43 protein-coding genes, 1 tRNA gene and 3 pseudogenes (1 of these 47 only partly in view) are annotated in these 55,921 nt (G+C 65.0%); 13 read left to right on the top strand and 34 right to left on the bottom strand.

Features of this window, described 5'->3' with window-relative positions:
• The 5 genes from QX126_RS15550 to QX126_RS15570 form a co-directional block, all read right to left on the bottom strand.
• Positions 1-1,494: the 5' portion of a sensor histidine kinase KdpD gene (locus tag QX126_RS15550; RefSeq protein WP_315782047.1), read on the bottom strand. It extends 1,224 nt beyond the left edge of the window; only the first 1,494 of its 2,718 coding nucleotides appear in the window; the start codon lies at positions 1,492-1,494; its stop codon lies beyond the left edge, outside the window.
• Between the two features lie 101 nt (positions 1,495-1,595).
• Positions 1,596-2,201 carry a K(+)-transporting ATPase subunit C gene (locus QX126_RS15555; RefSeq protein WP_315782049.1) on the bottom strand — a complete coding sequence of 202 codons (606 nt, stop codon included), beginning with the start codon at positions 2,199-2,201 and terminating at the stop codon, positions 1,596-1,598.
• A gap of 121 nt (positions 2,202-2,322) precedes the next feature.
• Positions 2,323-4,440 carry a potassium-transporting ATPase subunit KdpB gene (gene kdpB, locus QX126_RS15560; protein WP_315782051.1) on the bottom strand — a complete coding sequence of 706 codons (2,118 nt, stop codon included), beginning with the start codon at positions 4,438-4,440 and terminating at the stop codon, positions 2,323-2,325.
• 16 nt (positions 4,441-4,456) lie between these two features.
• Positions 4,457-6,160: a potassium-transporting ATPase subunit KdpA gene (gene kdpA / locus QX126_RS15565; RefSeq protein WP_315782053.1), complete on the bottom strand. Its 1,704-nt coding sequence runs from the start codon at positions 6,158-6,160 to the stop codon at positions 4,457-4,459.
• A gap of 33 nt (positions 6,161-6,193) precedes the next feature.
• The gene (locus QX126_RS15570; protein ID WP_018454042.1) at positions 6,194-6,283 is read right to left on the bottom strand and encodes a K(+)-transporting ATPase subunit F; all 90 of its coding nucleotides are present in this window, start codon (positions 6,281-6,283) and stop codon (positions 6,194-6,196) included.
• A gap of 439 nt (positions 6,284-6,722) precedes the next feature.
• Here QX126_RS15570 and QX126_RS15575 point away from each other — a divergent pair, with 439 nt between their 5' ends.
• From QX126_RS15575 to dapA, 4 genes are all read left to right on the top strand, one after another.
• Complete coding sequence (locus QX126_RS15575) at positions 6,723-7,175, top strand: hypothetical protein (RefSeq protein WP_315782055.1); 453 nt, start codon at positions 6,723-6,725, stop codon at positions 7,173-7,175.
• A gap of 18 nt (positions 7,176-7,193) precedes the next feature.
• Positions 7,194-7,478 (top strand): hypothetical protein, encoded by a 285-nt coding sequence (locus QX126_RS15580; RefSeq protein ID WP_315782057.1) that lies wholly within the window; start codon positions 7,194-7,196, stop codon positions 7,476-7,478.
• A gap of 132 nt (positions 7,479-7,610) precedes the next feature.
• Positions 7,611-7,886 carry a hypothetical protein gene (locus tag QX126_RS15585; protein ID WP_315775897.1) on the top strand — a complete coding sequence of 92 codons (276 nt, stop codon included), beginning with the start codon at positions 7,611-7,613 and terminating at the stop codon, positions 7,884-7,886.
• Positions 7,883-8,833 (top strand): 4-hydroxy-tetrahydrodipicolinate synthase, encoded by a 951-nt coding sequence (gene dapA, locus QX126_RS15590; RefSeq protein WP_315782059.1) that lies wholly within the window; start codon positions 7,883-7,885, stop codon positions 8,831-8,833. Before QX126_RS15585 ends, dapA begins: the two co-directional genes overlap by 4 nt.
• 36 nt (positions 8,834-8,869) lie before the next feature.
• Here dapA and QX126_RS15595 read toward each other — a convergent pair whose 3' ends face one another.
• The 4 genes from QX126_RS15595 to mobB all read right to left on the bottom strand — a co-directional run bounded on the left by QX126_RS15595 (position 8,870) and on the right by mobB (position 12,625).
• Complete coding sequence (locus tag QX126_RS15595; RefSeq protein ID WP_315782061.1) at positions 8,870-9,127, bottom strand: hypothetical protein; 258 nt, start codon at positions 9,125-9,127, stop codon at positions 8,870-8,872.
• A 221-nt stretch (positions 9,128-9,348) separates the two neighbouring features.
• Positions 9,349-11,004, bottom strand: a complete 1,656-nt coding sequence (locus tag QX126_RS15600; protein ID WP_315771955.1) for an OFA family MFS transporter — start codon at positions 11,002-11,004, stop codon at positions 9,349-9,351.
• A gap of 729 nt (positions 11,005-11,733) precedes the next feature.
• Complete coding sequence (locus QX126_RS15605) at positions 11,734-11,973, bottom strand: sulfurtransferase TusA family protein (RefSeq protein WP_315738740.1); 240 nt, start codon at positions 11,971-11,973, stop codon at positions 11,734-11,736.
• Between the two features lie 118 nt (positions 11,974-12,091).
• Positions 12,092-12,625, bottom strand: a complete 534-nt coding sequence (gene mobB / locus QX126_RS15610; RefSeq protein ID WP_315782063.1) for a molybdopterin-guanine dinucleotide biosynthesis protein B — start codon at positions 12,623-12,625, stop codon at positions 12,092-12,094.
• Positions 12,626-12,867: 242 nt separating this feature from the next.
• Here mobB and mobA point away from each other — a divergent pair, with 242 nt between their 5' ends.
• The 3 genes from mobA (at position 12,868) to QX126_RS15625 (ending at position 15,495) form a co-directional block, all read left to right on the top strand.
• Complete coding sequence (mobA, locus tag QX126_RS15615) at positions 12,868-13,497, top strand: molybdenum cofactor guanylyltransferase MobA (RefSeq protein WP_315782065.1); 630 nt, start codon at positions 12,868-12,870, stop codon at positions 13,495-13,497.
• 9 nt (positions 13,498-13,506) lie between these two features.
• Positions 13,507-14,097 carry a cation transporter gene (locus QX126_RS15620; RefSeq protein ID WP_315775891.1) on the top strand — a complete coding sequence of 197 codons (591 nt, stop codon included), beginning with the start codon at positions 13,507-13,509 and terminating at the stop codon, positions 14,095-14,097.
• 186 nt (positions 14,098-14,283) lie between these two features.
• A complete protein-coding gene (locus QX126_RS15625) occupies positions 14,284-15,495 on the top strand; it encodes an ABC transporter substrate-binding protein (RefSeq protein WP_315738686.1) in 1,212 nt (403 codons plus the stop codon).
• A 63-nt stretch (positions 15,496-15,558) separates the two neighbouring features.
• Here the strand turns inward: QX126_RS15625 and QX126_RS15630 are convergent.
• Positions 15,559-16,508 (bottom strand): annotated as a pseudogene (locus QX126_RS15630) (TAXI family TRAP transporter solute-binding subunit).
• Positions 16,509-16,630: 122 nt separating this feature from the next.
• On the opposite strand from QX126_RS15630, the gene QX126_RS15635 reads away from it, so the two are divergent.
• Both QX126_RS15635 and QX126_RS15640 read left to right on the top strand, forming a co-directional pair.
• Entirely contained in the window at positions 16,631-17,596 is a 966-nt protein-coding gene (locus tag QX126_RS15635) for a tripartite tricarboxylate transporter substrate binding protein (protein ID WP_315782067.1), read from the top strand.
• Positions 17,597-17,772: 176 nt separating this feature from the next.
• Positions 17,773-17,845: transfer RNA gene (locus QX126_RS15640), tRNA-Ile, on the top strand.
• Between the two features lie 17 nt (positions 17,846-17,862).
• Here QX126_RS15640 and QX126_RS15645 read toward each other — a convergent pair.
• The 5 genes and pseudogenes from QX126_RS15645 to QX126_RS15665 all read right to left on the bottom strand — a co-directional run.
• Positions 17,863-18,450 (bottom strand): annotated as a pseudogene (locus QX126_RS15645) (tyrosine-type recombinase/integrase); the annotation flags it as partial.
• 93 nt (positions 18,451-18,543) lie between these two features.
• Positions 18,544-19,074, bottom strand: coding sequence for a hypothetical protein (locus QX126_RS15650; protein WP_315775888.1), 531 nt, complete (start codon positions 19,072-19,074; stop codon positions 18,544-18,546).
• Positions 19,064-19,960, bottom strand: a complete 897-nt coding sequence (locus QX126_RS15655) for an FAD:protein FMN transferase (RefSeq protein WP_315782069.1) — start codon at positions 19,958-19,960, stop codon at positions 19,064-19,066. Before QX126_RS15655 ends, QX126_RS15650 begins: the two co-directional genes overlap by 11 nt.
• Positions 19,941-20,399, bottom strand: a complete 459-nt coding sequence (locus QX126_RS15660; RefSeq protein ID WP_315715594.1) for an FMN-binding protein — start codon at positions 20,397-20,399, stop codon at positions 19,941-19,943. Before QX126_RS15660 ends, QX126_RS15655 begins: the two co-directional genes overlap by 20 nt.
• A gap of 628 nt (positions 20,400-21,027) precedes the next feature.
• Complete coding sequence (locus QX126_RS15665) at positions 21,028-23,022, bottom strand: multicopper oxidase domain-containing protein (RefSeq protein WP_315782121.1); 1,995 nt, start codon at positions 23,020-23,022, stop codon at positions 21,028-21,030.
• 574 nt (positions 23,023-23,596) lie between these two features.
• Here QX126_RS15665 and QX126_RS15670 point away from each other — a divergent pair.
• Positions 23,597-23,899, top strand: a complete 303-nt coding sequence (locus QX126_RS15670) for a hypothetical protein (RefSeq protein WP_315738692.1) — start codon at positions 23,597-23,599, stop codon at positions 23,897-23,899.
• 97 nt (positions 23,900-23,996) lie between these two features.
• On the opposite strand, the gene QX126_RS15675 is transcribed toward QX126_RS15670, so the two are convergent.
• The 14 genes from QX126_RS15675 to QX126_RS15740 form a co-directional block, all read right to left on the bottom strand.
• Positions 23,997-24,683, bottom strand: a complete 687-nt coding sequence (locus QX126_RS15675) for a hypothetical protein (RefSeq protein ID WP_315782071.1) — start codon at positions 24,681-24,683, stop codon at positions 23,997-23,999.
• A complete protein-coding gene (gene gspM, locus QX126_RS15680) occupies positions 24,680-25,237 on the bottom strand; it encodes a type II secretion system protein GspM (protein WP_315782073.1) in 558 nt (185 codons plus the stop codon). The genes QX126_RS15675 and gspM overlap by 4 nt, the downstream gene beginning before the upstream one ends.
• Positions 25,234-26,331 (bottom strand): PilN domain-containing protein, encoded by a 1,098-nt coding sequence (locus QX126_RS15685; protein WP_315782074.1) that lies wholly within the window; start codon positions 26,329-26,331, stop codon positions 25,234-25,236. Before QX126_RS15685 ends, gspM begins: the two co-directional genes overlap by 4 nt.
• 2 nt (positions 26,332-26,333) lie before the next feature.
• Positions 26,334-27,275, bottom strand: a complete 942-nt coding sequence (locus tag QX126_RS15690; protein WP_315776245.1) for a type II secretion system protein GspK — start codon at positions 27,273-27,275, stop codon at positions 26,334-26,336.
• A 2-nt stretch (positions 27,276-27,277) separates the two neighbouring features.
• Positions 27,278-27,982 carry a prepilin-type N-terminal cleavage/methylation domain-containing protein gene (locus QX126_RS15695; RefSeq protein ID WP_315782076.1) on the bottom strand — a complete coding sequence of 235 codons (705 nt, stop codon included), beginning with the start codon at positions 27,980-27,982 and terminating at the stop codon, positions 27,278-27,280.
• Complete coding sequence (locus QX126_RS15700; RefSeq protein ID WP_315782078.1) at positions 27,982-28,395, bottom strand: type II secretion system protein; 414 nt, start codon at positions 28,393-28,395, stop codon at positions 27,982-27,984. Before QX126_RS15700 ends, QX126_RS15695 begins: the two co-directional genes overlap by 1 nt.
• Entirely contained in the window at positions 28,364-28,837 is a 474-nt protein-coding gene (locus QX126_RS15705) for a prepilin-type N-terminal cleavage/methylation domain-containing protein (RefSeq protein WP_315782081.1), read from the bottom strand. The genes QX126_RS15700 and QX126_RS15705 overlap by 32 nt, the downstream gene beginning before the upstream one ends.
• Positions 28,838-28,839: 2 nt before the next feature.
• Entirely contained in the window at positions 28,840-29,319 is a 480-nt protein-coding gene (gspG, locus tag QX126_RS15710; RefSeq protein ID WP_315782082.1) for a type II secretion system major pseudopilin GspG, read from the bottom strand.
• Between the two features lie 18 nt (positions 29,320-29,337).
• Entirely contained in the window at positions 29,338-30,552 is a 1,215-nt protein-coding gene (locus QX126_RS15715; RefSeq protein ID WP_315782084.1) for a type II secretion system F family protein, read from the bottom strand.
• Between the two features lie 4 nt (positions 30,553-30,556).
• Positions 30,557-32,230 (bottom strand): GspE/PulE family protein, encoded by a 1,674-nt coding sequence (locus tag QX126_RS15720; RefSeq protein WP_409999100.1) that lies wholly within the window; start codon positions 32,228-32,230, stop codon positions 30,557-30,559.
• 113 nt (positions 32,231-32,343) lie between these two features.
• Positions 32,344-32,871, bottom strand: a complete 528-nt coding sequence (locus QX126_RS15725) for a tetratricopeptide repeat protein (RefSeq protein WP_315782087.1) — start codon at positions 32,869-32,871, stop codon at positions 32,344-32,346.
• Complete coding sequence (gene gspD / locus QX126_RS15730; protein ID WP_315782089.1) at positions 32,868-35,225, bottom strand: type II secretion system secretin GspD; 2,358 nt, start codon at positions 35,223-35,225, stop codon at positions 32,868-32,870. Before gspD ends, QX126_RS15725 begins: the two co-directional genes overlap by 4 nt.
• 137 nt (positions 35,226-35,362) lie before the next feature.
• Complete coding sequence (locus QX126_RS15735; protein WP_315775875.1) at positions 35,363-36,979, bottom strand: porin; 1,617 nt, start codon at positions 36,977-36,979, stop codon at positions 35,363-35,365.
• 454 nt (positions 36,980-37,433) lie between these two features.
• Positions 37,434-37,670, bottom strand: a complete 237-nt coding sequence (locus QX126_RS15740; RefSeq protein WP_315775874.1) for a hypothetical protein — start codon at positions 37,668-37,670, stop codon at positions 37,434-37,436.
• A gap of 449 nt (positions 37,671-38,119) precedes the next feature.
• Here QX126_RS15740 and QX126_RS15745 point away from each other — a divergent pair, with 449 nt between their 5' ends.
• From QX126_RS15745 to QX126_RS15755, 3 genes are all read left to right on the top strand, one after another.
• Positions 38,120-43,174, top strand: a complete 5,055-nt coding sequence (locus QX126_RS15745) for a helicase (RefSeq protein ID WP_315782091.1) — start codon at positions 38,120-38,122, stop codon at positions 43,172-43,174.
• Positions 43,175-43,208: 34 nt separating this feature from the next.
• A complete protein-coding gene (locus tag QX126_RS15750; RefSeq protein WP_315782093.1) occupies positions 43,209-44,729 on the top strand; it encodes a formylglycine-generating enzyme family protein in 1,521 nt (506 codons plus the stop codon).
• A 370-nt stretch (positions 44,730-45,099) separates the two neighbouring features.
• A complete protein-coding gene (locus QX126_RS15755; protein WP_315782095.1) occupies positions 45,100-45,678 on the top strand; it encodes a DUF4399 domain-containing protein in 579 nt (192 codons plus the stop codon).
• A gap of 2,092 nt (positions 45,679-47,770) precedes the next feature.
• On the opposite strand, the pseudogene QX126_RS15765 reads toward QX126_RS15755, so the two are convergent.
• From QX126_RS15765 to QX126_RS15785, 5 genes and pseudogenes are all read right to left on the bottom strand, one after another.
• Positions 47,771-48,475: pseudogene (locus QX126_RS15765) on the bottom strand (DUF932 domain-containing protein); the annotation flags it as partial.
• A 7-nt stretch (positions 48,476-48,482) separates the two neighbouring features.
• Positions 48,483-51,611 carry an efflux RND transporter permease subunit gene (locus QX126_RS15770; RefSeq protein ID WP_315782123.1) on the bottom strand — a complete coding sequence of 1,043 codons (3,129 nt, stop codon included), beginning with the start codon at positions 51,609-51,611 and terminating at the stop codon, positions 48,483-48,485.
• A gap of 1 nt (position 51,612) precedes the next feature.
• Positions 51,613-52,824 (bottom strand): efflux RND transporter periplasmic adaptor subunit, encoded by a 1,212-nt coding sequence (locus QX126_RS15775; RefSeq protein ID WP_315782097.1) that lies wholly within the window; start codon positions 52,822-52,824, stop codon positions 51,613-51,615.
• Between the two features lie 168 nt (positions 52,825-52,992).
• A complete protein-coding gene (locus QX126_RS15780; RefSeq protein ID WP_315782099.1) occupies positions 52,993-54,414 on the bottom strand; it encodes a glycosyltransferase in 1,422 nt (473 codons plus the stop codon).
• A 16-nt stretch (positions 54,415-54,430) separates the two neighbouring features.
• Positions 54,431-55,921 (bottom strand): thioester reductase domain-containing protein (locus QX126_RS15785; RefSeq protein WP_315782101.1); only part of this gene is annotated, 1,491 nt, incomplete at its 5' end.

Here is a 55,921-nt window from a genome sequence, read left to right on the forward strand (position 1 = left end):
CACCAGGATGGCGATCAGCATGAAGAAGAAGAACGCGCCGATGTTGGTCGGATCGGTGATCGTGAACGTATACAGAGGCGGGAGGAAGAAGAAGTTGTAGCAGAGCGAGGCGGCGAGGCTCGCCAGCAGCGACGGCCCAAGACCGTAACGCGCGGCGACGCCGACCACGGCGGTCAGGAACACCAGATCGACGTTCTCGATACCGAAGAAGGGCTGGATGAGCTCGGCGAGGCCAAGGCCGACAGCCGTGATCAGCAGCGCCATCAGATAGGGCTTTGGCTGCAGCGGCTCGCTGCGCGGGCGCGTCTGCACCGACGGGCTCGGCGTGTCCGGCGCCTCCTCGCCGGCGATGACGTGGATGCTGATGTTGCCGGCGCGCCTGACGAGGTCATGCACCACCGAGCCCCTGATGATCTCGAACAGGCGCGAGCGGCTCGACTTGCCGATGATGATCTGGGTGACGTTGTTGGCCTGCGCGAAGCTGATGAGATCATCCGCGATGCGCCGGCCGACGCCCGGAATCGTCAGCGCCTCGCCGCCAAGGGTCTCGGCCAGCCGCAGCGTATCGGCGAGCCGGTCGCGCTGCTTGTCCGTGAGCTGCAGGTTGCGCCGGGTCTCGATGGTAACGGCGGTCCACGGCGCGTGGACACGGTCGGCGAGCCGCTTGGTGTAGCGCACCAGCCCTGTCGCCCGCGGATCCTCCGACACGCAGACGAGGATCCGCTCGCCGGCTGCCCAGGGTCCGGCGATGGCGTTGGCCTGCATGTGGGTGAGCAGTTGCTCGTCGACGCGCTCGGCCGTCCGGCGCAGCGCGAGCTCGCGCAGCGCGGTCAGATTGCCGGGCGAGAAATAATGCTCCAGCGCGCGCTCGGCCTGCTTGGGGACATAGACCTTGCCCTCCTTCAGCCGCTGGATCAGATCGTCGGGCGTGAGGTCGATCAGCTCGATGGCGTCGGCGCGGTCGAGGATCGAGTCCGGGACGGTCTCGCGTACGCGCACATGAGTGATCTGGGCGACGACGTCGTTGAGGCTCTCGATGTGCTGAACGTTGACCGCCGTGTAGACGTCGATGCCGTGCGACAGCAGCTCCTCGACGTCGAGATAGCGCTTGGGGTGGCGGCTGCCGGCGGCATTGGTGTGCGCGAGCTCGTCGACGATCGCGAGCTTGGGACGGCGCGCGATCACGGCATCCAGATCCATCTCCTCGACGATCTGGTCCTTGTAGGAAATATGTTTGCGCGGGACGACCTCCAGGCCGCGCACCAGCGCCTCGGTCTCGGCGCGGCCATGGGTCTCGACGAAGCCGATGACGACGTCGACGCCGGCCCTCAGCTTGGCATGCGCGCTCGACAGCATCTCATAGGTCTTGCCGACGCCGGGCGCGGCGCCGACGAAGATCTTGAGCTTGCCGGCAGGACTGTCCTCCCGCCGGGCCGCTTCGAGCAGGGCCTCCGGCGAGGGACGTTGGTCAGGATCGCGGCGTTGACTGGCCATGCGGCATTATAGACGGAGGGACCTCGGCGCCAAGGCCAGGACCGTTAAGGCCAGGACCTTTAAGGCCAGGACCTTTACCTCAAGGTGCGGCCGGCGAGGCTTCACTGCGGTTTGGCAGCGTCGAGTGCCAGATTGAGCGCAAGCACGTTAACGCGGGGTTCGCCGAGCAGTCCGAGCAGACGGCCCTGGGTCTGCCGGGCGATCACGGCCTGGACGCTTGCCTCCGGCAAGCCGCGCGCCTTGGCCACCCGCGGCACCTGGAACAGCGCTGCCTCCGGCGAGATGTCCGGATCGAGCCCGCTCGCCGAGGTCGTCACCAGATCGACCGGCACGGCCTGCGCGGGATTCTCCGCCTTCAGCTTGTCGACGTCCTCCTTGAGGCGGTCGGCCAGCGCCTTGCTGGTGGGGCCGAGATTGGAGCCGGACGAGTTGGCAGCGTTGTAGGGCGCCGAGACCGTCTTGGTGGAGTCGTTCGGATCGGCTGCCGAGGTCGCCGACCGACGGCCGTGGAAATATTTGTCGTCCTTGAACTCCTGGCCGATCAGCGCCGAGCCGATCACCTGGCCGTTGCGCGTGATCAGGCTGCCTTCGGCCTGCGCCGGAAACACGAAGCCGGCGACGGCGGTCATGGCGAGCGGATAGAACAGCCCGGTGATCAGGGTCAGCGCGAGCAGGATGAAAATGGCGGGACGGATTTCTTTGAGCATTGTGGTGTCTCCTGTTTCTCTCCCGTCATTGCGAGCGAAGCGAAGCAATCCAGAGTCTTCAAGCCGTGATAGTCTGGATTGCTTCGTCGCTTCGCTCCTCGCAATGACGGCAGTTGTGGTGTCAAGCCAAATGCAAGGCGGTCACGATCAGGTCGATCGCCTTGATGCCGATGAAGGGGATGATGATGCCGCCTAAGCCGTAGATCATCAGGTTGCGGCCGAGCAACGCGCCGGCGCCGATGGCGCGGTAGGCGACGCCCTTCAGCGCCAGCGGGATCAGCGCGATGATGACGAGCGCGTTGAAGATGATCGCCGACAGGATCGCACTCTGCGGGCTCGCCAGGTTCATGACGTTCAGCACGTTGAGCTGCGGGTAGAACGCCAGGAACATCGCCGGGATGATCGCGAAATACTTGGCGACGTCGTTGGCGATCGAGAACGTCGTCAGCGCGCCGCGCGTCATCAGCAGCTGCTTGCCGATCTCCACCACCTCGATCAGCTTGGTCGGATTGGAGTCGAGGTCGACCATGTTGCCGGCCTCGCGCGCGGCCTGCGTGCCGGTGTTCATGGCGACGCCGACATCGGCCTGCGCCAGCGCCGGCGCGTCATTGGTGCCGTCGCCGCACATCGCCACCAGCTTGCCCTTGGCCTGCTCGTCGCGGATGAGCTTGAGCTTGTCCTCAGGCGTCGCCTGCGCCAGGAAATCATCGACGCCGGCTTCGGCGGCGATCGCCGCCGCGGTCATCGGGTTATCGCCGGTGATCATGATGGTGCGGATGCCCATCCGGCGCAGCTCCGCGAAGCGTTCGCGGATGCCGCCCTTGACGATGTCCTTGAGCTGGACGACGCCGAGCAGGCGCCCGTCCCTGGCGACCGCGAGCGGCGTGCCGCCGGATTTGGCGATGTCGTCGGAGATTGCACGGATCTCGCGGACAAGCTCGCTCTCGACCGGCTGGACCGCGCGCACCGTGTTGCCGGAGACGGGCTGGGTCGGGCCGCCGCCGATGGAGTTGAGGATGGCGTCGACCGCGCCCTTGCGCACCGAGGAGCCGCCGGCATCGACGCCGCTCATGCGGGTCTGCGCCGTGAACGGCACGAAGGTCGCGCCGAGCTCGGCCATGTCGCGGCCGCGGATGCCGTATTTGTCCTTCGCGAGCACCACGATCGAGCGGCCCTCCGGTGTCTCGTCGGCGAGCGAGGCGAGCTGCGCCGCGTCGGCGAGCTCCTGCTCGCTCACGCCCCTGACGGGACGGAACGCAGTCGCCTGGCGATTGCCGAGCGTGATGGTGCCGGTCTTGTCGAGCAGGAGCGTATCGACGTCGCCGGCGGCCTCGACCGCGCGGCCGGACATCGCCAGCACGTTGAAGCGCACCAGGCGGTCCATGCCGGCGATGCCGATCGCCGACAGCAGCGCGCCGATCGTGGTCGGGATCAGGGTCACGAACAGCGCCACCAGCACCACCACCGAGATCGAGCCGCCGGCATAGGCCGCGTAGCTCGGGATCGTCACGGTCGCGAACACGAAGATGATGGTGAGGCCGGCGAGCAGGATGTTGAGCGCGATCTCGTTCGGCGTCTTCTGCCGCTCCGCGCCCTCGACCAGCTTGATCATGCGGTCGATGAAGGTCGAGCCTTGTGCGGCCGTGATCTTGACGCGGATCCAGTCCGACAGGACCTGGGTGCCGCCGGTCACCGCCGAGCGGTCGCCGCCGGATTCGCGGATGACGGGAGCGGACTCGCCGGTGATGGCGGCCTCGTTGACCGAGGCGACGCCTTCGATCACCTCGCCGTCGGAGGGAATGGTGTCGCCGGCCTCGACCAGCACGATGTCGCCGACCTTCAGGCTGGTGCCGGGCACGAGCTTGTAGGTGTGATCGGCCGGGCTCGCGCCCGTCAGCAGCTTGGCCTGGCTCTCGGTGCGCGTCTTGCGCAGCGAATCCGCCTGCGCCTTGCCGCGGCCTTCGGCGACGGCTTCGGCGAAGTTGGCGAACAGCACGGTGAACCACAGCCAGAGAATGATCTGGAAGGTGAAGCCGAGGTTCGCTCCGCCGGTGACGACGTCGCGCAGGAAGATCACCGTGGTGAGCGCGGCGACGACCTCGACGACGAACATCACGGGGTTCCTGATCATCAGCCGCGGATCGAGCTTGGCGAAAGCGGCCTTGATGGCCGGCAGCACGATCTTCGGGTCGAGCATCGTCGACATCGACGAGCGCTTCTGCAGTTTCATGGTTTCCATGGAGGTTGCTCCGGGATCAGAACACGGTGCCGGCGGCCATCGCGAGATGCTCGACGATTGGACCAAGGGCGAGAGCGGGGAAGAAGGTGAGGCCGCCGATGATCAGGATGACGCCGACGACGAGACCGACGAACAGCCCGCCCGTAGTCGGGAACGTGCCGGCCGAGGGCGGGATCGACTTCTTCGCGGCGAGCGAGCCGGCGATCGCCATCGCCGGGACGATCATGAAGAAGCGGCCGACGAACATCGAGGACGCGAGCGTGAGGTTGTAGAAGAAGGTGTTGCCGGTGAGGCCGCCGAAGGCCGAGCCGTTGTTGGCGGTCGCCGAGGTGTAGGCGTAGAGCACCTCGGTGAAGCCGTGCGGACCGGCATTGGCCATCGAGGCAACTGCCGAGGGCAGCACCACGGCGACCGCGGTCCAGCCGAGATACATCAGCGGCAGCACCAGGATCGCCAGCATCGCCATCTTGACCTCGCGCGCCTCGATCTTCTTGCCGACATATTCCGGCGTGCGCCCGACCATCAGGCCGGCGACGAAGATCGCGAGCACGACGAACAGCAGCATGCCGTAGAGGCCGGCGCCGACGCCACCGACGATGATCTCGCCGAGCTGCATGTTGATGAGCGGGATCATGCCGCCGAGCGCGGTGAAGCTGTCATGCATCGCATTGACCGCGCCGCAGGAGGCGGCCGTCGTGACGACGGCGAACAGTGACGACGCGACGATGCCGAAGCGGACCTCCTTGCCCTCCATGTTGCCGCCGGTCAGGCCGAGCGCGTTGAGCACATTGCTGCCGCTGGCCTCGGCCCAATAGGTGACGGACACGCCGGCGATGAACAGCACGCCCATCACCGCGAGGATCGCCCAGCCCTGGCGCTGGTTGCCGACCATGCGCCCGAACACGTTGGTGAGCGCAGCGCCGAGCGCGAAGATCGAGAGCATCTGGATGAAGTTCGACAGCGCGTTCGGGTTCTCGAACGGATGCGCGGCGTTGGCATTGAAGAAGCCGCCGCCATTGGTGCCGAGCATCTTGATCGCGACCTGCGAGGCCACCGGGCCGACCGCGATGGTCTGCTTCGCCCCTTCCAGCGTGGTCGCCTCGACATAGGGCCCGAGCGTCTGCGGGATGCCCTGCCAGACGAGGAACAGCGTGTAGACGATGCAGAGCGGCAGCAGCACATAGAGCGTGCATCTGACGACATCGACCCAGAAATTGCCGACGGTCCGCGCCGAGGCGCGTGAGAAGCCGCGGATCAGCGCAATCGCGAGCACGATGCCGGTTGCGGCCGACAGGAAGTTCTGGTGCGTGAGGCCGAGCATCTGCACGAGATAGGAGACCGTGCTCTCACCGCCGTAGTTCTGCCAATTGGTGTTGGTGAGGAAGCTGATCGCGGTGTTGAACGACAGATCTTCGGCTACCGCCGACTGCCCGGCCGGATTGAACGGCAGCACGGCCTGCAAGCGCATCACGCCGTAGATGATCAGGAAGCCGCCGACGTGGAACAGCAGCATCGCGGCCGTGTAGGTCAGCCAATGCTGCTCGCGCCGCTCATCGACGCCGCCGATCCAATAGATCGCGGATTCGACCGGCCGCAGCACCGGCGAGAGGAAGGTGCGCTCGCCATTGAAGACGCGCGTCATGTACCAGCCGAGCGGCTTGGCGAGCGCGACGATGACGGCGCAAAAGAGCAGGATCTGGATCCAGCCGATCACAGTCATGGGATGTGTCCTTGAAGGCGCGACAGCCGGCGGTCAGAACCGCTCGGGCCGCAGCAGCGCATAGGTGAGATAGAACAGAAGGCCGAGCGACACGGCGCCGGCGAGCGAATAGTCGAAGATCATGGCCCGTCTCCTAGAGTCGCTCGCAGGCATAGGTGTAGCCGATCGCCAAGGCGAAGAAGCCGGCGGCCAGCGCCAGCATCAGGATGTCCAGCATGGTGTGCTCCTCATGCGCGCGAAAGACGCGCAATGCGTGGAGCGGCCGCGAGCGCCGGTGCAGCCACGGTCCGTTCCATGGCGGACAGATGGCATCGGGCCTCGTAGGTTTTCGAGACGGCACCACCGGCTGAGTTATAGGAATCTCATAAAGACCGCGGCATTCCCCGGGCAAAATCGCCCGGCTGCGGGCCTCGTCCGCATATGAGCGGCCGCACGGCGGAGGCGTCTTTATGCGCCGCTTATTTCTCTCAGCCCCCGCCCCTCTCGCATTCCTACGGCGCCGTCGGCCACATTGCCGGTCAGGGCCCACCGGGCCAACGCTCACTGACGACGGGAGGCCAGCATGGCTGCCTTGACGACACGACCGGATGTGCCGGAGCCGGCACAGATCGCGCAGACCACCACGGCGATGCTGGCGGCTTTGCTTGACGACGACGAGGGAGTCTCACCCTTGTCGGCGCGCGGGCGGCGCCGGCTTCGGATCGCACGATTCCTGGAGGTCGAGGCGCGGATCGATGCCGCGCTCGAGCTGATCGCGCTGCAACTGCCGGGATGGCAGCTCCGCCGCATCGCCTATGATGACGGCGAATGGCACTGCGCATTGTCGCAACAGCGCGAATTGCCGGACTGGCTCGATCGTTGCGCTGAAGCCCGCCACAGCGATCTCGCCCTCGCCATTCTCCACGCCGCGGCCGAAGCCCGCCGTCTCGAGCCGAGCGTCTCGCAGCCTGACGCAAGGCGCGGCATCACGACGGAGCCGGCGGTCGCCGACCTGCTCTGCTGCGACAATTTCTGAGCCGCCGTCATTGCCGCGATGTTGCTTTCCGCTGACAAGGCCACGGAGCTTCCGGCCGCCAGGGTGCTGCTTCGATTTCTGCTACGAATGTTGGTCCTCATCCTGTTCGCCGCGTTCGGCAGCATCGGCTTCGGTCGCAGCCTCGCTGCCCTGCTCTGGATGACGACGATCCTGTGTGCCGTGCTCGCGATGCTGCGTCGGGAGCGCGTGTTCGCCGCGAGCCTGAACCATTGGGACGAGATGATCGGCTACACCGCGCTCTATTGCGCGGTGATGGCGCTGATCCAGCCGTCCGGAAACTAAGCGCCCTTACACCGCTCTTATGCGATCGCACGCGGCGCCATCTCGAATTCCTACCCCTCGCCTTCGATATTGCCGTCCATGAGCGCCGATCGTTCCGACCGGCCTGCTCACACCACAACAAGGAACAGTCCCGTGAAAAGTCTCGAACCCCCATCGTGCAGCATGCCGGCCCCCGCGCTCGTCTTCATCGGCAAGAACGGCCGTGGCCAGTGGGTCGCCCAGGAGCAGAATGGGCTCTATGGCGGCCTGTTCGTGAGCCGTGCCGAGGCGATGAAATATGCGCTGTTCGAGAACGGCCACCATCCGGAAACCATCGTCGAGCTCGCGCGCACGATCGAGCTCGATGCCGATGGCCGGCTTGCTCCGATCGGTCTGCTGTTCGCGAGCGGAAGGCGACCGGTCGCATGAGCGATGCGCTCAGGATGCAGCCTGGATCGGCCGCACGCTGGCTCGCCAGCACCATCGCGGACATTCCAACCCCGTTCGATGCCAATGGTGCGCTCGACCGCCCGGCGCTCGCCAGACTGTGCGAGCGGCAGATCGAAGCGGGCGCCAGCGCGATCCTGGTCTGCGAGACCGCAGGCGAAGCATCTACGCTCACCGCGGCAGAGCGCGAACAGGTCATTCGCACGGCAGTGACGGCGGCCGCCAATAGGGTCCACGTCATCGCCGGAGCAGGATCCAACGCGACGCTCCAGGCCGTGCAGAACACCCGCCAGGCGGCAGCCGCCGGCGCGGATGCGATCATGTCGGTGGTCCCTTACTACAACCGACCTACGGCAGAGGGAATCTACGCGCATTTCCGCGCCGTCGGCGACGCGACGGCGCTGCCGGTCATTCTGCACGATTGCCCGTCGCGCACGGGACGCGCACTGCCCGACGATACACTGGTGCGCCTTGCGCGGTGGGCGCAATTCGTCGGCCTGCGTGACGGCACCGGCGATATCGGACGGACCGTACATCTGCGATCGCGGCTTCCGGTCGGCTTCCGCCTGCTATCAGGCGACGATGCGACGGCGGTGCCGTTCGCAGCCGCCGGAGGCGACGGCAACATCTCGCTGGTGGCCAACGTCGCACCGCAGCTCTGCGGCGCGCTTTTCGCCTATTGTCAGCGCGCCCGCTGGAGCGCTGCGCGACGGCTGCATCATCAGTTGCTGCCGCTGATCGAGGCATTCAGCCGCGATACGCCGGCCGCAGTCAAATACGCGCTCAGTCTCCAGGGGCTCATCGCCGCCGGCGTTCGTCTGCCATTGACAGCTTTGGACTCTCCCACGATGGCAGCCGTCATGCAGGCCATGACGCTGCTCAGCGCTCACACCGCAGCCGCGTCACGGAGGCAAGAGGTCCGGTGTTGAGAGGGCCCACCGCGCGGTGCCGCGAGGACCGATCGTTCAGAAGCTCCCTTTGTCGTCAACAATCTGCGGCGACCGCGGCCGGACTCTCGCATCACCCGGCAGCGACGGAGACGCCACGGAACTGCGCCGACAGAGCAGCTCGTTGCGCAAGCGCCGCAGCTTGGCCGCGGCGATCGCGGCATGAATGGTCCTGAAGATGCCGCGCAGCGTCTTGATTGGATGCGGCCGCCGGATGGCTCTCAGGCCGATAGCGCCGCGGGCTTCGCGAAACAGGTCAACCGCGCTCATGTCCATTCTCCGTCGGGCCGGCGCCAGATCCGGCCCGCAAGGCGGAAGATGGAGCCCAGCAGCGTAGGAATGCGAGAGAGGCCGAATTCGTCTCGTATAGGAAATCAATAAGTGCAAGGAGGTTCGGCGCTTTCGCGGTAAGCGAGCTTCCACCTAGCGGCCGCGCAGCACCGCGCAAAAAAAGGGGCGGCCGATCCGGCCGCCCCGTTTGTATCATCGTCGATCGGTCAGAAGATCTTGACCGCGCTTTCCAACGTCTTCCAAACGCCCCAGGCCAGCGGCACGCCGACGAAGGCCCAGAACAGGGCGGCCTTGACGTCGAGGCCGCCCTTGCCGATGCCGAACGACCCGTGCTGGATCGCCGACTCGTTCTTGGCGAGCTCCGCCTGGTACTTCGCGACTTCGTCCGCGCTCATGTTCCACTTGTCATCGACGGGCTTGATCAGGAAGTTGCAGATCAGGCCGGCGAGCAGCATGGCGCAGAGGATATACATCGTCGTGTTGTACAGCTGGTCGCGCGGCACGCCGGCGGCGAGCTGGAACTCGCGGATGTAGTTGACGACCACCGGACCGATGATGCCGGCCGTCGCCCACGCGGTCAGCAGCCGGCCGTGGATGGCACCGACGAACTGGGTGCCGAACAGGTCGGCCAGATAGGCAGGTACGGTCGCGAAGCCGCCGCCATACATCGAGAGGATGATGGCGAAGGCCCCCACGAAGAGCAGCTTGGACCCCATCGCTGCGAAGGTCGGCGCCAGCGCATAGAGCACGATGCCGATCAGGAAGAAGCAGTAATAGGTGTTCTTGCGGCCGATGTGATCCGAAAGCGACGCCCAGAAGAAGCGGCCGCCGATGTTGAACAACGACAACAGGCCGGCAAAGCCTGCCGCGATGCCCGCGATCGCGGCCTTCTGACCGGCGTCGAGCTGGTTGAAGCTGACGTCGGGCAGACCGATCAGCTTGCCGGCGAAGATCTCCTGCAGCATCGGCGAGGCCATGCCGATCACGCCGATGCCTGCCGACACGTTCAAGCAGAGCACCCACCAGACCAGCCAGAACTGCGGAGTCTTGTGCGCGTTGTCGAGATGCACATGGTGCTCCGAGATCATTGCCTTCTTGACAGCAGGCGGCGTCCAGCCTTCGGGCTGCCAGCCGACCGGAGCGACGCGATAGGCAAAGGCACCGATCATCATGAAGACGAAGTAGATCACGCCCATCGTGACGAAAGTCTCCCAGACACCCACCGAGGTCGGGGTCTTGAAGTAGTTCATCAGCAGGTTGGCGAGCGGAGCACCGATCATCGCGCCGCCGCCGAAGCCCATGATGGCCATGCCGGTCGCCATGCCGCGCCGGTCCGGGAACCATTTCACCAGGGTCGACACCGGCGAGATGTAGCCGAGGCCGAGGCCGATGCCGCCGATGACGCCGGCGCCGACCCACATCATCCAGAGCTGGTGCACATAGATGCCAAGCGCTGCGATCAGCAGGCCGCCACCCCAGCAGCAGGCCGCAACGGCACCCGCCTTGCGCGGTCCGGCCCGCTCGAGCCAGCCACCCCAGACCGCCGCGGAGCCACCCAGCAGTACGAAGAACAGGGTGTACATCCAGCCAAGGCTTGCGACCTTCCAGTCGCAGGTCGTCGTGAACAGCTCCTGCACCAGGGTCATGTCCGGGCAGGCCTGGGTCTTGGTCACGCCGATCGCGCGCGACAGCGGCAGCCAGAACACCGAGAAGCCATACGCCATGCCGATGCACAGATGGATGCACAGCGCAGCCGGAGGAACCAGCCAGCGGTTGAACCCCGCCTTGGCGACCGTGTGCTCACGATCGAAGATCCCCGCTTGCGAGCCCGGGAGCGTGCCCGCGCTTTCAATGGTAGCCATGCATTCCTCCCCTACGGACTCCCGTCCAACGCAACAACGTCATGTTCTGTCCCCTTGATCAGAATCAATACGCCCACTCACCCCGCCCGCTATCGCGTACCAGAGCAGTCCCGCAACGCACAAACGCTCATCATTGGCTCGATGCGCATAACACCCCACCCGAGACGTTATGCCCTCATCTTTGTGCCGCTGTTCTGCCTGGCCCGCTCCCCAGCGGGCATGACTCGTCTCCCGCAACCTCCGCGGAAGCGTCTCAATTGGTGCAGAACTGAGGCAAATTGTCGATAGTAAAATGGTAATAATCGGTCGATCTTCGTGGATTGATCGCACTGCAGCGGGAATGTGTTGCTAACAAACACACAAATTCACGTGCAACCAACGCGACCGCCACTCACGGCTGTAGCCACATTGCTCTCGATTACTTTCCGGACGCGTCACGACCATTCCTGATGGAATCAACTAATGAGATGTCCGGGCGATCAGCGACGGGACACGGCTTAAGGCCGCATGCGCGCGCTCGCGGAAACGTGAAGAAGAAGCAACTTGTCCTTGCCTGGCGACAGCGTCGCAAGCCTGGACTGAGAACGCGGCATTGTTGTGAGCTCGGGTTGACGCCGCTGCGACGATAGGAAGCAGCACGATCCCTTGACACATCGATGCGTCGAGATCGCACGCACGAACTACGTAGTTCGAGCAACCTGCAGCAGAGGATGTTCACCGCCGCACGGGTCATCCGGCCGGTCCCGCCGCCTTCTCGATCCGAAACAGAATGCCGCGCTCGGTGCGATCGACGCTCTCCACCCGATCTCCGGTCTCCCGTACCAGATTCGGGATGTCGATCACCGCAAGCGGGTCGGTACAGCACACTTCGAGCCGCTCTCCCGCCTTGAGCGTCCGTAATGCCTTCCGGGTCTTCAGCACCGGCAGTGGGCACTTCAGGCCCGTCAGATCCAGCCTCGTCATCATCATGTGCGCGACCATGGCCAAGCGGTTCCGGCACGTCAACCGGGCCGCACCATCACGGGAACCCTGAACTGGGTTCCTGGGATGCCAGGAACACTGGCGTTGCGAACTCGCGCGAGTTCCATCACGGAACACCAAGTTTGTCGCACAACGCCAGAACGTCCGCCAGCGGCATCGCGAGATGGCGGACGAGCGCCGCGATCGCCGGGATATCGTCGAGATGAACGCGCGGCAGCACGGTCTCGACATCGCCGTCGCTGGCGAGCCCGACGATGCCTGGATCATCGGGAAACAGCAGCGGCTTGCCGTTGGCTGTGCGATGCACCTCGATGCGGCGATGCGGCCCGGCCTTGTAGCCTTCGATGACGACCAGATCGACGGGAGACAATTTCGCCAGAAGCTCCGCGAGTGCCGGCTCCCTTGCGCCGCGCAGCTCGTGCATCAGCGCCCAGCGCGTGCCCGACGCGACGAGGACCTCCTCGGCGCCAGCCTCGCGATGCCGCCACGAATCCTTGCCGGGAACGTCGACGTCGAACTTGTGATGGGCATGCTTGATCACCGAGACGCGCAGTCCCTGCCCCTTGAGATGAGGAATCAGCCGCGTCAGCAGCGTGGTCTTGCCGGCGCCGCTCCAGCCGGCGAGGCCGATGACTTTCATCGCGGTCTCCAGAAAAGCCCCGGCGCTTTCGCACAGCCAGGAGCGCGGAATCGATCGATGGCCCGAAGGCCGGGTGGAACGCCATGTCCACGCTTCGCGCTGTCATGCCAGCAGCCCCGCGGACCAGGCAAGGCCCGTAAGCGAGGGGCATGCCGGTGCGTGCGGCCGCCCCGCAGACTCAAATGGTGGATCGTGCGCGCCAACGCTGACGCCCTGGCAGCAGTCGTGGTAACGAACCCGCGATGACAGCCATGACCTCGACTTCGATCCCCGGCGTGCTGCTCGCCGGCGGTCGCGCGCAGCGGATGGGCGGCGGCGACAAGCCGTTGCGCATGGTCGACGGCCGCACCATCCTGGAGCGCGTGATCGCGCGGCTGGCGCCGCAGTGCAGCCGGCTGATCCTCAATGCCAATGGCGACCCCGCGCGCTTCGCAGGCAACGGCCTGACAGTCGTGCCGGATGGTGTCGTCGGCTTTCCGGGCCCGCTCGCCGGCATTCTCGCCGGCCTCGACTGGGTTGCGGCGCACATGCCGGAGGCGCGGTGGATGCTGAGCGCCGCCGGCGACTGTCCATTCCTGCCGCGTGATCTGGTCGCACGGCTGGCGACAGCGCGGGCGGCGGAGCAGGCCGAACTGGCGTTGGCGGCGTCCGGCGGACAGATCCACCCAGTGATCGGGCTGTGGCCGGTCGGGCTGCGCGAGGACCTTCGCCACGCCCTGGTCGCGGAGGACATCCGGAAGGTCACCCGCTTCACGGCGCGCTACAAGGTCGCGACCGTGCGCTGGCCGTCGGTTCCGCTGGATCCGTTCTTCAATGCCAATACCGCGCTCGACCTCGCCGAGGCGGAGCGGCTCGCAGCTCTCGAGGATTGAGGACGCCTGATGGACGCGACAACCATGGTCCGCCGCGCCGTGCTCGCCGTTGCCGTGCTCAATCTCGGATATTTCGGCATCGAGTTCGCCGTGGCGTTGGCGATCGGCTCGGTGTCGCTGTTCGCCGACAGCGTCGACTTTCTGGAAGATGCCTCGGTCAACATCCTGATTGCGCTGGCGCTGCGCTGGAGCCCGCCGCGGCGGGCGCTGCTCGGCAAGGTGCTGGCGCTGATCCTGCTGGCGCCGGCGATCGCCGGACTGTGGACCGCCGGCGAGAAGTTCTTCACGCCGATCGTGCCCGCGCCGCTGCCGCTCACCGTGACCGGCCTCGGCGCGCTGATCGTCAATCTCGGCTGCGCGCTGATCCTGGCGCGGGTCAGGGACCACCGGGGCAGCCTGACCCGCGCCGCCTTCCTGTCCGCACGCAACGACGCCTTCGCCAACATCGCGATCATCGCGGTCGGTCTCGTGACCGCCTTTGTGTGGCCCTCGATCTGGCCCGACCTGATCGTGGGCGTCGGCATCGCACTGATGAACGCCGACGCCGCACGCGAGGTGTGGGAGGCTGCGCACGAGGAGCAGAAGACCGCCAAGGCCTGAACGGCCGAGGAGCCCGCGCGCGTGAGCGACGACCTCGCTGCTTGCGGCATTGCAGCGCACAGGATCGCTCCACCGCTCCGCCGTCCGGCATGATTGACGGCCGCCCTGGATTGATTGCAGATAGGCGGACCGGCCGGCAGAGCCGGAACAAACAACGGCATCATGCCGGTATCGGTGGAGGACTGATTGCAACTCAGCTGTTTGAAGCGGGCGGCGTGGGCCGCAGCCGCGCTGCTGGTCACGACCGCCGCGCAGGCCGAGATCTCCGACAACGTCGTCAAGATCGGCGTGCTCAGCGACATGAACGGCCCGGCCTCGACGCCGACCGGACAAGGGTCCGTCACCGCGGCGCAGATGGCGGTCGATGATTTCGGCGGCAAGGTTCTGGACAAGCCGATCAGCGTCATCGTCGGCGATCATCAGCTCAAGCCCGACATCGGCGCGGCGATCGCGCGCCGCTGGTACGACACCGAGCAGGTCGATCTCATCGTCGACGTGCCCGTCTCCGCGGTGGGCCTCGCGGTGCAGACCATCGCCACCGAGAAGAAGAAGCTGTTCATCACCCAGTCGACCGGTTCCGCCGATTTCCACGGCAAGTTCTGCTCGCCCTACGCGATGCAATGGGTGTTCGACACCCGCGCACTCGCCACCGGCACGGCGAAGGAGGTCGTCAAGCGCGGCGGCGACAGCTGGTTCTTCATCACCGACGACTACGCTTTCGGCCATTCGCTGGAGCGCGACGCGTCGAGCGTCGTCACCGCCAATGGCGGCAAGGTCGTGGGCGCGGTGCGGCCGCCATTCGCGACGCCGGATCTGTCGTCCTTCATCCTGCAGGCGCAGGCCTCCAAGGCCAAGATCATCGGCATCGCCGCCGGCCCGCCCAACAACATGAACGAGATCAAGACCGCATCCGAGTTCGGCCTGCTCAAGGGCGGACAGCAGATGGCGGCTTTGCTCGCGCTGGTCACCGACATCCATTCGCTCGGCCTGCCGGCGGCGCAGGGGCTCTTGCTCACCACCTCGTTCTACTGGGACATGGACGACAAGACGCGGGAATGGTCGAAGCGATATTTCGCCAAGATGAACCGGATGCCGACGATGTGGCAGGCCGGCGTCTATTCCGCAGTCATGCACTATCTCAACGCCATCAAGGCGGCGGGCAGCGACGATCCGCTCGCGGTCGCCGCGAAGATGCGGGACACGCCGGTCGAGGACTTCTTCGCCCGCAACGGCAAGCTGCGCGCCGACAATCTCATGGTGCACGATCTCGTGCTGGCGCAGGTGAAATCGCCGGAGGAGAGCAAATATCCGTGGGACTACTACAAAATCCTCGCGACCATCAAAGGCGATGACGCGTTCGGCCCGCCCGATCCGGCGTGTCCGCTGATCAAGAAGTGATGGCGCCGCAACGATGAAGGCATCGTCCCGTCGAACGCCGGCGTTCGACGGGACGACAGCGGTTCACTTGGCAACGCCAATCTCTTTCAAATATCGCATCACGCCTGGATGGATCAGTGCGAGATCGGGCGCTGCCGCAACGGTGGTAGCGGCCGTGGTCTCGCAGGCCTGCGCCAGCGTCCTGCACAGCGCGGCTTCCGCGCCATGCAGCGTCTTCGCCAGCCGGTAGGCAACGTCGTCGGGCAAGGTCTCGCGCACCAGCACGAAGCTCCATGACCCGATCGAATCGATCGCCGCGTCCTGCCCGGCATAGCTGCCGGCAGGCACCGTCAGGGCCTTGAGGAAACCGTGCTTCGCCCTGACCTGCGCGATCTCCTCGGCGGACGGCGCGATGAAGCGGGCACCGCCCGGCGCCTTGGCCATCGCCGCGAAGCCGGGCCAGCCGATGCCGGCGCCCCACAGCGCCGCGGCGCGCCCGTCCTGCACCATGGCCGGGCCGTCGCCAGCACGGTCGAGATAGATCGCCTTGAAGTCCTGGTCCTGCTGCAGGCCGAGCCCGTCGAGCATGTAGCGCGACATGATCGGCAGGCCCGAGCCCTTGGCGCCGAACACCACCGTCTGGCCGACGAGATCGCGGATGCTGCGATAAGGACTGTCGGCGCGCACCACGAACAGGCCCGGGCTGGAAAGATCGCGGTCAGGATCTTGAGCCGCGTCTTGGGGCGGTCGATGCCCATGAAGGCCTGGTAGGCCGGCTCGCCGGCGACGAGGCCGAGATCGAGCTCACCCTGCTCCAGCAGCGGAATGTTCTCGTTGCTGCCCTTGGTGTTGCGCGTGACGATCGCAAGCCCGGCATCGGCGTCATTCAGGGCCTTGGCAAAGGCATCGCCATAGAGCGGAAAGCCGCCGCCTGGCGTCGCGGTCCCGAGACTGATCGTGAGCTTGCTGATGGCGTTCCCTCCCTGCTGCGCTGCGGCGGCGCTGGACACCAGCGCAACGGCAAGGCCGAGCATTCGCAACGACGTCATGAGCCTGCCTTTCCCTGCCTGCGCGTCCGACACAAGCTTGTATGCAAGCGTGCAGATCTATGGAAGCATGTCGCCAAAGACGACGACAAGAACTTCGGGAGGACGAGATGAAGTGGGCGCGCACGTTCCTGGCCGGCCTGGTGGTCACGGCATGCCTGGCGATACAACCGGCCGCGGCGGCCTACCCCGACCGTCCGATCCGCTGGCTGATCGGCTTTGCACCGGGCGGGCCGGTCGACATCGTCGCGCGCATCATGGCGCAGTGGCTGTCCGATCGGCTCGGCCAGCAGGTGGTGGTCGAGAACCGCACCGGCTCGGGCGGCAACATCGCCGCAGCCGCCGCGATCAACGCGCCGCCGGATGGCTATACGCTGCTGTTCGTCGCGCCGAACAACGCGATCAGCACCTCGCTGTACAAGAAGCTGCCCTACGACTTCATCCGCGACACCGTGCCGGTCGCCAGCATCATGCAGCTCACCAACATGCTGGTGGTCAGCAACGACGTGCCGGCCAAGTCGGTGAAGGAGTTCATCGACTATTGCAAGGCGAACCCCGGCAAGATCGCCTTCGCCTCCTCCGGCAACGGCACCTCGGTGCACATGGCGGCCGAGCTGTTCAAGGCGATGACCAAATGCGACATGCTGCACGTGCCCTATCGCGGCTCGGCGCTGGCGTTCCCGGACATCATCTCCAACAAGGTGCAGTTGATCTTCGACAATCTGCCGACGGCGCTGGAGCAGGCGCGCGGCGGCAGCGTGCGCGCGCTCGGCGTCACCTCGCCGCAGCGCTGGCCGACGGTGCCGGACGTCCCGGCGATCGCCGAGACCGTGCCGGGCTACGAATCGGTTGGCTTCTACGGCATCTCGGCGCCCAAGGGCACGCCGCCTGAGATCGTCGAGATTCTCAACAAGGCGGTCGGCGAGGCGCTGAAGGACCCCAAGCTGGTGGCACGGCTCACCGAAACCGGCGGCATCCCGCGCGCGATGACGCCGGCGGAGTTCGGCAAGCTGGTCGTCGACGAGACCGAGAAGTGGCGCAAGGTGGTGGAATTCGCCGGGGTTTCGGTGGACTAGCGTCGCGGCGGGCCGAGACCGGGCCGGCGGCGACGGCGGCGCGCCAAAACGATCCGGTAGCGGCATTGCCGGATGGCTGGCCAGGCTGTAAACGGAGCCCGAACCGTCGTTGGGGTTCCCACGCCGCGCCGGACAGGCCCGCTCCTGCCCGCCGCCAGCAAGACCTCCGCGCCGCGGGGCCTGTAGCTCAATGGTTAGAGCCGACCGCTCATAACGGTCTGGTTGCAGGTTCGAGTCCTGCCGGGCCCACTCGCAAAGTCAATAGTTTACGGCTTGCGGGCCAAGTGCCTCTCCAGGTCAACCACTGTTTCGACCACCGATACGTTCTGCTTGCGGTCCTTTGACGTAATCGCGGCCGCGGCCTCGCGCATGTAATCCGGATGATGATGGCCATATGTGTCGAGCAGTACCTTGACCGACATTCCGAGAAAACCTGAGGCCTGCCAGGGGTCGGCGCGCCTCTACATGAGCCGCGTCGCTGCCGTGTGGCGCAGCGTGTGCGGCGAGATATTCCCCTCCCTCAGCGACAGCCCTGACAACCGCACCGCGGTCGCAAATCCAGTTTTGACGGATTTCACCGGCTGGCCGTTCCATTCGACGAAGTGCGAACGCACTGCGCCGCGCCGCGTCCAGCGCCGCATGTGCGCCAAAAGCCGTCCTGGTATCGGTACTGGAGGCTGCCGCTTGTTAGTCGCTCGCTTGCCCTCCGCGAGGCGATAGAAGATCCCCCGATCGAGATCGACGAATGACCGGCCTCCGTCGCGCTCAGGCGAAGCCGACGCGATGGCCCCAGCGCGCGTACCAGTGTACAACCCGATCAGCAAGAAACGGGCGATATGGCGCAGCGGCCGCCGGCTCGGAGAATTCCTCCATGCGGCGACTGGCCAACTGCGAGCAAGGAAGTCGTTGCCGGGATGGAGACCTGCTCGGCCCAACGCCGGATGCGGTCAACCTACCTTGCTCATGACGTTGACCAGATCGGCATCGGCAGGCGCGTCGGCAGGAACCAGGGTCGGAGAGGTCGCACGTTGTGGCCGCACGGACTGAGCCGTGGCGACAACGCTCGAGCGGCCGACGATGATGTGGGCGGTGATGACAGCCGGAACGCCGAGCCCGAACGCAATGTGGACCGTGCTGATCCAGGGCCGAAGCGCTTCGGATCCGACGTAGTAGAGCCCGAACGCCGTCGCGATGAGCAGACCATACATCGCGAGGCTGACGATACCGGTCGCTCGATTCTTCCCGGCACGCCACGCGCGCTGGACGTGCACGGGACCGAGCGCCCCAAGCAGCATCAGCGTCACCATTGCAGTTCCGCCATGCATGCTCAGCAGGAATGCGGCGGCCTGCTGCCACATCTCGCTGTCCAGCTCCGTGCGGGTCTTCATCTGATCGGCATAGATCCACAGCGCCCCGCTGGCGAACAAGAGTCCGAGAATTCCGTAGAGGGCGAACCGAAACAAGCCTTTAAGCCGCATGCTGGTGAACTCCTTGCCAGTCCGGTGTCGTATGAATGGCGCCGTTCGCCGCAATCAACATCGCGCTCGCCTGGAAGCGCGCCAGTGGCGCCGCAGCCTGTTGGCCAGCCACCATCACGACCTTGGTGAGGGCGTCGGCAACCATGCAGGTTGGCGCGCTCACGGTGGCGCCGTGGGCCACCCCTGTGGGCAGCCGGGTCGAAGGCGTGACGACCGCTGTATCCATTGTTTCCATCGATCGAAACGGGTCGAAGCGGCGCGCCGACGACGCGAGCGCCCCATTGCTTACTTCGACCTGGCACAAAAGCCTGTCTGGGAAACGCGGGTCGCGGATGTGGACGATGCGAGCATCGGGCCCGAAGGCGGCGAGGTCCCCACCTGCATTGACCATTGCGGAGCGCACGCCGCGGCTCTGCAACGCCGCGATCGCGCGGTCCACGGCGAACCCCTTGGCGATGCCGCCGAGATCGATCTTGACGGCGGAATCGCGGAAACGGACGCGGTCGTCGGCGAGCAACTCGATCGCAGTCGACTGCGGGACATCCGCTTGCGCCGTCGAGCCCACAGACGGCCTTCCCGCGCCGGCGCCGGCGACGGCAACGTCGAAGGCGCCGTCGGAGTGATGGGTCACATCGAGCGCCATCTTCAGCACGGCGTAGGTCCAGGAATGCACATTCACGACGCCGCTCGATGCCGCGCGGTTCAGCCGCGACACGTCGCTGTCGGGATCGTGGAAACTCATCAGCCGATGCACGTCGGTCACCGCGGAAAACGCAGCTTCAACGGCATTCTCCGCATCGCAGCGGTGTGCATCCGTGACGTCGATCTCGACGAATGTCCCGAGCAGAGCCCGTGCTCGTCGAAGGTTAGCGGAAGTGGCTGGCATGATACGACAGCACCTTCTTAACGCCCTCGGTCAAGTGGGTCGAGGACAGCGTGGCGCCCGAGATGTTGCGAATGTCGGAGTTGATGCGAAGCTCGTTCTGACTGCTCTTGCCGACGAACTGACCGAGCCAGCTGGCATCGTGCACCTCGCCGCCATAGGATTCGCGATAGTTCAGAATGTCGACGCGACGCACCCGCCCGTCGGGTCCGACGGCAACCGTGTAGTCAATCAGGAGGTGCTTGCCGACGACGTGATCGTAATAGAAGTAGCCGCCATTGCTCGCCTTCCATACCCTGCCCGGCTGGACTTCGGAAAAGCTGGCTCCCGGAAAAGCGGCCTTCTGCGCCTCTTCGACGCTCATGTACTGAATGGCATGGGCCGGTGCGGCGATCGACATGACGGCCACTGCGGGCGCCGTCCATTTCAACCAATCGCTCATCTCGTCCACCTCAACTTTGTTTCCATGGTACGCCCTCCCTCGCCGAACGCATTTTCGTCTTCTCAGGGCATCAATCGCTGTCAACCTCTCCTGCGAAGCCGTCTAAACGGCAGCAGCGACGCTCCGAACCATCCAGTTCAGTGCGACAATGAACCCGAGCGATCGATCACACTTTGCCTCGGCAACAGCCCTACCCGTTCGCGGGTCTGCCTCCGTTCTTGCGACGTTCGCAACCAAGCGCGCTGCAAATGGCTCCGAATGTCAGTCGAGAGAGTAGTGTTTCGATTGCGGCGAATTGCCACGTCGATGTTGGCGATTTGCCGGAGCGGCTGAGGAATAACAATGTTGCTGCAGATCGCCACGTCGCGGGGACCGCGCTCGTGCAGCTTGCGGCACGCGAGCCTGACATTTCAAAGTCATGCAAAGACGTTTGCAGCCGTTTAGACCGATTCAAAATGCGCAATTCCTTCTTCGAACCAGACCTGGAAAGCGCGTCGCGTTTGGCAGGCGATCGTCCTTCGCGGCGGTAAGGCAGCCGCGCAAGAGCATCGCTGCGCACAAACGAAGGTCGGCGCCGCAGATGTGGCGCCGACCTCGTGAACGACATGGCAGAAGACCGCTGCCGCAACTACCACGGCATCTGGTTCATTGCCTCCCATGGATTGCCGCCATAGGGCGAGGGCACGACCTTGATCTTCGCCATCATGCCTCCGTCCTCATGTTCGAGAATATGGCAGTGATAGACGAACTCGCCGACCTGTGAGAACGGGATATCAACCACCACGGGCTTCGACGTGCACTGCCCGTTCCGCCACTGCTCGATGCTGCAGACCCCGCTCTGGGATTCCATTACTTCCGGGACGTTCGGAGTCGCGACGCCGAGCGGGACGTTGTCCTGCAGCATGCCCCCGCCGATGCTCCTGTTCAGCGATACTGATAGTGGCGTGTTCTCCCCCGCCTTGCTGTTGACGGTCCGGAAGCGCGTCTGGTGAATGTGGAAGTTGTGATTTTCCGTCGACAGCTGCACCAGCTCCCAGGTCTCGTGGACGGGGCGCTGTCCCGGCGCGAGCGGTAGGCAGACGATGTTCTGCGACGGGTCGAACTGGCTCACCGGAAGCTGGGTGCCGGGCACCGGGTTGCCGTTCTGATCGACCTCCTCATAGCCGAGACCGAAGGTGCCGTCGTCGGTCAGGTCGGCGATGCCGAAGAAGATCCGGCGGCGATGTCCCGCCGGCAGCGGACGGCAGCCGGCACGCAGCGGCGCAGCGTTCGCATACGGCACCTTGGCATCGAGGATGCCTGATGGCTGCATGGTCGCCAAGGCGTCGCCCCTGATGTCCATGGCGTAGGCGATGTGGTTGCGCCAACCGCTCTGGTGGAAGTGCACCTTGGCGAGATCGACCGCCGGCCACTGATCGCCGCTGCCCATCGTCAGTCCGGCCATCTTGAAGGTCGCGGAGGCAGACCGCCCGAGGCTGGCGATCGCACCCGTCGCGGGATCGCGATAGGTGACGAACACTTCGGTGCGCGAGCTCGGCATCATGACCATCTGGGTGACGCAGACCGGCTTCGAATGGAAGCCCGACGTCGGCGACGGCGGACAGGGAACGACCCTGAAGCGGGCGCCGCCGAGACGAACCATGGTGTCCATCGTCGTATCCTGCGGCAGGTTCACGCTCACGCCGTCGACCGAGATCAGCTGCATGACCATCGGCTTCTGCGTCTCGTCATCGGTCAGCTGAAGATTGTAGGACAGGCTGCCGGACGCATTGGTGAGCCGCCAGATCTCGCCATCGGGATCGGTGACCTTGATCTTCGGGAACGTCTGGCCGTTGACCGTGAAGAACCATTTGCCGCCGGAGAAGTTGGAGCCGCCATCGGCCGACAGATCGACGCCCGGACACGACCCTTCACGCACTTCGGAGCTGTCTGCCGGAAACTGGGCGCAGAAGCCCGGATCCTGCTGGTTGATCACCTCGCCCGGCTGGACGTCCACCGGACCGCTGTCGAACTGCACCGGGCCGCCGGGCGCGACCTGAAGATCCTTCAGGATCAGATGGCGCACGCTCGCGTCCGGAAACGGCGAATGCCTGGCATCGCCATGCGCGTAGTCCGAGACCTCGCCGACCGAGATGATGCCGGCCAGCCCCTGCGAGACCTGGTTGAGCGAAATGCCATGGATGTGCGGGTGAAACCAGAACTGGCCCGACGGGTGGTTGCGCGGAATCTCGATGCGGAAATCCGCGGAGTCCATCTTGTTGGAGCCGTGCTGGTGGGTGGTCTGCGGCACCGGCATGCCGTTGGCCGAATTGAAGATCTGGACGAAGACGTAGTCCCCGAAGGTCTGGTCGGTCAGCGTCGGCGCGCGCGGCTCGACGATCAGCCCATGGGTATGAAGGTTGGTCGGGTTGCGAAACAAATTGGCCTGACCGGGATCGGTGTTGTGATTCACCTTGGCCGGGTCGAGCTGCGGCAGCTGGTTCACCAGCCTGATCTTCAGCGTATCCCCCTTCTGCAGGGCAAGTCGCACGCCACCGTAGTCCGCGACCGCGGCGCCGGCCGGACATTTGTCGCCTGAGGCGGGCCGCCGACAGATCTCGTAGACCCAGCCGGTCGGGTTCATCGGCGAGCCCCCAGGGGGCGCATAGGTGATCGTCGAGATCGGCTTGGGGCGTGCGATCATCAGCAGATCGAGCACGCCGTGCCAGCTCCTGAACACCGTCGGCTCGGCCAGATCATGGGCCTGCGCCGCAGGACCCGCAACGGTCAAACCGGCCAACATCGCGGCCGCCGATGTCAGTAATCGCAGAGTTGGCTTGCGCACACGCCCAACTAACATGCCTGATCCCCATCTGGCTCGAGATACACCGGTAGGAACGATCACCGTCCCCGGGATGCGGAATTCGAATGAGCAGTCCGAACTCATCAGCCGATCTGCCGCATCGTCCCCCTCGCCTTCGTCGCTACGTCGGGTGGCTCCTTTGTGACGTTTTCTTTCGCTTTGTGAGAATTGCCGACCGGCGTTTAAGAATCGATCTAACTACACATCCAGCCGGCTGCGTTGTGCGCGTGGCGGACAGCAGCGACACAAAAACGACAACCAGCTCTCGTAGCTCGCCATGAAGCTCATGAGGTCGTGTCGGACGCGAACGCTGCCGGACATGTTTGTGAGTGCCCCGCTCCGAGGAGACCGAACGATGCTGCTTGCTGTTGTTCTCGCATGGGCCTGCAACGTGACCGGCATGGCCTGTGGAGCACCGACCACCGAGATCATCCAGAAGGCCTATGAGCAGGAGGCGCCGTCATCCGGCGTCCGCCACGACAAGGGCCTCAAGATCGTCGAGGCGACCTGCGACAAGGGCGACGAGGGCGGCCGTTTCCTGTGCCAGGTCTCGTTCGTGTCGGAGGACGATCCGGACAAGCGCCTGTATTTCGACATCGTCTCCGCGGCTCTCACGGACAAGGGATGGGTGCTGACGAGCGGATTGTGCAAGCGCTGAGCGCCACCGACCGACAGCCGCATCGGCTTCGATCGGGGCATGCCGGTGCGGCCGTCCGGCGTCCACCGTCGCGCCTCGATCCAGATCGGATCCATCCTCACAATTGGCGGCGTCCCGAACGTCGGCGTTGATGCATCCGAAGTAGCCTGGACTCAGGCGACAGAAAGGGCGGCCCTGCTTGAGCCAGCGGAGGCGCCGTGGGGGTTGACGGCATCTGCGCAAAACTTTCGTTAGCTGAATTTGTCGGCTGGGCCGGCGCCGGCGTCGGCAGCAGCGTGAGAACGGTGACGTCTTCGCCCCGTTGCAACGTGACCGATCTCGCCTCGACGAGACGCAGCGTCCACCCCCGATAGTCTGCGCCGGTTCTGATCCGCAACGGCGTCTTGCTGCTCGTATCGACGAACACGGCAAGGCCGCGGTCCCCGTTCACGACGGTGCCGACGAGCGCGAGCTGCGGCCGTTCCGGAACGGACGGCTCCTGCACCACCGGAGCGGCCACGACGGCCGGCGGCGGGGCATCGCTCGGCGGAGGGCGGCGTGACGGCGAGAACAGCGGGCGATCGCGCGTTGCCGACAGTTGCTCGAGCGGAATGCCCCACAACGGGTTGCCGGTGCGCGACGGCGGTCGCTGCGCGATGGACGAGGCTTGCGCCGATCCGCTCGGCTGTTCGGCGGAGACCGCTTCCGAGACGTCCAGGCCGGTCGAATGAGCGATGCCGAACGCCGACCCCACCGCCAGAACGCAGCAACAGCCGATCATGCAAAGCCTTGCGAGACTGCTCATTGCGGGCCCTGCCACTGTCCGGAGATCGTCATCAGCACGCGCAGTTTTCCGCCGGAGGCCGCCGCGGGGGCGTGCCCCTCGACCACCAGCTCGTCGACGAACAGACAGGGCATGCCGGCCTCCAGATCGTAGAGGATCGGCTGCAGGGCGGACTGAGGGGTCTCGAAGTTTGCGTTCACGCTGATATGACCGTCCTTGGCACGGGGGCCCTGCACATCGAGCTGCGACGACGACACGCTACCGCCATGACGCGTCACCACGTCGCCGAGGCGCTGCAGCAGCGCTGCTCCTGCTACGGTCACGGTCGGTCCTTCGAGAAAGGCCGATCCCGTCATGCCGGCATCGCCGTTGCCGTCCTGATGTGCAGCCGCCATGCTGTGGGCGTCCAGCAGGTGGAGTGTATCGGCGAGCGAGGTCACTTCGCTGCGCTGATCGATCATGCTCTTGATCGACAGCACCGTGACCGAGATCAGCACGATCAGCAGTCCCGCATAGGCGACCGCGGCGATCGAGGGCGATGCGGAATTATCCGTGACGAGCTTTGCGACGCTCATGTGCCAAGTCCAAAATGGGGCTTGATGCCAGCTTCGATATGGAACCGTTCTCCGGGATCCTCAGCCGAACGCGTGGTCGGCGCGAAGAAGGTCGCACGCGTGAAGTGCGCCGACTGCTCGATCAATTTGACCAGCGCCGGCGCGTCCTGGGTCATGCCGACGATTTGCATCCTGTCCTTCTCGATCCGCAACTCGGTCACGTAGGTGTTGTCCGGTAGGATCCGGGACAGCGCCTCCAGCAGCACGACCGCTGCGGGAGTCTCCTGCTTGCGTCGCATCAGGCCACGCAGCGCGGCACTGTCGGCCCCTTGCAGATCGAGGCGCAGCGCCGCGCGCCGATCCGAGATCTTCTGCGCGAGCTGGCGTTGCTGCTCGTCCAGATGTCCTCCCAGCAGGCTCGTTGTCGCGAACGACAGCGCCGCCGCGAGGGCGGCGACCATCAGGAGCGCGGTGAGGACGCGACTGATACGGCCGACGTCGAGCGCTCCCTCCAAGCGCTGCTCGGTCAGCCTCGTTTCGCTGAACGCAATGAGCCGGTCGTCACGCGGCGTCGGCGCCGTCTCGGGCGCAGCAAACAGGACGATCGATCCGGCACGCCAGGACTCGGCAAGGCGAATGAGCGGATCCAGCTTCGCTCTTGGTGCTGCGATCACCATGGTCCGGATGCGCTCACCCGATATCTCTACTGGCGCAGTCCTGCCGAACACGGCCTCTTCGGCCGACCACGGCGTCAGCCGATCGAGCTGCGAGCGTATCATGGCATCGAGAAACTCGACGGCCCGCTTGGGCAGATCCAGCGGCCGCCACAGGAAGCGGTCCGATCTCAGCACCACTTCGATCCGGCTGCCGCGCAGGACTGTCTTCCAGCTCTCGGGAAGTGCGGGAAAGGCCTCGTGGCCGTCCGGCAGACGAACGCGACAATCCGGCGGGACCGGTCGCCGAGGCCGCGCGACCATCCGCATGATGAAGACGTTCCGTTCGGTCTCGATCAGCCGAATCCCCGGCCTGATATTGAGCCGGCCGATCGCGGCGACTATGGTTTCGGCGACGGAGCCGATCCAGGCCGCCAGTTCGTGGCGCACTCTCGTCGACATCGTCATCTCGGCGCCCTCCCCGCTTGTTTGAGCATACCCGGAGCATCGACATCATCACGCCACGACAGCACCCGGTAAGGATCGTCACCATCGCCCAGCAGGATGACCGCCTCCGTTGCGGCCCGGCGACCGCCGTCGAAGCCGATCGTGATCCACACGCGGACGGCATCGGCGACCTCCAGCGTCGCTGCGGCGCGTGCGGGACCGAGCGCCGCGTTGAGCGACCTGACGTCTCGACGCAGGCCGGCTCGCTGCTCGAGGAAGCTCTTCAGCTGATCCGGCGTCATTCCGGGAAGCGCGGCCACCACTTCGGGGGCGGCCTCCAGCGGGTCGACCTCCCTGCGGCCGCTGAAGACGGTCACGAAGGGCATCGCCTTGTCGACCAGCGCCGGCGGCAGGTTGAGCACCAGCCGAAGCTCCTCGACATTGGCGAACGGCGCGGTGCGCGGCATGTAGTCCGCACCGGCTGTGCGGTAGAGATCGCGCTCTGCGTCCGCGCCGGTCTCGGCGGGCGGCGTTCGCCAGCCGACGATCCGCTCGGCATATTCGCCGGCCCTGTCAGCGCGCGCGCCGAGACCCTCTAACAAGGCGGCCAGCATCTGCTTGGAGGCATGATTGAGATCGATGCGAGCTGCTTCCGACCGAAACGCGACCGAGACCTGCGCATGATCGAGCCGGAACGAAAAGGCCCCGGCAGCGGGGCGCTGCGGCTTCGGCAACGCCAACAATTTGTAGGCCGCAAGCTCCAGGCCGGCGGGGACCAGCGCGGCGGATCGCAGGCGCGCATCGTCGAGCGACAGCCGCTGGGCGGTGCTGACGAGATAGACGGACAGGGCTCCCGCGAGTCCTGCGAGCGAGACAAGGAGCCAGAGCACCGCCACGAGGACGAAGCCACCTTCCCGATCATCGGGATCAGACTCTCGCGGATGGCTGTCTCGGCACATGATCATTGCTTCGATGCCGCGGAGGCACGTCCGACCGTCGCATCGGCGGAAAGCGCCTGCCTGTCGCAATTGGTGTCCGCGGGCCGGCAGACGCTGTCGGCCGGTGCCGAGACACGAATGAGCGCGATCCGCGACAGCGACGGCGCGCTCCCGCGGCTTCCGTCATGCACCGTCACCCGCACGGCTGCCGGCAACTTCTCTGCATTGCGCCACGACGGACTCCAGATCCGGTCGGCCCCCGCATAGGCGAACGACACCCGGTACGGCGCCTGCAGCAGCACGACCGGATCGGCGAACTCCCGGGCGGACACACTGCCAGGTACGAAGGCCGCGCGAGTCCGCGTCAACGCCACGTCGTCGCCACCGCCGCTTTCGGCGATGCGGATCACATCGAGCCCCCGGCCCCGCTGCGGTCCGAGCGCCGTTCGGACGAGCATGATCGACGTCTCCGATCCGTCGAACAGAACGGACCTGGCCTGTCCATCGGGCCTCATGAACTCGGCGGCCGCGATATCGGCGGCAATGCCGTCGAGCGCCACGCTCACCGATTCGCTGCGCTGGATGCGATGCAGACCGCGATTCCAGTTCGGCAGCCATTGCGCCGTGATCGCGAACAGCGCGGAGACCAGCAGCCCCATCACCACCATCGCGACGAGGGCTTCGACCAGCGTGAAGCCTGCTCTACGATCGTTGACCCGTGTCGTCATCACTCGGCCCGCCTCCGGAACAGCCGGACGGTTTCCAGCTCCATGGTCGCACCCGATGGCGATCGCACCTGAAGCATGATCTTCTGCGGGATCCAGGCGGATGCGCCGCCCGGCGCGCCGATATCGACGGGGAAGGGCTCCGCCTGCGCGCGCCAGAGATGTGCCGTCGCCTCCCCCGACTGCGTCGGAGATGTCGGCGGCAGGCGCGACGGAAAGGCCAGCCACAGCGCGTCGTAGGCGGCCTGTACCAGCGCGACGTGCTGCTCCAGCTTCCTGCTGCCGCGCGCCGAGGACCCCATGAGCGCACCGATGGCGACGAGCGACACCGCCACGATCGCGAGCGTGACGAGCGTCTCGATCAGCGTGAATCCCGCTGTCGCCCTATCGCTTCGACAGACCAGCGTTTGAGACAACTTCGATCCTTCCTGTCAGCCAAGTGACGCGAATTTGGTAGCCGGCGTCGAGATGGGTGAGCGTGATGACGCCGCCGCACGACCTGCCCGATCCGAAGAAGCTGATGGTCTCGAAGGCGGGCCGCTCGTCGCAACTGCGCGGCATCACCGTCTCGAACCGCACGTCCGCAGGTAAGCGGACGACCTGCCCGTTCGCGCCCGAGCGGAGCGCCCGCGCCTGCGCATCGATGCGAGTCGTGACCTCGAGGCCCCGCCTGATCGCGGCATTGCGATCGGCCTTCAACAGCGCAGCAGCCTCGACCGCATAGGCTTCGAGTTGCGGCCGCGAGGTCTGCCGCGATATGGCGGGGACCACGACGGACGCCAGCAGCGCGACGATCGCGAGCACGCACACCACCTCGATCAGAGTGAAGCCGGCCTCGCAGCCGTCACGGCCCCTCATTGCTATCTGGCACCGATCGTCATCGACGAGGAGATGTCAGCGGCGAGATCCACGCCCCCCTCCTGCCCGTCCGATCCGTACGACACGATCTCGTAGGGCACATGCTGCCCGGGCGAGCGGTAGACGTAAGCGTGGCTCCAGGGATCGCTCGGGACGTTTCCTCCCTTGAGATAAGGTCCCCCCCAGCCTGGGATGGTCGAGGCGGGCCGGACCAGCGCGGTCAGGCCTTCCGACGAGGTCGGATAGCGGCCGGTGTCGAGATAGAACAGATCGAGCGCGCTGGAAAAACTCTGAATCTGAATCCGGGCCGTCTTGACCCGGGATTCGTTCAGGGAGGACAGCACACGCGGTCCGATCAGACCCATGATCATTCCGATGATGGCAATGACGACCAGCATCTCGACCAGCGTGAAGCCGCTCTGAGGGTCGTCGCGCGCGGTGCGTCTCCGCCGCGCGGTGCCGCTGATCCCTGCCTGTTTCATGCGATGGTCCATCTTGGGCTACCCGACGAGTTGCGTCACCGACAGGAGCGCCGTCATCACCGAGACGATGAGACCTCCGACGACGGTGCTGATGAGAATGATCGCGGCCGGACCGACGATGCCGACGATGCGATCGAGGCCGCGTTGCAGCTTCGCCTCGTAGAACTCGGCGATGCGGCCGGCGAGGACCGGAAGCTGCCCGGTCTCCTCACCGATCCGGATCATCCGCGTCGCCATCGCCGGCAGGATGTTGGTCGCTGCCAGCGCCTCCGACAACTTGCCGCCGTGACGAACGCGGTCGGCGGCGGCGTTCCACGCCGCAGCGCTGCCGGTGACCGACATGATGTCGATCAGGATGCGCAGCGTCGCTGTCAATGTCAGCCCGCTGCCGAGCAGGATCGCCAGATTGCGGCAGAACACGCTCGTGCGATACGACCGGAAAACAGTCGCGAGGCCCGGAAGTCGGCAGAGCCGCGCAATCACCCCAGCCCGTACACCGGCGCGGCTGAAAGCGAGAAGACCTGCAGCGATCAGCGCGCTTGCCGATAGCGCCATCGCCGTGCCGTTGCCGCGCACAAAATCGGAGATGTCCAGAAACGTGTTGATGGCGGCGTCGGACCTGGCGCCGAAATCGCGCAGCACCGCCGAGAACTGCGGCAGCACGACGATGAAGAAGAACAGCATCACCAGAAAAGCGGCGATCAGGACAAAAAGCGGGTACTGCATCGCGTCGCTGAGCTTGCGACGCATGGCTTCCGCGCGCGCCCGCTCGGCGCCGAGCACATCGAGCACGTGATCGAGAGTGCCCGAGACCTCCCCGACCCGCACCAGCGCGACATACATCGCGGGAAACTGCAAGGCATGATGCGTCAGCGCTTCGGCGAAACTCTCTCCGGCCAGAACGCTGGATCGCAACCGGCTGACGATCGGACGCAACCGCCCGATATCGGCATCGCCGGCCAGAAGCTCGAGCGAGTCCTCGAGCCGTGCTCCGGCCTTTAACAACAGCGCCAGATCACGCGTGAAGGTCGTGACATCACCAGGGGTCGGACCGCCGAACAGCGCGAGAGTGTCGCGGGCGAGGACGCTGGCGGCCTTTTCCTCGACCGTCTCGATCGGCAGCAGCCGCAGATACTCGATCCGATCGATCACCTCCTTGGCCGTCGCAGCCGAGATCGTGCCGTGCACGACGTCGCCGTTCTCGGTCAGTGCACGATAGCGGAATTTGCTCACCGGCTCACCGTAACGTTGTGACGCGCAGGATTTCCGCGACCGACGTGGCGCCGGCCCGGCACTTCGCGACGCCATCGTCGAGCATCGTGGTCATGCCGTTCAGAATGGCGCTGCGGTCGATCACGGCCGCATCGGTCGTGCCCTGGATCAGTGACCGGATCTCCGGACTCAGCTCCAGAACCTCGAAGATGCCGAACCGGCCGCGATAGCCGGTGCCGCCGCAGCGCTCGCAACCCGCCGGCTCGTAGACCGTCTCGCCGACGTCGAAGCCCACCGCGGCGTAGCGCGGGTCCGCGCAGAGATCGTCGGCGCTCAGCATCCGCTTCGACCTGCAGCGCTCGCACAGCCGGCGCACCAGCCGCTGCGCGATCACCGCGCGGAGCGTCGAGCGCAATAGAAAGTCCTCGACGCCGAGATCGAGCAAACGCGGCACAGCAGCCGCGGCGTTTTCGGTATGCAGCGTGGTCAGCACGAGATGGCCGGTCAGCGCCGCATGGACCGCGACATGGGCGGTCTCGTCGTCGCGCACCTCGCCGACCATGATGACATCCGGGTCCTGCCTCACGAAGGACCGCAAGGCAGAGGCGAAGGTCAACCCGATCGATGGCTTGACCTGCGACTGGTTGATGCCGGGAATCTCGTACTCGACCGGATCCTCGATCGTGAGGATCTTCCGCGTCGGCTCGTTGAGGATCGACAGCGCGGTCGCGAGCGTCGTGGTCTTGCCGCTGCCGGTCGGCCCGCAGATCACGATCATGCCATGCGGCAGCGCCAGCAGCCGGCGGAGCGATCGATCGTCGTGCGGGGCAAAGCCGAGCTTCTCGATGGCGAGCAGGCCCCGGTCCTTCGGCAGCAGCCGGATCACCGCCGACTCGCCATGCTGCGTCGGCATCACGGCAACGCGCACGTCGAGCTCGAAGCGGCCGGCGCGGAGCCGCGCAGCGCCATCCTGCGGCAGGCGCCGTTCGGCGATATTCAGCCCGGCGACGATCTTGATGCGCGAGATGACGGCTTGGGGCAGCACGCCCGACGGCTCAGGGACCGGCTTCAGCAGGCCGTCCACGCGCATCCGGACCGACAACCCGCTCCGCATCGCTTCAACGTGAATGTCGCTGGCGCGCAGCTCGACCGCCTGCTCGAACAGATCGTTGACGGCGCGCACCACCGGCGCTCCGGTGGCGAGGTCGCGCAAGCTCTCGATGTCGTCGTCGCGCAGCTGCGGCGCGGCCACCTCGTTGCGCGCAGGCACCTCGTCATCACCGGCGAGCCGGTTCAGCACGGTGGCAATGTCCTCGGTGGAGGCCACCACCAGCTCGACCGCGCCACCGAACACCAGCTCCGCGGCGCGTGCAGCCGCGGTGTCGCGGGGATCGGCCACCGCAAGGCAGCGTCCATGCGCGGCGGATTGGAACGGAAAGACCATCGTCTCGCGCAGGAAGCGCCGTGAAAAATGCTCGGCCAGCGGCTTGGACGCCAGCAGATCCGACAGCGCGATCCGAGGCAATCCGAGCTGTCGCGCGATGTCGTCGGCGGATTCGGGAATTGCGGCATCGGTCGCCGCCGGTGATCTCATCCCCGCGCTTTCGCGCGCCGCGCCGACCGGTCGAGCGGCGAGACCGTCCGCCCCTCCGCCACCCTGCAGATCGTCAGCAAATCGGAGAAGAGGAGTCGAGCTCATGGCGCGTCCCGTGATGGATCGTTGTCGATCACCTCATTGCCGAGGGCCGGATCGTTGAACGGTTCGTTGTCGATGCCAAAGATGACACTTCTGCGGTGACCTGATTAGAAGAACTACAAACCTGAATCCGATGCGGCCGCACCAACCCTGGTCGTCTGTGTCTGCCGCCATTCGAGCGCGAGGCGCTGACCGTCGACGATCTGATCAGGTGACATCTTGAGTGCGACCGCATCGCGAATTCGCAGATAAGGTTCGCGCAGGGGAACGGGCGCGGCAGCCGCTGCCAGGCTCAGCCATTTGTAGGCCAGCACATGGTCCCGGCACACGCCATGCCCCTTGTCGTAGCTCAGGCCCAAATGGTGCTGCGCCGTGGGATCGCCGCGTTCGGCGGCTCCGGCATAGAGCTCGACCGCGGCCTCGTAGGACTGCGGAACACCGAACCCGTTGTCGTACATGTAGCCCAGCGCGGTCATGGCCCGCGGATGTCCGCGCTGCGCCATCGGCGCCAGCAACGCCGCCGCCCTGACATAGTCGCCATGCGCGAGCGCGGCCCATCCGTCTCCCTTCGGCCGCGCGCCGGACGGAGCGGTGCTCAAGGCAAGCGCCAGAATGGCGAAGGCGGCCGTCGCTTGCCTCGTCATCGATTGCTCCGCGGCGCCTGGAGCGCACTCGTCGACACCGGCCTTATCGTGCCGCGCAGCTTGGAGCGCAGCTCCTCGGCGACGTAGTGCGCGTCAGTGCCGTCGCGGATGATCTGGGGGCGAATGAAGATGATCAGCTCGGTCCGTCCGCGGCTGCGGTCGTTGTTGCTGAACAGGTCGCCGAGGCCCGGGATCTGGTCGATCCCCGGAATGCCACTGCGGGTGCCCTGATGGGTCTCGCTGATGAGACCGGCCAGCAGGACGGTCTGGCCGCTGGCGACTGCGACCGAACTCTTCACCTTGCGCTGCGCAACCGTCGGCGTGAGGCTGTTGGCGGTCTGCGGCGAGACGTTGCTGATCTCCTGCTCGATCTCCAGCCGGACGTTGCCGTTCTCGTTGACCCGCGGAGCGACCCGCAGGATGATTCCGGTGTTGCGGTAATCGATCGTGTTGACGACCGTGTTGTTTGTCGTGAGCACCGTCGCGCTGCCGGTCGACACCGGCACCTGATCGCCGACCTGCAAAGTCGCCGCCTGGTTGTCGATCACCACCAGCGATGGGTTGGACAGCACCTTGACGTCGGTGACCGTATGCAACGCACTCAGGATCGCGCTCGGCTGGGATTCCGAGCCGACCAGGAAATTGAACCCGGGGAAAGCGCGGCTGAGAAAGGCGTTGGTGATCGTTCCCGCGGCCGAGGCAACCGTTGCCGGCGCCGATGTCGAGGTGGTGTTGAGCGCTGACCCCTGGTCGGGCTTCAGGCCGAGATTCTTGCTGGTGAGATAGGCCTGCACGCCGTAGTTCAGCGAATCGTTGAGCGTGACTTCGGCGATCGTCGCGTCGATTGCGACCTGCAGCTGCGGACGATCGCACTGACGCAGGGTGGCATCGATCAGCCGGTAGTTTTCCCTGTCCGCGTAGATGAGAAGCGTGTTGTTGACGACGTCGGGCGTGATCCGCACGCCCTCCATGAGCGGCTTGCCGCCCGCGCCCGTTGCGCGCGATTCCGATCCCGCGTCGACGCCAGCCTGGGTTGGTGGCGGCGTCCCGCCGAAGCCGCGGTTGGCGACAAGGCCGGCGTTGCCCTGCTGCTGGCTCGCGAAGCCGCCCGACTGTGCCGTCGTCCCGGCGGCCGAGAGCCTCTCGCTGCTCGAGCTCGACGATGCTCCCGACCCGGGAGCGAGATCAGTCGACGATCCCTCGGCCGCGCTGCCCGCGTTTCCGGTGAACATGTCGTTCAGCACCCGCGCCATCTGGCGCGCCTCGCCATACTTGACACGGTAGACATGGACGCTGTTGCGCAGCGTGTTGCCGGCGTCCAGCCGCTTGATCCAGGTCTCCGCCGTATGCAGCAGCGCCGGCTTGCGGCTGATGACCATGACGGCGTTCATCCGGCTGACAGTCTGGAACTTGACCATGTTCTGGCCGAGCCCGCTGTCGCCGGTGTCCATGATCTTCTCGAGCTCGGCGACGATCGGCTCGGGATTGCCATTGACGATCGGAAAGATCCCGACCGACTGTCCGCGCATCCAGTCCGCATCGAAGCTCAGCGCGGCATCGATCGCGGTGCGACGCTCGGCTCCGGTGCCCTGGATCAGCAGCAGATTGCGACCCGGATCGGCGCGCACCGTGCCCGGCTTGAGCGCAAAGCTGTCGAGCAGCTTCAGCAATGTCGGGGCGGAGACATATTGCAGCGGCAGCACGGAGATGCCGTAGCCAGGCTCTGCCGAGCCTCCGGCGGGATCGACGTAGCCGGCGCCGACCGCGTCGCCGAGCGGAATCAGACGGTATCCGGAGTTGTCGCGAACCAGTGCCGTCCCCGAGAGCCGGAGCGCGTTCTCGAGCACGTAGGCCACGTCCGATTTCGGGACCGGGCGCACCGAGGACAGGCTGACCGTTCCCTGGATCCTTGGATCGATGGTATAGCCGACGCCGAGGACGTCGCCGAGCACGACCTTGGCCACCGTCGCGATCGGCGTATTCTCGAAGTTCAGCTCGAACCCGTTGCCAACCGGCTGCGAATGCGCCGCCACCTGCTTGATCGGAAGCGAGCCCGCGGCCGGCGCTTCCGCTCGCGCATCCCTGGCATCTCGTGCATCGTCGTTGCCACCATAGATTTCGGCACGGGCGCGCCGCGCGGCCGGCGACTGCTCCGGCATCGCCTGCCTGGGATAGCGCGGCGAAAGGTCGATCCGGCCCACCTTGTCAAGCACGTCATCACCGCGGCTATCGCTGCCGAGCGTCGCCGGGTTGCAGCCCGCCAACGCGATCGACGTCATGACCAGCGTTGCGAGCGTGCGGCATCGCAGCCAACCTGCGCTCAAATCAGCAATCTCAACCACTCGCCCGCCCACCCGATCTGCCGAGTCCGTTCTTAGTTTCAAAGCACGCCCGGGCGGAGAGCGGCTGCTTTCCGCCCGGGTGCTCCAACCTGTGTCTTGCGAGGAGACGCCGCTGCCGTCAGGCCGCGGCCCCTGCTCGCGCCTGTCGGCTACCAGAGCCAGCCGACGCCGGCGAGAACCCGATCGGACATCGCCCCCGCCGCGCTGTGATCGATCACCTTGGTGTAGTTCAGCTTGTAGACAAGGCTCGGATTGGGAAACACGGCAATGCCGACGTCGTGGAACGTCATGTCACCGCTGCCCGTGATATTGTTCAGGCCGTTGGTGAGATCGGAGCCGAGCATGCCAGACGTCTGGAAATTCTGTCGGGTATAGCGGTAGAACGGCACGATGTCGTAGTCGTTCGGCGCCCTGAAGTGGTAGGCGATCTCGCCGGAATAGCCCCACATGTTCTTGCCGACGTTGTTGTCGTCGACGAGATCATTGTTGGCGCGGAGGTTCTCCGGATTGGAGAAGTTTACATGGGCATATTCAGCCCGCAGCTCCAGCCCGGTGTTCGGAACGCGATAGCGAGCCTCGGTATTGAAGATCGTCATCGCGTTCTTGCCGAGCGGAACCTCGCTGCCGTCCGGCAGCGTCGCATAGGCGCCCCGCGGCGTGACGTTCGGCGAATAATAGATCGCCGAGCTTCCGGCAAAGCCGGGGAGGAACGATGGCGTGTAGCTCAGCCGGAGCGTATAGGCGAGCTGGTTGCTCAGCTGCCGATAGTCGCCGATCGGCGCTCGCGACAGCGCGAGCGCTTCGGAGCCGCTGATGCCGCCTTCATAGCCTCCCGGATTGATGTGGCCATTGTCACCGCGATGATCGAATCCGTCGCCGAAGTCCTCCGCGCTCTGGCTGACCTGGAACTGGTAGTTCAAGCCATCGATGATCTTGCCATGAAACCCCGCCGATGGCGCATACCAGGTCGTCGGGATCAGGCCGTTGGCGAGCTCCGGCCGATGCACGCTGTAGAACAACGTCGGCTCGTGATACAGGTTGGTGAAGGAGATCGGGATCAGGTCGATACCCGGCGAGCGCAGGGTGAAGTGGTCGTTGAACTTGATGTCGAAGAAGGCCTGCTCGACCTCGACCGCACCGTGGAGCTTGTCGTCATTGTCGAACGCGATGCCGCCATGCTCCCATTCCAGCTCCGCGTTGAAGGTGATGGAGTCATTGACCTGATAGGTCGGCAGCAAGACCAGGCGGGCCATGTCGAAGCCGTTCTGCCACTGACCGTTAGCTGCGGGATTTTGCACCGAGCCGAACTTGATCTCGCCGTACATGCCGATCTTCATGCCGGGGACCGGCGACGGCGCGGCACCGAACAGGTCTCTGCTGGGCTGCGGCGCAGGCGCTTTCAGATCGGCTGCTGGGAGAAATCGCGGCTTGGAATCCGAATCGGCGAACGCTGCCGCGAGCCGTGATGCCGGGGACGACGATGGTGCGGCATCAGCCGCCTTCGATCCACTGGCCTTGACGTCCTTCGGGTCGGCGAGCGCCATGGCATTGCCGACCGGCAACCTGGATGCAGCCTGCGCGTTGTCGGATGCCTTCGCGCCGCCGGCACGCGCGTCCTTGGCGCCGATCAGAGGCATCGGATCGGACGGGCGGCGGGATGCAAGTGATGCGGACTGCCCGACGCTGGTCGTCTTCTTTGCCTTGGCGTCCTTGAGCTCGACTTGAAGGCTGTTGATGCGCTGCTCCATGGACTCGAGCTTCGCCATCAGCGCTTTGACGGCCGCCCCGTCCGTGGACCGCGCCGAACCGGCTTCGGCCGCCTGGGCTGCTGCCGCGCTCAACGCCAATGTCGATACCGCGGCAAGCAGAGATGGCAGGAGTCGGTCGCGGCCGCGAAGCGGGCCGCCGCCTTTGCCAATACTCAAAGCGCCGTCGTGTGAAGACGCGGAGCAATCTGCGCGCCTTCCGCTGCAGCTAATCAAGACCATCAGTCAAACCTCCCCATGATGATGCGCGGACGTGCATCCCCTTCGCCCGCGCCGCCGTGAGCACAGAATTCGTGCGCGACTGCGAGCCATTCGCGCTAGAAGCCCGCGATGTCGATACTTGGGCTCGTCGGGGATGCTCGCGTGTCAGCACTTGGGCGGCGCTCGTTGCGCGGCAGAGGCGCGGCTGGGCCTACCAATCGCTCGGACCCTGCCGAGATCTGGCTAAGTGTTTTCAGTCATTGATAATTGCTGCTGGGTTCATGTCCGGCGTGCGAAGCGCTGAGTAGCGCAGCGTAGAGCTGCATTCATGCCTTTGCATCGCGAAGTAATAAGCGATGTCACACTTCGTCAGCGACGGCCCTACTCCGAAAGAAATTGCGTTGGCGCGATGGCGCAGCTCGGACGAAGCGATGGAATCCGACGAAAAACCGCAAGTGATCGCGACTGAGATTGCGGCAAGACGCCGCATGCTTCTCTCATGGAGATGCCGCATCTACGCACGCGAATACCAGCCGTTTCCGATCAAGGCAGTCAAACCGGAAAGACGCTCGGCTTCTTTAAAGGGATTCTAAACCGGTTACGCGAACCGACAGCGGCGGTTCTCGAAATGATAACAAATCAGTTGGCGCAATTTTCAGGACCGACGACACGCCCGGACTAGCTCCCATCATTACGCCGCATTGCGTGACGCTACTATTCGCCAGTTAGTGCGGTCTATCTGACGTTGGCTTCAGTATTCCCTCGAATGCCGTCGACGAAAGACGTCGCCTGGCCACATCGGGATCGTGAATAGTCAGATACGTCCATCTTCTTCGACGCGCGTGACGGAATTTTCTGCAAAGCGGGACGAACGTCAGGACGGGAGTTGAGGGTGAACCGATTGCTTCGCTTGGTCGCCGCTATCATCGGAGAGGCACTATGAACGCTGTCCATCGGTTGGAGCCGGCGGCCGGACCGTTGCAGAATGTTCTTGGATATCTCACCGAGATGATCCTGCGCGATGCACGTGCGGTCGCGCGCCTGTCTGACCATCGGCTTGCGGGCGGACAATGCTTCGTGTTTCATCAGCATGAGCTGGAGAAGCTGCCCGGCATTACCTACAACACGTTCGATGCTGATGGCCCCGTGTGGCTCTCCATCGAACGCCTGGTCGCCACCGATCCTCCCGCCGTCGAGTACGACCTGGCGATGTGGATCGACGTGTCCGCCGATCCGGACCGCCGCCCTCTGGTTCGGCAGCGCGTGACGATCACGGTGCACGCGGCGGAAAAAGACCTGCTGATCGCGGCCGGTCACGCACGCGCCGAGCACTGCTCGCCGGCGAACGGCCCGGGGGTGGCCGCCGGGCTCTGGAGCGTGCGATTGCATCTTGAGCAGCGCCCGGACATCGTCGAGCGTCTGGACCGCTATCTCGCCGGCTCGTGGGCCAATTGGGCCGCGGCCGAGCGGCCACGCCGCAAGACCATCGCGGTTCACCAGCGATTGCGCGAGATGGCTCGCGTGGCGGGAGCCGGAGGCAACGATGGCAGCTGCGAAATCGTGTGGGGCGTTGGCGTGTCACGCTGGCGGCGACAAGGCCGCGAGCTGGATCTGCCGCTGCTCGAACGCCTGGTCGAGATCGAGGTCCTCGATGGCTCCGACACCGAAATCAGAATCCGGCCCCGCATGGTCGGCGCGACGGCCAATCTCAAGGCGTTCGAACCGCTGACATCAGCGGCCGGCTTGGCGGGGCAAACGGCCGAGCAGTTGCTCGAGACGATCGAGCGCGGCAACGAGCTTTCGCCATTCCAGCCCGCCAGCTTCGAGCCGGTTCTCAGCGCCATCGGCTCACAGCTCGACCCGCATGGGATCTACTGTCCCACCATGCCCGACTCCGCGTTGCTGCTTCCCGAGGAGGACGAGCAACTGGTCGTCTCCGATCGCTGGGTGATCTTTGCGCGGCCGCGCTCGGACGCACTGCTGTTGCGCGACATCGACCGACTGAAGCGAGCGATCGAATACGCGCCCGGCGACGCTTGCTGCCTGGCCGCACTGTCTCGCCTCCTGCTTGGCGCGCCGGACCACGAAGCCCATGACGGCGCGCGCCGTCGTCTATCCGGCGTGATCGGTGACCCGATCGACGTCGGGCCGGAAGCGCAGATCGCGGCGGATCACGGCGACCTGTTCTTTCCGCTGCCGACGAACTCCGACCAGATGGAGATCGTGCGACAGCTCCGGCGATCGGACGGACTTGTCGTGCAAGGCGCGCGCGGGTCCGAGCGCACGTCCACCCTCGTCAACCTGGTTTGCCATCACCTCGCAATGGGCCTGCGCGTTCTCGTCGTCTCGCGCAACGAGGCTGCACTCGGACTGTTGTCCGAGAAGCTGCCGCGCGCCGTCCGTGATCTGACCGTCGATCTGACCGGCTCCGACAAGGACGTCTTGAAGCATGCAGAGACAGTCGTCAGCCGGCTGCTGTCGATCCTCAAGACCACGAACCCGCGCGCGCAGGCGGAACAGGTCAATCGGCTGGAGCGCGACATCATCGCGACCAGCGTCGAGATATCACGTCTCGATGATGCGTTCGCAGACATCGCCAGCCGCAGCATGCTGCGGTCATCCGGTGTCCCCGACCTGCCGTTCGACGCGTTGACGACGCTGATCGCCGACCGCGACGCCTATGCCTGGTTCACCGACCAGCCGTCACGATTCGTGAGTGAGAACGACCTTCTGGTTGCGGCGGTCGAGCAGGCCCGTGAGGCGCGTGTTCGGCTGGGTGCCGATCTCGCATATGTCGACGACGCGCTCCCGGAAATCGCGGCCCTGCCGGACGCCGCGACAGTGAGACGTCTGCACCAGGACCTGCAGCCGGCGCGGATCGACGGCGAAAGCCGTGACGGCCGGCTTGCCTGCCAGATCATCGCGGAGCTCGGGCCGGACGGAGCGGACTTGCTCGCCGGCGACCTCGACGCGCTCGCGGCGGCCCACCGGGTGATTGCCGACGAGCCCTGGCTCGCAGCGCTGTCGCCGGTCGGCCGCAACGCCGATGCAATGTCGGTTGACGGTGGCATCCTCGTCGATTTTGCCCGCGATGCGTCGTCCCTGCTGTCGCAACGTGCCGGCTTCCTGGTTCGGCCGGTGGAAACGCCGGCGGACGCCTTCGCCAGCCAGGAACTGCTCACGATTGTCGAACGGCTGTCGGCCGGAGCAAGGCCGTTCGCGGCATTCTCCCTGTCCGGCCGTGCCTTGAAGCAGACCGTGGAGGCGATCAGGGTGGCTGGCTTCGCGCCGAAAGGCGCGGCCGACTGGGGCCATGTTCGCGACTATCTGACCTGGCGTCGTCACCTGCATTCGCTCGACGCCAGATGGCGATCGCTGGCGGCCGAAATCGGTGCGCCTACGCCTGAGCCGGACTCCTCTCATACGTTTCACGGTCACGAGCGCGTCGTCAAAAGCGTCGAGGCCGCGATCGTGCTGGCGGCGCTGGCGAAGCGCAATGTTCTCACCGCCGCACCGAAGCTGTCGATGCCGGACGACGCGATCGCCGGATTGCTCGCTGACGGCCGACGACTTTCTGCGCTGGCAGCTGCGGTGAGGAGCATGGCTCTCCGCATCACCAAGCAGCGGCTGGAGCTCACCCGGCTGAACGGGCTGTTTCGCGGCAGCGGTAAGCTCACAACGCTGGCTCATGCCGACGTGCTGTCGCAGATCGGCTGCGATGGTGTCGAGCCGCGCGACATCGAGACGCGTTGGACCACCCTTCGCACCCGGCTGAAGTCGCTGCACGACCGGCGCCAGGATCTCGAGCTGCTCGACGAGGTCTGCCGAGCGATGACCGAGGCCGGAGCAGATGCCTTCGCCCGTCGGCTCAGGACCGAGCCGGCACATCCGCAGACCGGCGATCCGGTGCTCGTTGCAGATTGGATGATGGCCTGGAACTGGGCGGTGCTGATGCGGCAGAACGAAGGCATCGGTCAGCATCAGCGCTTGCGAGATCTGTCCGACCAGCGCGCGGCGATGGAGATGCGACTGCGCGAGCTGTTCGGCCAGGTGGTCGTGGCACGGATGCATCTCGGCCTGGTACAGAACACCGGCAGCGCCATGAGGCAGGCCCTCACCGTGTTCATGACCACGCTGCGAAAAATGGCAGCGACCTGTTCCGGCCCCACCGCATGCCGGTTGCGTCAGGTTACACGCGAGGCACTCGAGAGCTGCTACGAAGGCATCCCATGCCAGCTCGTGCCGGCATGGCGCGTGGCCGAGCAGCTACCGGCCCGGCTCGGCGCATTTGATCTCGTCGTCATCGACGATGCCTCGCAATCCGATCTGCGCGAACTCACTGCGATGCTCCGGGCCCGCAAGGTCGTCGTCATCGAGGACGATCGGCAGACCGGCGAGCACGTCGCGCAAGGTGAGCACGACATCGAAACCATAGCACGCAGCATCCTGCGCAGCGGTCCGGCTGCCATGCGCCAGTTCCTGCTGCCGGGCGCAGCGCTCTGCGATTTCGTCAAGATGCTGTTTCCCGACCGGATGATCAGACTTCGGGAGCACGCTCGCCGGGTCGATCCGGTCGCGCTTGCAGCCGTCGGCTCACCGCAGCCATCGGCACAGCCGGCAACCGGTATGCATCCGGCTGCCACGGGACCCGCTGCTGGCACGGCGGCGGATCACCCTGCATCTGCGCAATCCCTGACGCGCCGCGCCTATTCGCTGGAAGACGAGATCGCCACAGTGGCCGAAAGCCTGTCGATGGCCCGGCTGTCGGAGCAACGCGACGAGCCGGCCATCTCGATCGAGAGTCCGGTGCCGGATTGGCTGAGCAACAGGACAGGCGCCGGCATCGATGCACGCCCATCGCGGCGCGGGGCGCGTGAGGTCGCGACCGACGAAACGCCTGCCGCCTCGTCGTCTGATACGCCCGCCTCTGCGCCGCCAGCGTCCGTCGCGCCCGCAGCGCCGGTCGAAATCGCGGAGAATGAGCCGTCCGTGGCCGATCGTTTTGCGCAGGCCGCAAGGTCGCCGGCGGACGATGTCGCCGTCGCACGAGTGGCCGTGCTCGCCCACGAGGTGGAAACGTCCGAGACGATGACACCCGGTCAAGCCGAGTCGGAGCCTGCCGCTGTCCGTATCGATCATCGCGCGCTGTCGCCGGGTCGGCGTCCGCGGCCTGATCATGGAGCGAGGCGTCCACACCGCTCGCTCCGCCGGCACATGATGGCCGCTGCCGCCGGCTTGGCGGTCGCGGTGGTTGGCGCATCGATCTACTGGCAGCCGGCGGCGAGCCGGATCACGACGTCCTGGCAGACGGTCTTGAACCGACTCCCAGTCTCCTGGAATGCGGCCTCGCCGGCCGCCGCGCTACCGGCTGGCACCGAGCCCCGCAAGGTCACCGCGGATCGGATCACGCCCGACGTCAGGGGCGGTGCAGGCGGCGATGCGATCACCACGGGGAACGCGACCGCGACGATGGTATCCCACGCCGTGCTGTATCAGGAGGATCCGCAGGATCCGAACGGCAAGCGCTATCTCGGGAAGGTAACCTGGCATGTCGAGCCTGAGGCAGGAGCGGTGCCGGCATCGATCAAAGGCGATGTGGAGATCGACAAGAGGATGAAGGCGACGTTGTCGCTGCGTCCAAACAAGGAAACCGAAATGCCAGCGAGCCACATCATGGAGATCAAGTTCAACTGGCCGGACGATCCGTCTCACGTCGGGGTGGAGACTTTGAAGGGCGTCAGCATGAAGCCCAAGGAAGCGGGCCGCGGGACCCCGTTGACCACCATGACCGCCAAAGTGACGCCAGAGTTCTTCATGATCGCGCTGTCGGCGGGTGATGTCGACATGAAGCGGAACGTGTTGCTGCTCAAGGGCAAGGACTGGATCGACATCCCGATCGTCTACAATGGCGGCAGCCGGGCGGTGCTGGCGATCGAGAAGGGAGCGGACGGTGAGCGTGCATTCAAGGATGCGTTTGCCGCCTGGGGCCAATGACCCGGCGGCAAGGCCGGCGCACGAAAGGTGTCCGATGATCGGCATCGACGTCGTCGCGCCAGCGCAGGCGCCGGCCACCGATCGAGACGAGCGACCGCTGACCGCCGTGACCTATCCGGTGCCTTGCGAGCAGTGCGGCCGGATCGTGCGGGTGGCGATGAACACGCTGCGCCCGCTCAGTTTCCACAGTGTCGACGAGCAGGTCGCCTGCCCCGAGATCCAGGAGCGCCGCAGCAGGGGCGACGGCGGACTGTTGTTGATGATGTGCGGCCCCTTGAAGCAATCGCTCGCCGCACGATGCGATGCGGCCGAGGTCGAGGCCACCGCTCCCGGTGGCGGACAGGCGGGACGGGTCGTCTGCAGCATTCCCGGCGTCTCGATCGCTCAATACGCCCCGAACGAGGCGCGCAGCCGCGCGGAGATCTGGCAGGCGCACGGCTACGACAAGCTGGCCACGACGCTTCGTGCGGCCGCGGCGAGGGCGGAGCGCAGGCCACTGGTCTGGACCCGCGCTGCGGCGGCCGGCCTCGGCGCATTGTTGCTCGCTGCCGCCGCTAGCTGGTTCATGCTGGCGCGGGAGCCGGCCGCTCCCCCGCCAACACAGCCGCAAGCCGCCGAGGCCTCCGTGGCCGCGTCGAGCCGCGCAAGCGTCGAGAGTTCGGTGCGCGTCGTCACGGCAGAGGCCATGTCGGCCGCGACCGCCCCCGCCCCGGCGCCGATGCCGGACGCGCCCTCGGACACTGCAACGCTCTCGCGTTCCGCGGAAACCGCGCCGCTCGAGGCGCCCGCCCTGCTCGCGTCGGCAAGCGCTGCGACTACTCCCGAGACTGCGCCGGCGGCAGAGTCGACTGCGACCCCAGGGCCGGCGGAGGCAGCGGCGATTCGCCTGCCTGACATGGTGATGATTCCAGGAGGGGCATTCGCAATGGGCGGCGTCGAGAGCTCCGAGCTTCCGGTCCACCGCGTCACGATCAAGCCGTTCGCGCTCGGCAAATACCCCGTCACGATTGGCGAGTGGAAGGCGTGCGTGGCTGACAGGGCATGCGCCGACGTGATGAGCGGCCCGGACGACAACCCCGTGACAAATGTCGGCTACGACGACGCCAGGGGCTATCTGGCTTGGCTCTCGCGGGCCGTCGGCAAGCCGTTCCGGCTCCCGACCGAGGCCGAATGGGAATATGCCGCGCGCGGCGGCGCAACGACGGCGTTCTGGTGGGGCGACCAGATGCGCTCCGGCATGGCCAATTGCAACGGATGCAACGAGCCCGGCGCGCCCGCGCAGCTCATGAAGGTCGGAAGCTTTGCGGCCAATCCGTTTGGCCTGTTCGACATGGGCGGGAGCGTCGACCAATGGGTGGCCGACAGCTGGCACAAGAGCTATCAGGGCGCGCCGTCCGATGGCTCGGCATGGATCGACGAGCAGAGCTTCGTCCATGTCATTCGCTCGGGTTCATGGAAGAAGGATGCGAGCTATGCCCGCAGCGGGAGCCGCGATCGCTATGATGGGCGCGTCAGGTATCCGACCCATGGCTTTCGCCTCGCTCTTTCGCTCTGATGCGGCCGCTGTATGCTGAGCCAGGCCAGCGTGCCGTCGACGCCGATGCCGGGCCTGCGCCCGCAAATGTCTCGCACCACAGCGAACACCAGCGTCGCAGATCCGCAGGATCGCCTGTTCTGCCGAGCCTCTTTATTCAAATTCTTATCGGGAATCGTAGGACGAGACCGATCGAAACCTCAAATTTGCCGCGCTACGCCCCATTCATGGACCGGCTACACCGTTCGATATTTGCGATCGATGATCGTCGTTGTTTATGAGTTGGGGATTTATGTGGAGTGAGAAATCTACGCGTCGCGCGCCGCTATTGGATCTGACGCCCTGGCGACGACGTCGTCTCGCCCCAGTCGCGACGCTCGGGTCCACCGTGTTGGCCTGCACGCTGGCGCTGTTGCCGCCTTTCGCATGGGCGCAGGCGAAAACGACGCCGAAGGACGCCTACCTGTATTTCATCACGCCAACCGACGGCGACACCGTGAAGAGCGCGTTCTGGTGCCGCTTCGGACTTCGCAACATGGGCGTGACCCATGCCGGTGACGCCTTTGCCAATACCGGCCATCATCACCTCCTGATCGACGCCGATGAGCCGATCAGCCCGGGCGAGCCGATTCCGCAGGACAGAAAGCACCTGCACTACGGCGCGGGCGAGACCGAGGCTCTGATCGAGCTGCCCCCCGGCAAGCATACCCTGCAGCTCGTCCTGGGCGACGACATGCACTTCAACTTCGATCCGCCGCTGGTATCGAAGAAGATCACGATCACCGTGAGCAGTGCTTCGCAGAGGCACGGGCGGAGCGCCACTCACGCCCACCGGCGGACGCGGCATCTTCACGCGCACACCGCGCGTCAGGCGGCGCAACCGTCGGCCGCCGAAGCGCCGCCGCCCGATCCGGCAAAATCGGCGGGAGCCGTCGATTTCATCAAGAGCTTCCTGTCGGGTGCGAAATGAACCTCCGCCGCTCCCCCATGGAGCCGGTTCGGCCGGCACATCAGTTCATCGCGACGTGCCGAAGCCTCCAACCGCAGCGCTGCATTTGTCCGGCTCGGCTCTATTGATACGACCTCCAGACGCGTGGCTTGCTTCGCCTCGGCGAGCGCCAAGAGCGATCATCAGCATCGGTCCAAGCTCGGAGGCGAGGCGCTGGGAGACCACGCCATTGATCGTCCGGAACAGGTACGACAGGAAATAACCAGCCGCGAATGGAATGAACACCAGAGCCGTAACGGTCCAGCCTGGGATTGCTGGCACCACCGACCTTGGCGTCAACGCCCATCCTGCCGAACATGTAGTCCGGCTCGAGCTCCCGGTGACCTCTTCCGAGCCGCTGCTCAGCGCATTGGTCCCTGCGCAAAGCGAAAGGGATCCTCGCCGCCCTCCCCGGCAGCCGGCACACCCCCGCGAATGCTCGTTAGCCGCGCCGACCTCGCCCTGCAGACGCGGGGACGCGCCGACACGCTCGTCGACCATGTCGTCGCCGATGTCGCCGCCCGGGATTCCACGGGGCCAGTTGCGCAGACGTCGCACGCGCTTCGTGATCGTGTTCGCGGGCTGCACGCATACCACGGCGCGATGGCTCGATGGCCTCGCCGAGAACGGCCGGCTGCTCCTCCCGCTGACCACCGAGGATTGGTCCGGCTTCCTGCTGCGCGTGGTCCGCCGCGGCACTTCTTTCGACGCCTCGTCCACCGGTGGGGTCAGCATCTACCCCTGCAAAAATGGCCGCGATGAGGACGCCAGCCGCCGGCTGAAGAGCGCACTCGAGAGCGCGAACACGGTGAATGTCCCGATCCGGGCACTCCACCGCGGGAACCCATCGTCCGCAAGATTCCGAACGGGTCTGGTATCATGCCCCTGGCTCTTGGCTGGAGCGATAAGGAGCTGAGATCGATAGGCCCGCACAGGAGGCCGAGGTCGGCAGCAGTAGCACCGTCTGACCCGAGTGATCCCCCGAAGGAAACGACCAAGATTTCATTCCGGCCGCGGCGGCGGAACGCATCGGCCAAGGCTCCGAGATACGACGGCGCAACACGATTGATCGGTCAACCCGCACTCCGAGTCGCAGATCCTGCACTCGTTGCGTAGCTCCACCGAGTTTTTCGCCGGAGTTCGCTAGACTACGATCAGTGCCGAAATCGCCTTTCACTTTGCTGACAAAAAGCTCGATTGCGGCACTCAGCTCGACCGAACGGCACGGTTGAACGCTAGCCGTGTCAATGGCTTGCTGATCAACAGGCGAGCCGCTTTTATCTTGCCATCAGACCCTGCCCTCTTCTCATCTGATCTTTCGGCAAAGATTTCTGTCAGATCATTGCTAAGAGGCTTACGGTCGAGCCGCAAAGAGTTAGCAGGCAGATCGATTTCCGTGGCGAGAGCGCACCATCATCGGTTGGCGGTGATATCGTTCAATTGCGACTATCATCTTGCTTCAGACCTGCACCAGGGGTGCATAGGGTGTGAAATCTCCCTTCCCTTCCCTTCCTTCCTTGATCCTTGGCTTGGCTTCTCGTCCTCTTCCGTGGCTTGTGGATCAGCCAGATCTCAGCGGACAAATCGCTTAAGTCCTGCGGTCGGCAAGTCGATATGGCTACAGTTGCGCTGCCAACAAACTGCCTTCCGAGTGCGAAGTTCGTGGAGGCTCTTTGCATTACGATCGGGCGAGCATATCCCTACCCCCGTATAGCAATGAGACTATCTCGGCAGTCCCGTTGCAGACCGATCGCGGCTCGCAGCGGCCGATCGATCCTGGGAATCGTCAGCCTGATAAATTGGACCAAGACGATTCGGCGCCGCGGGGCCAAGGATGAAGCCGCTTCCAACGCGTGGCAACTGACGCACGCCGCCTGACTTTCTGCCCACCCACGGCAAATCAGATGTCGGTTGTCAGTCGATTTTCGGCCAGACGTCAGCACCAAGCTCGCCACTGCATGCCGACGTCGTTGGCGATATCGTTCCGTGCAGGATGCGCACTAAGCCCATGATCTCGCGAAATTGGCAAACCAGCGCGATCCAGAAACGTCGGACGAATCGTTCGTCCGCCTGCTCAGGCGGCACGCTCCATCAGGCGCCTGGCCTTGCTTTCGAGCTCGAGTCTTCCGTCCTGATGCGCCTTGCTTCGGGCCACGACGGTGATGCCCTGCACGAAGTCGAAGATGCTCTCCGGCTTGCGGTTCTCCTCGCCAAGAACGGCTTCAATGACCTTCGATGTCTCGGCATTGGAAAAGCCATTCTTGCGCAGAAAGCTCTCCCGGTCCTCATCCGTGCGAGCAACGATCCGCTGCCGTGCGGCTGCAATACCAGCGACAAACGGCGCGGGCGAGGAATTGGCAAAACTCGTCAATGCCGGTGCAGCTTCATGCGCAAACCGCTGCGCGGCGAACTTCGAATGCCGGATGGTGATCTGCTCAAAGTTCTCCACGCCCCAGAGATTGCGGTTCATGCAGACGGCGCGCAGAGAGAAGCTCGCTATGCCGAGCGTCTTGCTCCCGACCTCACTGTTCCAACAGTAGAAGCCCCGGAAATAGACATCGGGCGAGCCGTCCGGCAGCCGTCCCGCCTCGATTGGATTGGTGTCGTCGACCAGAAACAGGAACACGTCGCGATCACTGGCATAGAGCGTGGTCGTATCCTTGGTCACGTCCACGAAGGGATTATGGCTCATGCTCGACCAGTCCAGCACGCCGGTCACTTTCCATCGTGTGTCACCGGTGCCATTGCCGGCGATCTGCACAACGGCGGCAACGAGTTCAAGCCGATCAATGCCGTGCAGACGATCTGCGTGGTGAGGCCGGGTCACTCTCGTCGAGCTTCATTTCATCCTTCGGCCCGACAAAGCGCGAAAGCTTTCTGCTTAAAATCCGGCCGACGTCGTCCATGATCGTAAAGGCGGCCGGCACGAATACGAGGCTGAGAAAGGTCGAGGCGAGCAGCCCGCCAATCAATGCGACCGCCATGGGGGAACGGAATGCGCCGCCTTCGCCGACTCCCAATGCAGAAGGGACCATGCCTGCGGTCATAGCCGCTGTGGTCATGATCACGGGCTGAGCGCGCTTGCGGCCGGCTTCGATCAACGCCTTCGTGCGCTCCACACCGCTCGCCACCTCGGTGATTGCGAAGTCCACCAGCAGGATCGCGTTCTTCGTTACGATTCCCATCAGCATGAGGAAGCCGATAATGGCCGAGAGGTTGATGGCATTGCCGGTCAGAAGCAGCGCAAGGAACGCTCCGCCGATCGAAAGCGGCATGGAGAAGATAATGGTGATCGGATGCATCGCGTCGGCGAAGAGAAGAACGAGGACGGAGAGCACCATGAGTACGCCTGCAGCGATCGCGAGCGAAAAACTCGAAAAAACTTCTTCCATGATCTCTGAATCGCCGAACCTTGCGATCGTCACACCGGCTGGCAAGTTTCGCGCCGAGGGCAGCGCCATAACCTGCTCGATCGCCTCGCCGAGCGGGGTGTTTCCGACGAGATCGGCCTGGATCGCGACGCGACGCCTGCTGTCATAGCGTTCGATGGTCGTCGGCCCCTCGCCGAAGCCGACGTCGGCGACCGTGGCCAACGGTACGGTGCCGTTCTTGGCCCTGATTCGCAGCATATCGAGGGTCGATAGATCGCCCCGCGCCCGCTCGTCGAGTTGCACGCGGATCGGTACTTGCCGGTCGATGGCCGAGAACTTCGCCAGATTTGCGGATGTATCTCCGATCATCGCAATCCGTGCAACTTCGGCGATCTGCGTCCCGGAGATTCCAAGATCGGCAGCCTCCTCCAGCCTTGGCAAGATGCGAATCTCCGGCCGGGCAAGAGCCACAGTCGAGACGACATTCGCGAGAACGGAGACGTTCTGCCGGACGTCCCGCTCCACCGCGAGCGCCGCCTGCTCAACTGCGGCGCCATCGGGTCCGGAAAGGATCAGCGTGAACTCGCGTCCGCCGCCGCCATTGCCGAAGCTGTAACGTATGTCCGCGATCGCGCTGAGCGTCGCGCGCATGTCGTGCTCGAATGCCTTCTGGTCGTGCGACCGGTTCCTGCGCGCAACGAGCTCGACGATGATGGTGGCCTTGCGGACGTCACCGGCGGTGACGCTCAGCCCGTTGGCGCCGGCGGCGCCGCCGGTGACATAGACGCTCCTGACTTCTGGCCGTTTCGCGAGCAGGGCCGTGATGCGGTCCGCGGCGGCCGCGGTATCCGCGATCGTCGAGCCCGGTGGCAGCTCGATCTGGAGAACCGAACGCGACAGGTCATTGGTCGGCAGAAAGCCAAGCGGTAAGGATCCTGCGACCATTAGCGAGCCCAGGAAGACCAGCGCCGCAAGCGCGACCGTGACGAAGCGGTGGCGAAGCGACCATTCGAGCATGCGAAGATAGTGCCGCATGATCACTCCGTGCCCTTCGGCATGGTGCTGACGGTCGCGAAGGAAATATGCCGCCAGTAGCGGCGTTATCAGCCTTGCGACCAGCAGAGAAAACGCCACTGCAATTGCGACCGTGAGGCCGAACTGCTTGAAGTATTGACCGGCGATGCCGCCCATGAAGCTGACCGGCACGAACATGGCGACGATGGTCATGGTCGTCGCGACGACCGCGAGCCCGATCTCGTCGGCCGCCTGGAGCGCGGCGCGATAGGGTGATTTGCCCATCCGGATGTGCCGGACGATGTTCTCGATCTCGACGATCGCATCATCGACCAGGATGCCGGTGACCAGCGTGATCGCAAGCAGACTAACGGCGTTCAGCGAAAACCCGATGAGGTCCATCGCCCAGAAGGTCGGAAGTATTGACAGTGGTATCGCGAGCACGGAAATCGCCGTCGCTCGAAGGTCGCGCAGAAAAATCAATACGACGATGACCGCGAGGATTGCGCCTTCGGCCAACGTCTGCATGGTGGCTCTATAATCGGACTTGGTATAGCGCACCGTGCTGTCGATCTCGGACACGGACAGGTCGGGATGCTCGTTGGTGAGCGCCTGCAACTTCTTCGCGACCGCCTCCGCGACGGCCACGTCGGAGAAGCCCTTTGCACGAAAGACACCGAAGGCGACCACCGGACTCCCATTGAGGCGAGCAAAGCTGCGTGCTTCGGCTGCGCCATCGGTGACCGTGGCAATCTCCTTCAACGCAGCCCTTCGACCGCCCGGCAGCACGATCGCGCTATTGGTCAGTCCGTCGATCGTCGCGGCCCCCGCGAGCATCCGTATGGTTTGCTCTCCCGACCCCACTTCACCGCGCCCGCCGGTGAGATCGACATTGGTCGCTCGCAGTTGCTCGTTCACGTCCGCCGCGGTGATGCCAAGTGCGATCAGCCGGTCGGGCAGCAGCGATACCCGGATTTCACGATCGGCGCCGCCCGCACGCTTGACCTGCGCGACGCCCCGAACGCCCTGAAGCGCCCCCGTGATGACGTCATCGACGAACCAGGACACCTGCTCGGTCGTCCAAGAGGGAATCGACACGGCATAGGTAACGATTGCCATCCCTTCGACCTCCACCCGCTGTATCGAGGGTTCCTCGATGCTCTGCGGCAACTCCGACCGGATGTTAGCCATCGCATTGCGGACGTCGTTGACCGCACGGTCCGCCGGCGTCCCCAGTTGAAACTCGATGGTCGTCACGGAGACCCCGTCAGAGATGCTCGACGTGACGTGCTTGACCCCGACGACCCCGGTCGCCGCATTCTCTACGTTCTTCGTGACCTGCGTTTCCAGCTCACTCGGCGCAGCGCCGGTCTGGGCGATCGTGACGGTCACGATGGGGATGTCGATGTTGGGCATCTGCGTTATCGGCAGGGTCTTCAGGCTGACCGCGCCGAGCACGATCAGGACGCCAAACAACACCAATGACGGAATAGGCTTACGAATCGACCAGGCGGAGATGTTGAGGGCCATATCAATCTGCCCGCCCTGGTCCAGCATCGCTGCGGACCGGCAAGATCCGTTCGCCTGGCCTGACAAAAGCGGCGGCTCGAACGACGACCTCCTGACCTTCGATCAGCCCGTCGACAATTTCGACACGGGTGCCGCGTTTGAGGCCGGTCTGGACATTGCGGATTTCGACGACATCGTTGGTCGCAAGCTGAACATAGGTGCCATTCTTGCTGAAGCTCACGGCGGACAACGGCACAGTGATGGCTTGTCGCTTGCCGATTGTAATGCTGCCGCGGGCAAAAACACCGGCCCTCATGGCCGTATGCGGCGGGAGCGCGACCGCGACGCGGCCGAGACGGCTCGATTTGTCTACAGTGGGATCGACCAGCCGCACATGGCCGATGACGGCCTCGCTGACGCCGGGCAGCCAAACCTCGACGTCTTGGCTTGGCTCGATCTGTGGAAGCACCGTTTCCGGAACCTCGGCATCGAATTCGATTTGACCGTTGCGGACGAGCCGGAATAGAGGTTCGCCCCCCGTGCCGGCCACCGCGCCCAGGCGGGCGGCGCGGTGCGAGATAATCCCCGCAGACGGCGCCTTCAGTTCGGTTCGCGCGATTTTCAGCTCGATCTCGCCACGCTGCGCCTCCGCAAACGCTTCCTGGGCTTCGGCCATGCGCAAATTCTCCGCAGCGGCAGCGGACTTTGCCGCGGCGACCTTGGCCTGGGTCTCACGCGTCAGGAGGTGCGCTGGAGATATCGCGCCGGTCGCGTTCAAGGTTTGCGTGCGTTTCAACGTCTCCGCCGCTTCCGCTTCGTTGGCTTGCATCTCCGTCAACGACGCGTTCATCTGCGCGACCGACGCTTGGGTTATCGCGATCATCGCGGTGTTTTGCGCGAGCTGTGTCCGGAGCATCGTGCTGTCGAGGCGAGCGAGCACCTGCCCTTCTTCGACGCGATCGCCGACGTCGGCCAGCATCTCGACGATACGTAACCCGTCGACTTCCGCACCGACAACATCCTCCTCTCGGGCCACGAGGGATCCGGTCACCGCGAGTGTCTCGGTGATCGAATGCCGTACGGCTCGGGCGAGCGTCGTGGCGATCGGTGCGGCCCCCGGGCGCTCGGCTGCGTCCCGTCGCGGATCGGAGATTTGCGTTGCGACCGCTTCGGCCTGCTGGCGCCCCGCGCCGATCACAGCGAAGATGTAGACGCAGACCGTGACGGCGAGCACTAGGAGGGCGATCCAAGCGAACCTTAACACCGGCCTTTTCACCCGACTACCTTCCTTTGGATCCGACCGCGAAGCCGGCATGATGTGAATCCGACGGCCGGCGTCAGCATCCGCGATCGACCGCTTTTCGAATGAGTATGGCGTACGCCGTTCGAGGATCAGGACGGATCAAACCGTTCCCAACGTCCCGCGTATCAAACCAGCGTCGACGTCGATCGTCCGGCGGCTGGCGGCCTCCGCAGGAGTACCGACAGGGTCGAACCTGTGACGCGGATTTCCCTGAGAGCTGGCCGACGATCCGCCCGCCGCAAGCCGTTCGACCAGTTCCGCAATCTCGTCACGAGCGTTGTGGCGGACGAACGCGGTGCGTAACGCTTGCGCACCGCGTCGGTATTGCGGCTTGGTGAGCACGGCGCGGACCGCCTCGCGAATCTGCGAGGCGGATGGCCGGCCGGTTCCAAGATTGATGCCGGCGCCTGCCCATGCGACCCGCGCAGCGATTTCCGGTTTTTCCTCACTATCCCCGGCAACCACCAACGGCACACCGAGACTGAGCGCGTGATTGACGGCGCCATAACCGCCATTGGTCACCATGACGCTCACCTTCGGGAGCAGGCGGTCGAACGGCAGGAATGTCACCGCCTTCGCATTGGGCTGCAACACCACCGGGATCGATTCGACTGGTGGGCCGCCGGTGCATGCGATCACCGTCAGTTCCTCGTTCGCCAGGGCCGTCAGAGTTGGTCCGACAAGCTGCCCAAGATCGCCGTTTGCGAGAGTGCCTTGCGTGACGAGTACGATCGGACCCGCTTTGTCGACGTCGTCCCACCAAGGCGGCGGGTGGAAGCCGATCGATGGCGGTGGCAGCAGCGGTCCGACGAAGCGGATGCTGTCTGGCATCTTGCCACGCGAATATTCGAACTCCTTGGCCGTAAGCTGCAAATACAGATCCGGCAGCGTGATCATGCTATCGAACAGAAATGCCGGCAGAGGGCGCGCCCCGTTCTTCACCAGGACATCGTTGAAGTATTGCTGCACCGAGCCGAAGATCGCTTGTTGCAGGTGGCTGTTCATTGCAGCATTGCGCGCGCGATCGGCTGGCGTGATGGATGGCGGGAGCGCGGTGCCGAAGAATGCGGTGTCCGCGCTCGACAAGGCGAGAGCGGTGATCCCGAGCGCGACGATCGGGGCTCTTTTTTCCGGCGGCCCGAGCACGAGCGGAAAGGTCCCGCAGAACATCGTATCGGTGATGATCGCATCGAAAGGAAAGTCGCGGCGCAAGTCGCGTATCCCGGCGGCCTGATGCGGCATTGCATCCGCAAAGATGTGCTTCAATCCGAAGCAGAGCTGAGCGGGGCCAGGTGCAATCTTGCGGCGTTCGGGAAAGCGCTCGTCGAGCTTCCGATAATCGACGTCGATTTCCGGGCGAAACGCGACGAAGCGCGCGCCGGTCGCCTCCACTCGCTCTCTGAACAGGCTCCCGCTATATACGACGACCTCGTGGCCGCGACCAACGAGGAGTTGGGCAACGGCCAACAAGGGAAATACGTGACCGGGTAGCGCGGTGACCGCGATGAGAAACCGCGCCATGTTGTGCTCTCCTATCCTAACCCACCAACCGATCGCTGTTCATTTCGCCGTTTCTGGCAACCGCATCGGACACAGTTCCTGCGAGCCGCAGATTGACAAAATAGCGTTCGAGAAGGGCCGCGCTGACCGGAGCGATCGCCGCGCCCACCGCAGCCAAGTGTTCCTGCGTGAAGTCCGAGGTAATTTCCGGGTGCGATCGCGACGTGTCCTCCTTTGACACGATCGACAGGACGGCTGCGAGATCATCGTCCTGTGTTTCGGCAAGCCGCCGTCGTCCAATGTCGATCCATTGATCGAGCGGCACGAGGTCGAGCCGAAGGCCGAGCCGGCGAAAGATCCGTGGGACCTCCCGCACATCAATTGGCTCACGGTTCATGAGATGATAGACGCTTCCCCAGGACGCTTCCCTGCCCGCGAGCCGGACGATCGCTCGCGCGACGTCATCGGCCGGCGTCATGTTCAACATCAGGTCCAGGTCGGGAATCGCGCCAAGTTCCGCATAGAGCCGGACAAGGCGCCAGATCAGATCCGTTTCGTTGCAGATTCCGTTCGCGCGATCACCAGTGACGCTGCTGAGGCGGTAGATCGACAGCGGCAGGCCGCGAAGCTGCGCCTGCCGGACGAGCGTGTCGCCGACCCACTTGCTTTGGCTATAGCCGCTCGCGAGACCCTGCCACGAGGTCAGATCAGTCTGCTCCGACACCGGCCCAGACTGATATTTGTCGATCACCGCAAGGGTGGAAACGTAGTGCAGCCGCTTTGGTCGTCCACTCACGGTCCAATCGAGCAGCGTGAGGACGCTGTCCACATTGGCGGGTTTTATCGCAGCATAGTGATGGAGGAATTCGACGCTCGCGCCGCAATGATAGATCGCTTCGCACTCGTCTCGCACAATGCGGACACCCCTCTCATCGAGTCCGAGAGCCGGATGTCCGAGATTTCCGGTCAGAACCTCGATACGATCCTCGTCCCAACACGCCGAAAGCTTTCGCTTATCGAGCGCCTGCCGCAAACGGGCTTCGGCCGATTGCCGATCTGGGGCGCGAACGTGGCAGGCGATTTGCGCGTCCGTCTCCTGGATCAGCGTGGAGAGAAGATGACTGCCGACGAAGCCGGTGGCGCCCGTCAGGAAAATGCGTTTGGGCTTCTGCGGCGCGCGCCCGCCGATCAGCCTGATGTGCGTCGGCAGGAGAATGTCGCGGGACAAGTCCAGCGGCCCCTCCGAAGGTCCGTCGAGATCGAGCTGCGCTGCGAGGTCCCGGACGATGGGCGTCGCATAGACCGCCGTGATCGGGAAGTCCGGCTGGATCTCGTCGCGGATGCGGCGGCCAAGACGGATGGCGAGCAGCGAATGGCCGCCGAGATCGAAGAAGTTGTCATGGATCCCGACGCGCTCAAGCCCGAGGGTCTCGGCAAACAGAGCGCAGAGTTTCTCTTCGCGTGGTGTCCGCGGCGGGGTGTATTCGGTCACGGGCTGGTGGTCGGGAGCAGGCAAAGCGTTGCGATC

Origin of the sequence: Bradyrhizobium sp. SZCCHNPS1003, assembly GCF_032381555.1 — a bacterium.
GTDB lineage: Bacteria > Pseudomonadota > Alphaproteobacteria > Rhizobiales > Xanthobacteraceae > Bradyrhizobium.

What these genes read in the sequence shown, in the direction of transcription:
- QX126_RS15555 (WP_315782049.1), bottom strand. Translation starts at nt 2,201, where the DNA reads ATGCTCAAAGAAATCCGTCCCGCCATTTTCATCCTGCTCGCGCTGACC.
- kdpB (WP_315782051.1), bottom strand. Translation starts at nt 4,440, where the DNA reads ATGGAAACCATGAAACTGCAGAAGCGCTCGTCGATGTCGACGATGCTC.
- kdpA (WP_315782053.1), bottom strand. Translation starts at nt 6,160, where the DNA reads ATGACTGTGATCGGCTGGATCCAGATCCTGCTCTTTTGCGCCGTCATC.
- QX126_RS15570 (WP_018454042.1), bottom strand. Translation starts at nt 6,283, where the DNA reads ATGATCTTCGACTATTCGCTCGCCGGCGCCGTGTCGCTCGGCCTTCTG.
- QX126_RS15575 (WP_315782055.1), top strand. Translation starts at nt 6,723, where the DNA reads ATGGCTGCCTTGACGACACGACCGGATGTGCCGGAGCCGGCACAGATC.
- QX126_RS15580 (WP_315782057.1), top strand. Translation starts at nt 7,194, where the DNA reads ATGTTGCTTTCCGCTGACAAGGCCACGGAGCTTCCGGCCGCCAGGGTG.
- dapA (WP_315782059.1), top strand. Translation starts at nt 7,883, where the DNA reads ATGAGCGATGCGCTCAGGATGCAGCCTGGATCGGCCGCACGCTGGCTC.
- QX126_RS15595 (WP_315782061.1), bottom strand. Translation starts at nt 9,127, where the DNA reads ATGGACATGAGCGCGGTTGACCTGTTTCGCGAAGCCCGCGGCGCTATC.
- QX126_RS15600 (WP_315771955.1), bottom strand. Translation starts at nt 11,004, where the DNA reads ATGGCTACCATTGAAAGCGCGGGCACGCTCCCGGGCTCGCAAGCGGGG.
- QX126_RS15605 (WP_315738740.1), bottom strand. Translation starts at nt 11,973, where the DNA reads ATGATGATGACGAGGCTGGATCTGACGGGCCTGAAGTGCCCACTGCCG.
- mobB (WP_315782063.1), bottom strand. Translation starts at nt 12,625, where the DNA reads ATGAAAGTCATCGGCCTCGCCGGCTGGAGCGGCGCCGGCAAGACCACG.
- mobA (WP_315782065.1), top strand. Translation starts at nt 12,868, where the DNA reads ATGACAGCCATGACCTCGACTTCGATCCCCGGCGTGCTGCTCGCCGGC.
- QX126_RS15620 (WP_315775891.1), top strand. Translation starts at nt 13,507, where the DNA reads ATGGACGCGACAACCATGGTCCGCCGCGCCGTGCTCGCCGTTGCCGTG.
- QX126_RS15635 (WP_315782067.1), top strand. Translation starts at nt 16,631, where the DNA reads ATGAAGTGGGCGCGCACGTTCCTGGCCGGCCTGGTGGTCACGGCATGC.
- QX126_RS15650 (WP_315775888.1), bottom strand. Translation starts at nt 19,074, where the DNA reads ATGCGGCTTAAAGGCTTGTTTCGGTTCGCCCTCTACGGAATTCTCGGA.
- QX126_RS15655 (WP_315782069.1), bottom strand. Translation starts at nt 19,960, where the DNA reads ATGCCAGCCACTTCCGCTAACCTTCGACGAGCACGGGCTCTGCTCGGG.
- QX126_RS15660 (WP_315715594.1), bottom strand. Translation starts at nt 20,399, where the DNA reads ATGAGCGATTGGTTGAAATGGACGGCGCCCGCAGTGGCCGTCATGTCG.
- QX126_RS15665 (WP_315782121.1), bottom strand. Translation starts at nt 23,022, where the DNA reads ATGAACCCGACCGGCTGGGTCTACGAGATCTGTCGGCGGCCCGCCTCA.
- QX126_RS15670 (WP_315738692.1), top strand. Translation starts at nt 23,597, where the DNA reads ATGCTGCTTGCTGTTGTTCTCGCATGGGCCTGCAACGTGACCGGCATG.
- QX126_RS15675 (WP_315782071.1), bottom strand. Translation starts at nt 24,683, where the DNA reads ATGAGCAGTCTCGCAAGGCTTTGCATGATCGGCTGTTGCTGCGTTCTG.
- gspM (WP_315782073.1), bottom strand. Translation starts at nt 25,237, where the DNA reads ATGAGCGTCGCAAAGCTCGTCACGGATAATTCCGCATCGCCCTCGATC.
- QX126_RS15685 (WP_315782074.1), bottom strand. Translation starts at nt 26,331, where the DNA reads ATGTCGACGAGAGTGCGCCACGAACTGGCGGCCTGGATCGGCTCCGTC.
- QX126_RS15690 (WP_315776245.1), bottom strand. Translation starts at nt 27,275, where the DNA reads ATGTGCCGAGACAGCCATCCGCGAGAGTCTGATCCCGATGATCGGGAA.
- QX126_RS15695 (WP_315782076.1), bottom strand. Translation starts at nt 27,982, where the DNA reads ATGACGACACGGGTCAACGATCGTAGAGCAGGCTTCACGCTGGTCGAA.
- QX126_RS15705 (WP_315782081.1), bottom strand. Translation starts at nt 28,837, where the DNA reads ATGAGGGGCCGTGACGGCTGCGAGGCCGGCTTCACTCTGATCGAGGTG.
- gspG (WP_315782082.1), bottom strand. Translation starts at nt 29,319, where the DNA reads ATGAAACAGGCAGGGATCAGCGGCACCGCGCGGCGGAGACGCACCGCG.
- QX126_RS15720 (WP_409999100.1), bottom strand. Translation starts at nt 32,230, where the DNA reads ATGAGCTCGACTCCTCTTCTCCGATTTGCTGACGATCTGCAGGGTGGC.
- QX126_RS15725 (WP_315782087.1), bottom strand. Translation starts at nt 32,871, where the DNA reads ATGACGAGGCAAGCGACGGCCGCCTTCGCCATTCTGGCGCTTGCCTTG.
- QX126_RS15735 (WP_315775875.1), bottom strand. Translation starts at nt 36,979, where the DNA reads ATGGCGAAGCTCGAGTCCATGGAGCAGCGCATCAACAGCCTTCAAGTC.
- QX126_RS15740 (WP_315775874.1), bottom strand. Translation starts at nt 37,670, where the DNA reads ATGCGGCGTCTTGCCGCAATCTCAGTCGCGATCACTTGCGGTTTTTCG.
- QX126_RS15745 (WP_315782091.1), top strand. Translation starts at nt 38,120, where the DNA reads ATGAACGCTGTCCATCGGTTGGAGCCGGCGGCCGGACCGTTGCAGAAT.
- QX126_RS15750 (WP_315782093.1), top strand. Translation starts at nt 43,209, where the DNA reads ATGATCGGCATCGACGTCGTCGCGCCAGCGCAGGCGCCGGCCACCGAT.
- QX126_RS15770 (WP_315782123.1), bottom strand. Translation starts at nt 51,611, where the DNA reads ATGGCCCTCAACATCTCCGCCTGGTCGATTCGTAAGCCTATTCCGTCA.
- QX126_RS15780 (WP_315782099.1), bottom strand. Translation starts at nt 54,414, where the DNA reads ATGGCGCGGTTTCTCATCGCGGTCACCGCGCTACCCGGTCACGTATTT.